Source organism: Kordiimonas sediminis, from assembly GCF_014656395.1.
Taxonomy (GTDB): domain Bacteria; phylum Pseudomonadota; class Alphaproteobacteria; order Sphingomonadales; family Kordiimonadaceae; genus Kordiimonas_A; species Kordiimonas_A sediminis.
Genome location: NZ_BNCI01000002.1, coordinates 518,531 through 576,201, shown reverse-complemented (window position 1 = coordinate 576,201; position 57,671 = coordinate 518,531). Strand labels below are relative to the sequence as shown.

The 57,671-nt window shown below is 44.7% G+C and carries 49 protein-coding genes, 2 tRNA genes and 2 pseudogenes (2 of these 53 running past the window's edge); 24 read left to right on the top strand and 29 right to left on the bottom strand.

Features of this window, described 5'->3' with window-relative positions; translation table 11 throughout:
- The 4 genes in view from IE181_RS10245 to IE181_RS10230 are tightly spaced (at most 40 nt apart) and all read right to left on the bottom strand, a layout consistent with a single transcriptional unit that may run on beyond the window.
- A protein-coding gene (locus tag IE181_RS10245) for a DUF599 domain-containing protein (RefSeq protein ID WP_191252617.1) crosses the window boundary here: on the bottom strand, window positions 1–143 show its beginning. The gene continues 574 nt to the left of window position 1, outside the view; the window shows 143 of its 717 coding nt (coding positions 1–143); the start codon lies at window positions 141–143; the stop codon falls past the left edge of the window.
- Window positions 143–2,110 carry a M10 family metallopeptidase gene (locus IE181_RS14705; RefSeq protein ID WP_191252615.1) on the bottom strand — a complete coding sequence of 656 codons (1,968 nt, stop codon included), beginning with the start codon at window positions 2,108–2,110 and terminating at the stop codon, window positions 143–145. The genes IE181_RS10245 and IE181_RS14705 overlap by 1 nt, the downstream gene beginning before the upstream one ends.
- A 40-nt stretch (window positions 2,111–2,150) precedes the next feature.
- Window positions 2,151–3,497, bottom strand: a complete 1,347-nt coding sequence (locus IE181_RS10235; RefSeq protein ID WP_191252614.1) for an HlyD family type I secretion periplasmic adaptor subunit — start codon at window positions 3,495–3,497, stop codon at window positions 2,151–2,153.
- A gap of 2 nt (window positions 3,498–3,499) precedes the next feature.
- Entirely contained in the window at window positions 3,500–5,473 is a 1,974-nt protein-coding gene (locus IE181_RS10230) for a type I secretion system permease/ATPase (RefSeq protein WP_191252613.1), read from the bottom strand.
- A 303-nt stretch (window positions 5,474–5,776) separates the two neighbouring features.
- Between IE181_RS10230 and IE181_RS10225 the strand changes: the two genes are divergently transcribed.
- From IE181_RS10225 to IE181_RS10180, 10 genes are all read left to right on the top strand, one after another.
- Complete coding sequence (locus IE181_RS10225; RefSeq protein WP_191252612.1) at window positions 5,777–7,000, top strand: outer membrane beta-barrel protein; 1,224 nt, start codon at window positions 5,777–5,779, stop codon at window positions 6,998–7,000.
- Between the two features lie 72 nt (window positions 7,001–7,072).
- A complete protein-coding gene (locus tag IE181_RS10220; protein ID WP_191252611.1) occupies window positions 7,073–7,924 on the top strand; it encodes an SLBB domain-containing protein in 852 nt (283 codons plus the stop codon).
- 33 nt (window positions 7,925–7,957) lie between these two features.
- Window positions 7,958–9,412, top strand: coding sequence for a Wzz/FepE/Etk N-terminal domain-containing protein (locus IE181_RS10215; RefSeq protein ID WP_191252610.1), 1,455 nt, complete (start codon window positions 7,958–7,960; stop codon window positions 9,410–9,412).
- 3 nt (window positions 9,413–9,415) lie between these two features.
- A complete protein-coding gene (locus IE181_RS10210) occupies window positions 9,416–10,288 on the top strand; it encodes a polysaccharide biosynthesis tyrosine autokinase (RefSeq protein WP_191252609.1) in 873 nt (290 codons plus the stop codon).
- Window positions 10,289–10,297: 9 nt separating this feature from the next.
- Window positions 10,298–11,209: an exosortase gene (gene xrt, locus IE181_RS10205; protein ID WP_191252608.1), complete on the top strand. Its 912-nt coding sequence runs from the start codon at window positions 10,298–10,300 to the stop codon at window positions 11,207–11,209.
- Window positions 11,199–11,876 carry an exosortase-associated protein EpsI, V-type gene (gene epsI / locus IE181_RS10200; protein ID WP_191252600.1) on the top strand — a complete coding sequence of 226 codons (678 nt, stop codon included), beginning with the start codon at window positions 11,199–11,201 and terminating at the stop codon, window positions 11,874–11,876. The genes xrt and epsI overlap by 11 nt, the downstream gene beginning before the upstream one ends.
- A gap of 45 nt (window positions 11,877–11,921) precedes the next feature.
- Window positions 11,922–12,860: a SurA N-terminal domain-containing protein gene (locus IE181_RS10195; protein WP_191252598.1), complete on the top strand. Its 939-nt coding sequence runs from the start codon at window positions 11,922–11,924 to the stop codon at window positions 12,858–12,860.
- Window positions 12,861–12,901: 41 nt separating this feature from the next.
- Entirely contained in the window at window positions 12,902–14,230 is a 1,329-nt protein-coding gene (locus tag IE181_RS10190) for an oligosaccharide flippase family protein (RefSeq protein ID WP_191252597.1), read from the top strand.
- 17 nt (window positions 14,231–14,247) lie between these two features.
- On the top strand, window positions 14,248–14,928 hold the full coding sequence (locus IE181_RS10185) for a class I SAM-dependent methyltransferase (RefSeq protein WP_191252596.1): 681 nt from the start codon (window positions 14,248–14,250) through the stop codon (window positions 14,926–14,928).
- A gap of 63 nt (window positions 14,929–14,991) precedes the next feature.
- Window positions 14,992–16,473 carry an AAA family ATPase gene (locus IE181_RS10180; protein WP_191252595.1) on the top strand — a complete coding sequence of 494 codons (1,482 nt, stop codon included), beginning with the start codon at window positions 14,992–14,994 and terminating at the stop codon, window positions 16,471–16,473.
- Window positions 16,474–16,534: 61 nt separating this feature from the next.
- On the opposite strand, the gene IE181_RS10175 is transcribed toward IE181_RS10180, so the two are convergent.
- From IE181_RS10175 to IE181_RS10150, 6 genes are all read right to left on the bottom strand, one after another.
- A complete protein-coding gene (locus IE181_RS10175; RefSeq protein ID WP_191252594.1) occupies window positions 16,535–17,038 on the bottom strand; it encodes a glycosyltransferase in 504 nt (167 codons plus the stop codon).
- Complete coding sequence (locus tag IE181_RS10170; protein ID WP_191252593.1) at window positions 17,035–17,565, bottom strand: glycosyltransferase family protein; 531 nt, start codon at window positions 17,563–17,565, stop codon at window positions 17,035–17,037. The genes IE181_RS10175 and IE181_RS10170 overlap by 4 nt, the downstream gene beginning before the upstream one ends.
- A gap of 21 nt (window positions 17,566–17,586) precedes the next feature.
- On the bottom strand, window positions 17,587–18,948 hold the full coding sequence (locus IE181_RS10165) for a nucleotide sugar dehydrogenase (protein WP_229819318.1): 1,362 nt from the start codon (window positions 18,946–18,948) through the stop codon (window positions 17,587–17,589).
- Window positions 18,949–18,967: 19 nt separating this feature from the next.
- A complete protein-coding gene (locus IE181_RS10160) occupies window positions 18,968–19,705 on the bottom strand; it encodes a polysaccharide deacetylase family protein (protein ID WP_191252592.1) in 738 nt (245 codons plus the stop codon).
- Between the two features lie 35 nt (window positions 19,706–19,740).
- The gene (locus tag IE181_RS10155) at window positions 19,741–19,995 is read right to left on the bottom strand and encodes an XrtV sorting system accessory protein (RefSeq protein WP_191252590.1); all 255 of its coding nucleotides are present in this window, start codon (window positions 19,993–19,995) and stop codon (window positions 19,741–19,743) included.
- Window positions 19,996–20,081: 86 nt separating this feature from the next.
- On the bottom strand, window positions 20,082–20,999 hold the full coding sequence (locus IE181_RS10150) for a glycosyltransferase family 2 protein (RefSeq protein ID WP_191252587.1): 918 nt from the start codon (window positions 20,997–20,999) through the stop codon (window positions 20,082–20,084).
- 149 nt (window positions 21,000–21,148) lie between these two features.
- Between IE181_RS10150 and IE181_RS10145 the strand changes: the two genes are divergently transcribed.
- Window positions 21,149–22,648: an undecaprenyl-phosphate glucose phosphotransferase gene (locus IE181_RS10145; protein ID WP_191252585.1), complete on the top strand. Its 1,500-nt coding sequence runs from the start codon at window positions 21,149–21,151 to the stop codon at window positions 22,646–22,648.
- 706 nt (window positions 22,649–23,354) lie between these two features.
- Here IE181_RS10145 and IE181_RS14780 read toward each other — a convergent pair.
- From IE181_RS14780 to IE181_RS10130, 3 genes and pseudogenes are all read right to left on the bottom strand, one after another.
- A pseudogene (locus IE181_RS14780) lies at window positions 23,355–24,379 on the bottom strand (IS3 family transposase).
- 107 nt (window positions 24,380–24,486) lie between these two features.
- Window positions 24,487–25,716, bottom strand: a complete 1,230-nt coding sequence (locus IE181_RS10135) for a glycosyltransferase (RefSeq protein WP_191252579.1) — start codon at window positions 25,714–25,716, stop codon at window positions 24,487–24,489.
- Complete coding sequence (locus IE181_RS10130; RefSeq protein ID WP_191252577.1) at window positions 25,713–26,660, bottom strand: glycosyltransferase family 2 protein; 948 nt, start codon at window positions 26,658–26,660, stop codon at window positions 25,713–25,715. Before IE181_RS10130 ends, IE181_RS10135 begins: the two co-directional genes overlap by 4 nt.
- Before the next feature lie 155 nt (window positions 26,661–26,815).
- Between IE181_RS10130 and IE181_RS10125 the strand changes: the two genes are divergently transcribed.
- Window positions 26,816–28,327, top strand: a complete 1,512-nt coding sequence (locus IE181_RS10125) for an O-antigen ligase family protein (protein ID WP_191252575.1) — start codon at window positions 26,816–26,818, stop codon at window positions 28,325–28,327.
- A 253-nt stretch (window positions 28,328–28,580) separates the two neighbouring features.
- Here the strand turns inward: IE181_RS10125 and IE181_RS14775 are convergent.
- Window positions 28,581–28,833 (bottom strand): annotated as a pseudogene (locus IE181_RS14775) (integrase core domain-containing protein); the annotation flags it as partial.
- 388 nt (window positions 28,834–29,221) lie between these two features.
- Window positions 29,222–32,188 (bottom strand): LamG-like jellyroll fold domain-containing protein, encoded by a 2,967-nt coding sequence (locus IE181_RS10115; protein WP_191252571.1) that lies wholly within the window; start codon window positions 32,186–32,188, stop codon window positions 29,222–29,224.
- A gap of 250 nt (window positions 32,189–32,438) precedes the next feature.
- Between IE181_RS10115 and IE181_RS10110 the strand changes: the two genes are divergently transcribed.
- Window positions 32,439–33,251, top strand: a complete 813-nt coding sequence (locus tag IE181_RS10110; protein ID WP_191252569.1) for a kinase — start codon at window positions 32,439–32,441, stop codon at window positions 33,249–33,251.
- A gap of 139 nt (window positions 33,252–33,390) precedes the next feature.
- Complete coding sequence (locus IE181_RS10105; protein ID WP_229819316.1) at window positions 33,391–34,602, top strand: multidrug effflux MFS transporter; 1,212 nt, start codon at window positions 33,391–33,393, stop codon at window positions 34,600–34,602.
- A 143-nt stretch (window positions 34,603–34,745) separates the two neighbouring features.
- Here IE181_RS10105 and IE181_RS10100 read toward each other — a convergent pair.
- A tRNA-Arg gene (locus tag IE181_RS10100) sits at window positions 34,746–34,822 on the bottom strand.
- Between the two features lie 107 nt (window positions 34,823–34,929).
- Entirely contained in the window at window positions 34,930–35,208 is a 279-nt protein-coding gene (locus IE181_RS10095; protein ID WP_191252567.1) for an ETC complex I subunit, read from the bottom strand.
- Window positions 35,209–35,419: 211 nt separating this feature from the next.
- On the opposite strand from IE181_RS10095, the gene IE181_RS10090 reads away from it, so the two are divergent.
- The 3 genes from IE181_RS10090 (at window position 35,420) to IE181_RS10080 (ending at window position 38,539) form a co-directional block, all read left to right on the top strand.
- Window positions 35,420–36,217 carry an SDR family oxidoreductase gene (locus tag IE181_RS10090; protein WP_191252565.1) on the top strand — a complete coding sequence of 266 codons (798 nt, stop codon included), beginning with the start codon at window positions 35,420–35,422 and terminating at the stop codon, window positions 36,215–36,217.
- Window positions 36,218–36,317: 100 nt separating this feature from the next.
- The gene (locus IE181_RS14770; protein WP_373308368.1) at window positions 36,318–37,394 is read left to right on the top strand and encodes an acyltransferase family protein; all 1,077 of its coding nucleotides are present in this window, start codon (window positions 36,318–36,320) and stop codon (window positions 37,392–37,394) included.
- A 143-nt stretch (window positions 37,395–37,537) separates the two neighbouring features.
- Complete coding sequence (locus IE181_RS10080; RefSeq protein ID WP_191252561.1) at window positions 37,538–38,539, top strand: YeiH family protein; 1,002 nt, start codon at window positions 37,538–37,540, stop codon at window positions 38,537–38,539.
- 110 nt (window positions 38,540–38,649) lie between these two features.
- Here IE181_RS10080 and IE181_RS10075 read toward each other — a convergent pair.
- The 6 genes from IE181_RS10075 to nhaB all read right to left on the bottom strand — a co-directional run bounded on the left by IE181_RS10075 (window position 38,650) and on the right by nhaB (window position 43,629).
- A tRNA-Pro gene (locus IE181_RS10075) sits at window positions 38,650–38,726 on the bottom strand.
- 59 nt (window positions 38,727–38,785) lie between these two features.
- Window positions 38,786–40,114 (bottom strand): TetR/AcrR family transcriptional regulator, encoded by a 1,329-nt coding sequence (locus IE181_RS10070; RefSeq protein ID WP_191252559.1) that lies wholly within the window; start codon window positions 40,112–40,114, stop codon window positions 38,786–38,788.
- Window positions 40,115–40,119: 5 nt separating this feature from the next.
- Window positions 40,120–40,593, bottom strand: coding sequence for a PaaI family thioesterase (locus IE181_RS10065; protein WP_191252557.1), 474 nt, complete (start codon window positions 40,591–40,593; stop codon window positions 40,120–40,122).
- Window positions 40,593–41,063, bottom strand: coding sequence for a DUF192 domain-containing protein (locus tag IE181_RS10060; RefSeq protein ID WP_191252555.1), 471 nt, complete (start codon window positions 41,061–41,063; stop codon window positions 40,593–40,595). Before IE181_RS10060 ends, IE181_RS10065 begins: the two co-directional genes overlap by 1 nt.
- 239 nt (window positions 41,064–41,302) lie before the next feature.
- Window positions 41,303–41,842, bottom strand: a complete 540-nt coding sequence (locus tag IE181_RS14765; protein ID WP_191252553.1) for a cold-shock protein — start codon at window positions 41,840–41,842, stop codon at window positions 41,303–41,305.
- A 191-nt stretch (window positions 41,843–42,033) separates the two neighbouring features.
- A complete protein-coding gene (nhaB, locus tag IE181_RS10050) occupies window positions 42,034–43,629 on the bottom strand; it encodes a sodium/proton antiporter NhaB (RefSeq protein ID WP_191252550.1) in 1,596 nt (531 codons plus the stop codon).
- 207 nt (window positions 43,630–43,836) lie between these two features.
- On the opposite strand from nhaB, the gene IE181_RS10045 reads away from it, so the two are divergent.
- Both IE181_RS10045 and IE181_RS10040 read left to right on the top strand, forming a co-directional pair.
- Window positions 43,837–44,784 carry an XdhC family protein gene (locus tag IE181_RS10045; RefSeq protein WP_191252542.1) on the top strand — a complete coding sequence of 316 codons (948 nt, stop codon included), beginning with the start codon at window positions 43,837–43,839 and terminating at the stop codon, window positions 44,782–44,784.
- Window positions 44,784–46,400, top strand: coding sequence for an NTP transferase domain-containing protein (locus tag IE181_RS10040; RefSeq protein ID WP_191252540.1), 1,617 nt, complete (start codon window positions 44,784–44,786; stop codon window positions 46,398–46,400). Before IE181_RS10045 ends, IE181_RS10040 begins: the two co-directional genes overlap by 1 nt.
- A gap of 53 nt (window positions 46,401–46,453) precedes the next feature.
- Here the strand turns inward: IE181_RS10040 and IE181_RS10035 are convergent, their stop codons facing one another.
- Both IE181_RS10035 and IE181_RS10030 read right to left on the bottom strand, forming a co-directional pair.
- Window positions 46,454–47,023: a regulatory protein RecX gene (locus IE181_RS10035; protein ID WP_191252538.1), complete on the bottom strand. Its 570-nt coding sequence runs from the start codon at window positions 47,021–47,023 to the stop codon at window positions 46,454–46,456.
- Window positions 47,024–48,217, bottom strand: a complete 1,194-nt coding sequence (locus IE181_RS10030; protein WP_191252536.1) for an aminotransferase class V-fold PLP-dependent enzyme — start codon at window positions 48,215–48,217, stop codon at window positions 47,024–47,026.
- A gap of 269 nt (window positions 48,218–48,486) precedes the next feature.
- Between IE181_RS10030 and IE181_RS10025 the strand changes: the two genes are divergently transcribed.
- From IE181_RS10025 to spt, 4 genes are all read left to right on the top strand, one after another.
- Complete coding sequence (locus tag IE181_RS10025) at window positions 48,487–50,235, top strand: fatty acyl-AMP ligase (protein ID WP_229819315.1); 1,749 nt, start codon at window positions 48,487–48,489, stop codon at window positions 50,233–50,235.
- Window positions 50,236–51,189, top strand: a complete 954-nt coding sequence (locus IE181_RS10020; protein WP_191252534.1) for an NAD-dependent epimerase/dehydratase family protein — start codon at window positions 50,236–50,238, stop codon at window positions 51,187–51,189.
- Between the two features lie 78 nt (window positions 51,190–51,267).
- Window positions 51,268–51,516: an acyl carrier protein gene (locus IE181_RS10015; protein ID WP_191252532.1), complete on the top strand. Its 249-nt coding sequence runs from the start codon at window positions 51,268–51,270 to the stop codon at window positions 51,514–51,516.
- A 3-nt stretch (window positions 51,517–51,519) separates the two neighbouring features.
- The gene (gene spt / locus IE181_RS10010; RefSeq protein WP_373308375.1) at window positions 51,520–52,728 is read left to right on the top strand and encodes a serine palmitoyltransferase; all 1,209 of its coding nucleotides are present in this window, start codon (window positions 51,520–51,522) and stop codon (window positions 52,726–52,728) included.
- A 47-nt stretch (window positions 52,729–52,775) separates the two neighbouring features.
- Here spt and IE181_RS10005 read toward each other — a convergent pair whose 3' ends face one another.
- The 4 genes from IE181_RS10005 to IE181_RS09990 form a co-directional block, all read right to left on the bottom strand.
- Window positions 52,776–54,083 (bottom strand): NAD(P)/FAD-dependent oxidoreductase, encoded by a 1,308-nt coding sequence (locus IE181_RS10005; RefSeq protein WP_191252530.1) that lies wholly within the window; start codon window positions 54,081–54,083, stop codon window positions 52,776–52,778.
- Between the two features lie 50 nt (window positions 54,084–54,133).
- On the bottom strand, window positions 54,134–55,078 hold the full coding sequence (locus tag IE181_RS10000) for a hypothetical protein (RefSeq protein ID WP_191252528.1): 945 nt from the start codon (window positions 55,076–55,078) through the stop codon (window positions 54,134–54,136).
- A gap of 3 nt (window positions 55,079–55,081) precedes the next feature.
- Entirely contained in the window at window positions 55,082–56,080 is a 999-nt protein-coding gene (locus IE181_RS09995) for a diacylglycerol/lipid kinase family protein (protein WP_191252526.1), read from the bottom strand.
- 174 nt (window positions 56,081–56,254) lie between these two features.
- Window positions 56,255–56,818 carry a DUF2141 domain-containing protein gene (locus IE181_RS09990; RefSeq protein ID WP_191252524.1) on the bottom strand — a complete coding sequence of 188 codons (564 nt, stop codon included), beginning with the start codon at window positions 56,816–56,818 and terminating at the stop codon, window positions 56,255–56,257.
- A 174-nt stretch (window positions 56,819–56,992) separates the two neighbouring features.
- Between IE181_RS09990 and lptF the strand changes: the two genes are divergently transcribed.
- Window positions 56,993–57,671: the 5' portion of an LPS export ABC transporter permease LptF gene (gene lptF / locus IE181_RS09985; protein WP_191252522.1), read on the top strand. 512 nt of this gene lie beyond the right edge of the window; 679 of the gene's 1,191 nt are visible here — the first part of the coding sequence; its start codon is at window positions 56,993–56,995; its stop codon lies off the right edge, out of view.

Here is a 57,671-nt window from a genome sequence, read left to right as displayed (position 1 = left end):
ATCGCGGAAGAAATGGATTTATGACGCAGAGGGCTATTGTCCGCGAGAAAAGTGTAAACGCTCCAAATCACCAGAAAGAAACCAAACGCCACTAAATCAAGCGTAGTCAATACTGTCGTAATCGCATCAATCAATTGGGTCATCAGGAAAATACTATTGTCATTGTATCAATGTCTGTGGAGGTAAGGCCTAGCAGCAAAATACTGTTCCCGCCCCCAAGGTCGACAAACAAACCGGTATCTGTCTGAACGGCTATGCTAGAAAAATCAGGAACCGAAGCCAGTGCGGTTTCAGACAGATCCAGAATATCTTCCGATACGGTAAAGTCTTCGACAACATCAACACCAGTCGATGCAGAGAAAGCAAAAACATCCTGCCCCCCACTGCCCGCCAATGTATCATTGCCGCCGCCGCCCCAAAGCGTGTCATTACCATAGCCGCCAATCACATGATCATTGCCAGCACCGTTATAGATAAGGTCTTCCCCATTACCACCCCACAAACGGTCATCGCCGGCCCCGCCGAACAGCGTGTCATTACCCCCTTCACCGAATAAGGTATCCGCACCTGTGCTGGTACCGGCATAAAGAACATCTGCGCCGCCCCCGCCGTGCATTTCATCATGCCCCAAGCCACCACCCAGAATGTCATTACTCGCGTCACCTATAACCAAATCATCGCCACTGCCGGCCCAAATGGTATTTCCGCCACGTGTCAGGGGATTTTCTTCGCCAAAGTCAAACACGCCATTATTTGACACTGCGTCATCATTCCAACTTCCACCAAGGAGAGTATCATCCCCGTTCCCACCGAATAGCAGGTCACGACCGTCATCTATTGCGCCAACATCTTCTGCAACACCCCCAACGAGGAAATCATTGCCGTCACCGCCACCAATTTTGTCATTGCCCCTGCCCCCAACATATAAGTCGGCAGAAACATCATCCGCCCCAGCGAAGAAGGTATCGTCCCCTTCACCACCGTCGGCATAGTCGGACCCTGCACCCCCGACAAGGGTATCATCGCCACTATCACCGTTCAGGTCATCATCACCAGCACCACCTAGCAACCGATCATCGCCTGCCAAGCCGTGAAGACGGTCTGCGCCGTCATTTCCTTCCAGCTTGTTGGCTAGAGCATTCCCTGAGATACGGTCATTTCCAGCCCCTCCGAAAGCGTTTTCCAGTATAACCTCTGGCGGCACATACACACTGAAACTATCTTCCCATTCACGGGTACCGTCCCAATACTCAATTACAGTCCCTACGTCCTGCCAATTACCCGGCATCAGATTAAGAGTGACATTTTTACTGCCTGTTACTCCAAGCGTATCAATACCGCTGGTATCCCACAGAGTCTGATAATGGGTTTCGCCTGTATCAAAAGTATGAACCGTATTGCCTGCGTTCACTCCATTTGGGTTTACGCCGTACAAGGATTGCAACGCCAGTATATCCATATACATGAAGCCGTTTGGCTCGATACTTGTCCAGGTAGCCTCAGGATACCGTGCTGATACCTCGTACGACATGATCGTATAGTCATTACCGTCAAAATCACTATCAAGCTTGCCGAAACCATCCTCAGCCTCATGCGGGTGTTTCAGGCCAACAGCATGTCCCAACTCATGGATGATCGTTGATCTGATATAATCATCTGTTGGATCAAGATTCTGAGAAAGAAGCCAGATGTCGCCCGACGCATGGGCACTGGCAGGCAAATATGCCCACGCGACATTTTCTTCTGCGTCTATGCCTGTCCATGCAATTCTAATTGTACCGGCATAAGTACCTCTGTCATCGACTTCAACGAACTGCAAATTCGTCAGCATTTCGATTTCAGCCAGTGCATCCCGAAAAATGCGTTCTTCCTCATCACCTATAGGCCTGAAATCAACATTAGGCTCCTCATCGGGTCCATATCCCAAAGAAGGATGACTACTATATGTGCTAGTCAGTGTCGGAATAGAAAAAGTCACAATTGTCTGCGCTGAACCCGGTTCGGCACTGAACTTTGTACCGTAGATAACACCATCAAATATCTCACCGCTGGGACGAACAAACTCAGCATCCGGACGGGAGTAGACATTACTTGTTTCTGAAACTGACATTTAAAGATGCGCTCTTTTCATAAGGACATGCCTGGCAGTATTACTGTTCAGTAAAGGCATTTCGGATTGTTGATGTAATCGGCGCCAACAAATAGCTGATGATGGGCTGCTTGGCAGTTTCAACAACGACTTGCGCGGGCAGTCCCGGCTGCAATTCATTTTCTGCTGTTAGTGTTGAGACACTCTCTTCTTCCAGCACTATCTGAATAGGATAGTAAGACATGCCTGTTTGTTCGTCGGTCACAACATCCGGGGAGACAAACTTAACACGTCCCTTCAAGGTGGGAGCTGCACGCCCCTTAAATGCCAAAATGGTAATTGATGCCGGAAGTCCAGCTTCAATACGGTTTGCATCTTCTGCACGCAGCTCGCCCGAGATAATTAGATTTGCCCCCTCGGGAACAATTTCCATAATCGTCTCGCCGCGCTCAATTACCTCCCCGCGTGTTTTTGGTTTAATATTCATAACAAAACCATCGCGCGGGGCCACGATACTTGTGCGTTCAAATTCATCAATAGCCAGATCCCGCGCAGCAATCAGGCTTTCCAGCTCAACGCTGGCTTCCTGTATCATTGCGGCAATTTCCTGTTTGTATTGAGAGACAAACGTAGCGCGTTCCACCCGTGTATCTGCCAATCTACTGCTGGTTTCTGCCATTTGGCTTTTCAGACTTAATTCCTGGGCTAAAACTGTCTCTTTCGTCCGTTTTAGCGCCAGTGATCTTGATTTTGGTGCCAGCCCTTTGGCAAGCAGACTGTCCACATCAACAATCTCTTCATCCAGTAGGCGCAGTTGCTCTGTAACATTGGATAGTTGCTTAACCAGGTTTTTCTGCACATCTTCGATCGCCGCAATCGCCTGATATAAAGCGTCATCCCGCTCTAGGTAAAGCGCATTTCTCATCTCAAACTGCTTTTGTTCCAACATCAAAATATTGGCAACCACTTCTGGCGACAACTGTTTGCTTTCATAGAGATTAGAGAAAGATAATGCATCACTGCCGTCATACTCGTTCAGCAATCGCTGGTGTTTGGCAGCCGTGGCCACATAGCGTGCCATAACATCCCGCAGGCGTGCCCTGGCCATTTTGGTGTCCAGCTCCAGAAGAACCGTGCCGGCAGCAACTTTCTGACCATTTGACACATTTATCGCTGTGACACGTCCTCCTTCCAAATGCTGAAGAATATCCCTGTCCCCTTCCACAGTAACTCTGCCCGTAACTACTGAACCTGTTGCAAGCGGAGCAAAGACGGACCAAAGGATCAGGAACACAAAGAACGCACCGGCGAAAATTCCGCCCAGGCGAACTTTGTCCGTGATATACGGTTCCTTTGAAGAACGGACAGTGTCAAATACCTCACCTTGTGGAATAGACCGCCTCGACATGATCAGTGCTCCTTCTTATCAGAAGAAGCCGGGGGTGGAGCTGACGATTTCTCTTTCTGCTCCATATGGTCTGCGGCCACGGATATGTCTGACGGCACTGCCTCGCCTTTTTCACGGGTAACACTTGCTGCAGAAGTACGTTCCATCGTTCGTGCGAAATTCTTGCCTTCCGAGATAGCACGCGCGGTCAGTTTTGCTGCACCACCAGTGGAACGCTGCGACACACCTGCACTACCCGTCGTTCTTGCGCCTGGTTGCCGACGGGACGTGCCGTACAGTTTACGCATTACCTGAATTTTAGTGCCAAACTGGCTCAAGCGGCCTCGTACTAATAGAACAAGCTTATCCGTTTTCTCGATCATACTACGCTGATGGGATACAACAATCACAGTTGCTCCGCGTGCTTTCTCATCCTCAAGCAATTGGAACAATAGAGTCTCAGTTTCATTATCCAGATTAAGGTTTGGCTCATCCATAATAAGCAGGCCGGGCTTGCCGCAAATGGCACGTGCGATTGCCAGTTTTTGCAATTGCCCACCAGACAAAGGATGCCCACTATCACCACCAATCTGTGTGTCATAGCCTTCTGGTAGCTCCATGATAAATTCATGCGCCCCGATACGGGTAGCAGCATCAATCACTTCTTCGATTTCCATATCTGAAAACCGCGACAGATTTTCATAAATCGATCCCGGCAGAAATCTTGAGCTCTGTGGTAGATACCCTATGAAGCTCCCCACCTCTTCCCGGGTAAAGTGGGACATTTCAAAGTCCCCGAGTGTCACAAACCCCGATGACGGCGCGTGCGCACCCACCAGAAGTTTTGCCAGTGTTGACTTGCCCGATGCAGACGGGCCGATCAGACCAAGAATTTCACCGGCAGATGCCTCGAACGAAATACCCTTAAGAAAATCCGCCTGCGTTCCGGGGAAAGCATAGCTGACCTCGTCTACTTTCAGTGCAGCGGGAATAACAGGACAGCGGGCTGTTATTTCTTTCTCCCTATGCTCAGGCAGCATTGATTGAAGTCTTTTATAGGAGCTGACTGCAGACATCGCCTGCTTCCAGGCAGTGATTGCCTGCTCAGCTGGCGCCAACGCACGCGACATAATAATAGACGCACCAATGATAGTCCCGGCAGACATATCGCCCGCTAATACGAGCATAGCGCCTGTGAACAGGACGCAAATCTGTAGGAACATACGGAAAAATTTAAAGCCTGCCAGATTTGTCGCTGCCTTGGCAGAACTGATATACTGATTACGCAGTGCTTTGATATTAGTACCAAACCAACGCCCCATCACATTGTTCATCATCCCCATTGCAACTATCTCGTCACTGGAACGCTGAACTGACCGCACAAAATCACGGGATGTTTCAGCTACAGACTGAGCGCTGCCTAAAACGTTCCGCACGGACGATTCATTATAAAAAGCAAGGAAGATAAGAACGGCAACACCGATCAAGGCCAAAACACCAATCGGGACAGCCAGCATAAAAAGAATGATCAGATAAAACACCATCCAGGGCACATCAAACATTGCAATAATGCCCGGACTGGACATGAACGACCGTAAGCGCCAAAGGTCTTCCAACCCTTGCGCTTTAACAGGCTCCCCATCATGAAGCGCAAGTGCGACATGCGGAAATAATTCCACACCTAGTCGCGACTCCATCCAACTGGCCGCACGGTTAAGAATATGGGCACGCATCACATCCAGAACGCCAGATGTCAACAGTGCGACAACAGCAATGATGGTCAGCAGATATAGTGTATCTTTATTTCCTGATCGGATGACACGGTCCAGCAACGTCATCATATAAAGCGGGATAGTCAATTGCAGAATATTAAGAATCATTGAGAAAAAGCCAGCGAGCATAACCGACTTTTTACAAGCCGCCGTGACTGTCTCAAAAGGAGATGTCTGCTCCTCGATCGCCTGCGTGACCGCCTTTGTTTCTAATAAATCTTTCACCTGATAGCCTTTAAACATGCTGGCCGGGAAAAGAATGGGATGTTTGCCTGTCCTCATCCTTCAATGCAACGAATCTTCTACCCATCGCTCGCGTGTAAACTTTACGCTCTTCCGGGAATTTTGCAAAGTGTTCCTTTAAGCTTTTTTCCTAACCCGCAGAATAATATTAAGAATTGCATTCAATTCAACAATGAGTAATAGTAGCGATATGGTAAAAGAATGTTAACAAATACATTAAATTGCCACAAAATTACTCGATTCTGCATTTTTAAGCAGACCGCGACTAACTGGGGAGCAATCACGGTGTTTAATAGAGCTACGCGTAATCTTCTTTTTTTGGGGACTATCTTGTCTTCGAGCGCCCTTCTGCACCCTGTTCTCGCACAGCAAAACTCAGGAAATGAACAAGGTTTATTTTATTCTCTGAGCGCCGAAGTTTCTCATGTGAACAATATCTTACGCTTGTCCGAGGAAGAGAAAGACGAAAATCCAAACTTGCAAGCTAGTGACAGTTACCTGGATGCAGACCTTACTCTTGGATACGGGAAGAGAATTGGTCGGCAAATACTAAGCCTCAACGTGAATGCAGGCCAGCGTTTTCATAAAAACAACACGCAGTTAGACAATGAAAATTTGGGTGTTTCTTCGACCTTAAACTGGAAGCTAGGTGCATCATGCTCTGGTCAATTATCTGGCAACTATCAGAGAAGGCAAGCTCAGATTGAAACCATTGACGACATCATTGCTAATGACGTCAAGGATAGAACTGGTTCGATTTTTACTGCGTGCAGAGTTGGTGGACGTTTATCTGTTACTGGCGGCTTCAGCTTGTCAGAGTTAGACAATGAGCAAGAAAGGTCTCAATTAAACGATCGGAATGATACGCAGTACAGTGCAGGTTTACGATATTCTATTGGCCAAGATAAGTATATCGGACTTTTTGGCTCTCGGACTGACACCAAGTATGAAAACCGCACATTTACAAATGATTTGAAAGCTGAACTTACTAGTGAGTCCATTTCTGGTGAAGTTTCAAGCAATTTTGGACCAAATTTGATAGTTACTGGTAATATTGGCTATCAACAAGTTAAGGACAATTCACCCGAAGCTAATGAAACTAAAGGGTTATCATATTCAATCGGTGTTGAATATACCTTGGCTGCTCGACACAAAGTCAACCTAAACCTATCTAAAAATACAGTGCCACAAGAAAATCTAAGATCCATTTTCTCAACTGAACAAACGACAGAGATCGGAATTAATTCAAGCTGGTCCCCTAAGCTAAGCTCTCAAGTATCGTTCCGATACAGGGACCGTAAAAATGAATATGGCAATGAAGTAAATCCAATATTTGGCCCGAGAAATCTATCTGATGAAACATATGGGCTACAGGGCCGCATCAATTACTCATTAGGTCGTTTGATAGAATTAAGTGTTGGCGCACGATACGATAGAAGAAATGCAGACAACGACCTCTTTAGCTACGATGATAAAGGCTTATTTCTTCGAGTATCTATCAGGAACTAAAAAGATTAATTCGCCAATCATTCGCGTCCAAGTCAAAATATGATACCATTCATATGGAATTACGAGGCAATCATGCAGAATATAAGATCCTATTTTTTACTGGCTCAGACAATCGCTCTTGTAGTTATATCTCTGAGTGTCACAATAGGTGTTAGTAAAAGCTCCACAGCTTCTCCCTTGCAAGATACTATGCCTACTAGCAATCAAGTTTACCTTCTTGGCCCGCGTGACTTGATAGAAATTCGTGTCTTTGAGCATCCTGAACTTAGTATCCAAGCACGTGTGGAAGCTGATAATAGTGTTCTACTTCCTGTTGTTGGAAAAGCTTTCGTTGGTGGCATGAGCGAACAAGACGCCGCACAGATAATCCAAACAGCTTATGAAGTTGGGGGAGTTGTTCTGAATGCTGCTGTGACAATACGTGTTACTGAATTCGCCAGCAAAAAAATAGCCGTCCTAGGCTTCGTAAACTCGCCAGGACAATATACACTTGATCGCCCATCTAAAGTATCAGACGTGCTGGCTATGGCAGGCGGCCCTACATCCACAGGCTCCTCTAAGCTAGTATTTACTGACTACAATGATGATACAGGCGAGAATGAGAGATATATTTTAAATATAGATCAAATCCTTGGCCTTGCGGGAGAGACCCAAAATCCATTCGTCGGTGCCGGGGATATCATTTATGTCCCGAAGGCAGAAGTATTTTATATCTATGGTGAAGTCAGGTCACCTGGTGTTTTTCAAATTGATACAGACATCACAATTGAACAGGCACTAGCTATTGCCGGAGGTGTTACCGAGTTAGGGAAGTCTTCAAGTATTAGGCGAAGAAATAACGAAACTGGCGACCTTGAGAAGATTGAGTTAACCGAACTAGTGAAAGCTGGAGACGTGTTCCAAGTACCACAGCGCATATTCTAACAGCTTTAAAATTGAATTGAAACGAAACAGACCATGAGCATTAATCAAGTTTTCCAAATCTTATTGGCGAGAATATGGGTAACAATCATCACCGTTCTTATCGGCGTGAGTGTTTGCGCATTAGTCGTTTCCATTCTTCCTGAAAAATACACCGCCACTTCTTCTGTTATACTCGAAGTTGGCGACCAAGACCCAGTCACTGGCATGGCACAAAATACTGCAAGAACGTATATTCAGACTCAAGTAAACTTGGTCAAATCAGCCAGAGTTGCGAATAAAGTGGTTGATAGGCTGGAACTTACTAGATCACCGTACTTCCTATCTGAATATAATAGTCTTAATGATCCTGGAATTGACCTTAAAGGCTGGATAGGAAAGCAACTTCAGGAAAATCTAGGGGTGTGGGTTGTTGGCGGAAGCGAAATTATCGAAATAAGCTACACAGCTACCTCGCCCACCCTAGCCGCAACAGTTTCAAATGCATTTTCTGAGGCTTATTTATTAGTTGATCTTGAGTTAAGGGTAGACCCAGCGAAAAGAAATGCTCAGTGGTTTGCAGCACAATTAAATAAACTCAGACAGAACCTTACAGAAGCGCAAAACTCTCTGAACGACTATCAGAAACAAGTAGGCATTGTGTCAATGACCACGGAGAGCCAAAGCGAAAGTCAATCCATCATTAACATAGAATCCAGAGCAGCAGCAGCAAGAGCGGAGGCTTCAGAAGCACGGTCGATGGTGCAGCAATTTGCAGCCTTTCTGGACTCAGGTGGTTCTTCTGATTCTTTACCATCATTTATGACCAATCCTGAAATAAGCAGTTTGCAACAAGAACTTGGCAAAGTGGATGCGGCAATTGCAACACTTTCTGGAAGGGTCGGAGAAAACCACCCCCAATACAAAGCTGTTGTAGCGCGTAGAGACCAAGTTACCAAACAACTCGCTGAAGAAATTGAAAAATTTGGGCTATCTCTCAAAGCTCGTGTACAAATTGCTGAAGCAAAATCGGCCTCACTTGAAGATGAGCTCGATATTGAAAAAGATAGAATGTTACAAGAAAAGGCGCAGTTAGACAGACTGGAAGCTATGGAACGAGAGGTAGAGATCAGAAAAGCAGAATACGACAACGCTTTTCGTAGAGCCGGTACACTACGCCTCGAAGGTGACAGAGCCCAGACAGGTGTCTCTATAATTGAAGAAGCAACTCCTCCTACAGAAGCAAGCTTTCCTCAAAAGAGGCTGTCGATAGCAATCGCTTTTGCTGCCTGTCTGGTGCTAGGTGTATCCATTTCTTTCTTGCTAGAGATGATTGACAGAAGGGTTAGGTCAGAAGCAGATTTGATACTCTATGCTGACTTAAAAGTACTTGCTTCAATAGCTAAAGGACCGAAAAAAAGAAACTTTTTCTCTTTCCGTCGAACAGCAAAGAGCAAAAACACAACAGCTTCTACAAATGAGCATCAACTAAGTAAAAGTGCAGCAGAATAATTTATGAAAAGCACCACAAAAACGCCGAAAAAACCTCTGGCTGCCGACCAAAAGATTGGTGAAATACTTTTAAAGGCTGGAAAAATTAAAGCGACTGATGTTGATAACATTATTGATTATCAACAAATTAATAATCTCACTTTCGGGCAAGCCGCAATTGAGATGGGCCTGTTAGACAGTGAAGATATTGACTCAGCGATAGCGAGACAATTTGACTATGCTATCATTGAGAAAAAATCCAATTCTTCCTACTCTGAGGAGTTGTGTGTTGCTCTGCAACCCCAAGGTGTTCAAGCAGAATCTTTCCGTGCACTTAGAAGCCAGTTAATGCTTAATAGCCTTGAAAAAGGAAGGCGCGCTCTAACTATAGTTGCTCCAACCACAGAATGTGGATGTACTTACATCGCTGCTAATCTTGCACTATCCCTGGCACAATTAAACCTTAAAACCTGCTTGATAGACGCAAACCTGAGAACTCCCAGAATTGCCAACATGTTTGGAATTTCACCACAACACTCTGGACTGTCAGGCATTTTACGGGGAACAAAAGATTACGATGACGTCATTATTAGAGATGTCTTTCCAAACTTAGCCTTGTTGGTCGCAGGGAATACTCCCCCTAATCCGCAAGAATTGCTCGCAAAGAATGAGTTGATATGGACACTCTCACATTTATTAAGAGAGTTTGATGTCGTTCTATTTGACACCCCTCCTATGAATCGATTTGCGGACGCACGTACAGTTTCAGCTAGAGTTGGGTCGGCTGTTCTTGTAGTCAGACAACACCATACATTAGCTAGCGACACTGAGACTGCTGTTAGTGAGCTCACTCAGAGCGGCAGTGAGGTTGTTGGCTCCGTATTGAACAAATTTTAGGGCCCTGAAATGAACAAGACAGAAGCCATCTCTGATCAATCTATTAACTTGCGCGCATTCGTTCAAAAGTACCATTACGCGATCCTTTTATTCTTGGCTTATTGTTTCATGTACTTTGAGACTTACCAAGAGTTATTTGAGGGGCCCTGGTCAACAGATCAAGATGGTCATGGCCCATTCATCGTAATGCTCGCAATTGCAGTAGGATACTATAAATGGACTGATGTCTTGGCTTCTAACCTAAGTACTTCTAACTCCTCCAATTACTTAGGTGGGCTATTTTTATTGGTAGGCTTGCTTTTTTTTACGGTTGGACATTCTCAAGAATTAATTTTATTCGATGCTGGCTCACAAATCCCTGTACTTATTGGATTAACATTAATATTGGGAGGCTATAAAGCTGTCCTGATTTTTAGTTTTCCCATTTTATTTTTACTATTTTCAGTCCCCTTACCTGGTTGGGTTCTAGACGGCTTCACTCAGCCAATGAAGTTATTTTTGTCCGAGACCGTAACAAATCTGCTTTACTCTTATGGCTATCCGATTGCTCAAAATGGAGTTACTCTTTATATTGACCAATACCAACTACTAGTAAAAGATGCGTGCGTCGGCCTGAACTCTCTCTTCAGCCTTTCCGCTGTAGGTGTTTTTTACATTTACTTAGTGAAACCTGAACGCTTAATCCACACATTACTTCTGGTGTCCTTAATAATACCAGCTGCGATTGCAGCTAACTTTTTAAGGGTATTATTTCTAGTTTTAATAACTTATTATTTTGGAGATGAAGCCGGGCAAGGATTTCTTCACGACTTTTCCGGGCTGGTTATGTTCCTATCAGCGCTTATGGTTTTTCTAATGATAGATCAAATACTGGTCAGAGGTGGCGTATGGCTAAAGAAGAAGAAAAGTCATGAAAAGTAAAGTTCTAATTTTAGCTGCATCTTTGCTGATCGGGAAAGTAACAGCAGAATTTCTTACCCCGCATAAATACGCAGCCTATTTCAACGAAGAGTTTTCTTTAGAAGAAATTGTACCTGAAACATTTGGTGATTGGAGTGTGGATAATAACACAGGCTTTGTTCAACCATTAGAGCAAAGTACACTATCCGATTTAATCTATGACCAAACTATTTATCGTGGATATAGAAACCATAAGGGCGACCTGATAATGCTCGTTTTAGCCTACGGTCAGAGACAAAGTGATCGCTTACAATTGCACCAACCTGACGTTTGCTACTCCGCTAATGGCTTTAGTATTCAATTTTTAAGAGAAAGCGCGTTAAGTTTACCTAGCGTCACTGACCGTATTATTCCAACTAATCAAATGTATGCCAACTTCCGATCTAGATATGAGCCTGTTACCTATTGGTCAAGAATTGGTGACACAATAACAGCAGGCAAGCTGGATAGACAGTGGACCAAAATTACATACGGATTAACCGGTTACATACCGGATGGAATACTGGTTAGAGTTTCAAGTATTTCCAATAATCCAGAGGAGGCTTTTGCCTTGCACCAGTCTTTTTTAAATGAGATGATTGGTGCCGTCCCTGATCCCTATATAAAATTGTTTATTGGCACCAAATAATAAGCCTCAAAGCGATATACACATAATTTGAAGGACCTACGATCAATGAAACCACTACGCAATGCAATCAAGTTTCCCATAGTATTTATGGTCGCAGCATTACTTTCATCATGCGGTAACACTACTCCAGATGGCGGCTCTGATGAAACAAATGATCAAAGCGCTTCTTCTGGACAGGTGATTGCCGTTGTTAACGGAGAAGAAGTTACAATTCATGAGCTCAATGCTGAGCTTTCTCGTATTCGCCTACCAGAAAATGCCGATATTGACCAAGTAAAAGCAAATGCACTACAAGCGCTTGTATTGCGGAAGGTATATGAGCAAAAGGCTATTGAGGCCGGGATTGACCGTCAGCCAAACACCATAATTGAGTTACGAAGAGCCAAATCCGCTCTCCTAGCTAGTTCCTTTATTTCATCAAAAAGAAATGAAGTACAGCCTGTCACCAGAGCTGAGGCAGAACAATTCGTATTTGATAACGCAGATATTTTTGCTGAGCGTATGTATTATATTTTTGAATCTATAGTGATAGATGCAGGACAGTTGACTGAACAACAAAAGGATGACTTTGAGAGTTTAGCTAACATGGATGAAATAGAAAAAGAGTTGCAAGACTTAAACATCCAGGCATTGAGAAAGCCTTTTACAGCATATTCAGAAAGACTACCGAAAGCAATGAGAGATCAACTGCCTACACTTGTCAGAGACAGAACTGTGTTTTTTGTCGTCCAAGGCAATACGGAGACCATTGTCCGCTATAGAGAGGGAAGACCTGCCCCCCTAACAGGAACCGAAGCAATCGATATAGCGTCTAAAATACTTGCTCAGGGTAACAACAAAGAATTTCTTGCGAACCTGAGAGCGCAGACAATCACTGAAGCGAAGATAGAGTACCTCGGTGAATTCTCAGACCTCACTGATCAGCAAAATATATTACCTGACGAGACTTTTACACTGACAGAAGAGCCAGAAACTAACAATTAATTACTAGACTAAACCGTAAAGACTAGAGAGTGGTAAGTATTATGCTTGATTGGCTGAAGAGGTCATTTATTTCTCACTCTCTTGTCTTTGAAATTTTACAGAAAGCCTTCCTTACATTAATAATCCGTGCTTCAGGTGCGGTTACAGGCTTCTTTTTTACCTCAATGATATCCCAAAACTATGGTGCAAACGGACTTGGTGCCTACGCACTCAGTTTTTCCACAGCAACCCTGTTAACAACCATTATATTGCTGGGCTTTGACTTATCGCTCATGAAATATACTGCTATATATTCCCACAAGTCCTCCGAAAAGCTCGTCTCCAATATTATTTTATCTGCTTTAGTCTATATCATACCAGGCTCTATAATCGGCGCATTCGCCTTATATTTTTCTGCCAGTACCCTTTCGCATTTGATGAACGCAGATCAGTTAACAACGAATTTACTTCAACAATTCTCTTACATTGTACCAGTAATAGTACTTGTCAAAATATTCTGCGCCATATTGAGGGGAACATCTAAAGTGCTTTGGGCACAATTTATCGATGGCTTATGCATCACCGTGTTTGCAGGCTTAGTAATCTTTAAGTTTGCAGAAGGTACCGAAGAACAAATAAGCGTCATTGCCTATAGCGTTGGTGCTACCATAGCGGCTATATCCGCGCTTAGCCTTATTGCACCTCACATAAAACAAGCCCCCTCCCCCAGAGCTGTAACCATGTTCATTAGAAAATTAATGCGAACAGGCTTACCTTCTATGGTTGCAATTTTCACTTTGCTTATTACCGAATGGATGTATTTATTCTTTCTATCAAATTATTCAGACTTAAGCGAGGTAGGTATATTCAGGGTTTCATGGCAAGTTTCAATGCTTATTGCCTTTGTCACAGTTGCTGCAGATTCTATCTTATCACCGAAGGTAGCGTCACTATACGCACAAGCTGAAATAAAACTTCTTACAATAGTTCTTAACCGAATAGTTCTGATATATGCAGCAGCATCTATTAGCCTTCTCATCCTTATCAGTCTGTTTTCGGAGCCAATTCTGAGTTTTTTTGGAGATAGTTTCACCCAAGCAAAGCCAATATTAATCACTTTGTGCATTTACCAAGCAATAGCTGGTACTATTGGCATTGGAGGAAAAATAATGGTTATGACTGGACATGAAAAAATCGAACTATTAATTTCAGTGATTACATTAATATTAGTGGTTGTTTTATCTATATTTATAGTCCCAAAGTACGGTGCCATTGGCGCAGCAATAATAGCTGTGTCAACTATGCTGTTCCGGTGCTTGCTTACCAGCTATATCGTAGCAAAAAAGCTACATATATACTTTATTTGGCCAGAGGTTTTGTTTCAAAAGTAACAACAAATTGAGATACCTTGCCCAAAGACCGTGATAATGATCAATTTAAGATAGGTATAAAAATGCTACACGACACCTACTATGAACATGTTAGAGATGATATTTTCGGACTTCTGCCAAACAAAATAGAAAAAATTCTTGAGATAGGATGTGGCGCAGGCGGAACTCTTAATGTGATACGCGCAAAGTATTCACCTCAGCATATTGTTGGCATTGATATCTCTGAAACTGCGTTAAAGAAAGCAGGTAGTACTCTTAATGAAGCTTACGCACTTGACCTAAACACACAGACGTTACCAGATACTCTTGGATCGTTCGATACAATATTGTGCCTTGATGTATTGGAACACCTAATGGATCCATGGGAAACTCTAAACATTCTTCATCAAAAACTGGATGACAATGGTACCATCGTACTCAGTCTACCGAACATTAGATACATTGGTATAATATTTGATTTATTGCTTAAAGGAAAGTGGGAGTATACAGATGCAGGAATACTTGACCGGACTCACCTACGGTTTTTCACTCAAGACTCATTGCGAGAAATGATAGAAAACGCAAATTTTCATATTGAAATACTCGAACCCAAGATATCCGGACGAAAAAGGTCATTACTAAACAAATTAAGTTTTAATGTTTTTTCTAACCTATTAGCAAAACAATATTTAGTTAAAGCGAAAAAGGTTAAATCATAATTTAATAATCATAAGCTATGTATTATTTATATACAGTATGTTTAACGATAGGGGTTAAGTCACGTGGGATTCTTTAATCGTCGAAAACGACGCACTACCAGCACAGTCAATCAGTCTACGACCATTCCACAAGGTGCTTCAACGTCGGTAACAGAGCAAACGTCATTAGCTCGTCCTGTTTTATCACATGACGGAACTGATCTGTCACATCAGAAAACCATTAGCGACAATACCTCAGCGCCTCAAAAAGCAGAGACAGTTCCACAAAATTCAGAAAAAGAACAAGAAACTAGCAAAACGACAACCCGGACTATTGACTCAATACGGTTTAGAACTCTAGCCTCTGATAGACCAAACAAAGAAGCCGTTACTGATGACGCTCTAGAACGTGCGCGCATTGCTCTCAGAGAAGTCATGGCTCCCAGTGCACCAGTTCAAAACAAAGCCTATTTTGCCGGCAGAACAAAAGAGCTAGAACGCGCAATCAGTGCGATTGAAGATGAAAGAATGCATTTGGTTGTGTACGGCAAAAGAGGCTGGGGGAAAACTAGCTTCACAAACACTTTAACATCTATAGCAAAGGAAGCCGGCTATATTGTGTGCCGATCAGCATGTACACAAGCAACAACATTCAGTGGCCTTTTTCGAACGTTCTTAAAATCTATTCCCCTTCTACATGACAGAAGCTACCTGGCAGCGCACGGAGCTGACAATGCAAACCTAGGCTTTGACACCCTTTTACCTGATGATGACTTCACGTCTAAAGAATTGACGGACGTTTTAGTCAATCTCTCGTCTACCAGAATTCTATTTGTGTTAGACGAATTTGACAGGGCAAATCTTGAACGTTTAAAATATCAAATTGCAGAGACTATCAAAAGTTTCTCAGATAATTCTATTCGTGCAACACTGATCATTGTAGGTGTGGCTGATACTCTTAACGATCTCTTGGGAATTCATGAATCTATTCAGCGAAATATCGCTGGTATTCCGATGCGTCTTCTTTCTACCGGTGAATTTGATGAACTCATTAATATCGGTGAGGCGGGGACTGGCTTGCGTTACTCCCCTATTGTTAGAGAGTGCATATCTGATCTCTCCAGAAAAGTGCCACACTTTGCCAGACTCTTATGCTTACATGCAGGTCAACATGCACTTGTTGAGCAGCGTTGGGATGTATCGATGCATGACTTACACATTGCAGTTGAGCAGGCATGTATGGATATTGGCCCCTTACTGGACCCAAGACATAGAAAAGTCTTAATGGAATTTCATACCCCACAAGCTAAAGGTTTTTTATATGGCATGTCCTCTGTACCAATTAATCAGGAAGGTGATTTCACCCTTGATGATGCCGTTGAAGAATATGAAAAGATCATAAAGGCAAAGGTTACCAAGCTAGCTCTAGGCAGTAAGCTGTCAGCTTTCACCAAACCAGAAGTCGGCCTACTTACCAAACTTGAGAAAGATGGCAAGTCTACATATAGACTCTCAGACCCTCTCACTGGATTTTACTTAAGGCTTAAACAATATCTTGGTGATTGATTATAAGAGACCGCCGAGCTAGGCACTCACAAGATAACAAGATGAGTACTATCAGGCTCTTTTATGTACCTTTAATAAATGACCTTAATTTTTTTAGGAATTCTTCATCTGCAAACTCTGAAACTGGCTCAGTTATTTGAGATTTCTCTTTAGAAAAAATCAGTGCGGCATCCATAGCGGACGAGATTTCGGTTTCGTCGTTTGCGACAAATACAGAAGGACGACTGGCAAATTTCTGAGCAGTTCCTACCTGATGGTCATTTCTTGTTTCATGGAACATTTCCCGTCTGGGCATTATCACAATCGGCTTGCCGATGGTGAGAGCCGAAATAATGGACCCCATACCTGCATGTGCGACCATAACGGAACAATCTTCTAAGTTCTTTGAATATACTTCAGGGGCTAATAGTTGAGAATACTCAATGGTTGTCGGTAACTTATCACCATTGTCGCATTTGCCGATCTGACCAAAAACCCTTTGATCTTTATGTAATGCAGCCCATCCATCAACCGCAGTTGTGAGCCTGCTAAACGGCAATTCACTTCCAACTGTGAGAAATATCATATAACGCTTCCCCAATAATCCGGCTTGCGTAGTAATTTTGATGAGGGCTGATCCTGGTCGACAGAAAGCTGATTTTTGCGGTTAGAGAGCTCTGGCCATTGAGTAAGCCAAACGTCAGCACTAGACGCCGCCTTCTGGCCAGAAAGAGACATCACATCAACATTAGCAATGCTGTCTACCCAAACTGTTTTGGAACCGAACAATTTCCCAATTTTTATAGCAAAAAAACCTGGCGCTGCCCCTGTAGAAACAATAACATCCGGACGCTCTTTCAGTACTACCATAGCTGTCTCGAGCAATTGGCGAAGTAGTCGAAACTTTTGCCACCTTGTGGCTACGACAGTAATATAAAACCTTGGTAATGGTAGAGACTTATCCTTTGCATATTTTTCTACCTGACTTCGGTAATCGGGCTCAGTAGTTAGATACGCAACCTCACAATCATCCCATGCGGGTCTAAGGCGCATAAGCTGCACCCAGTGCCCACCACTTGATGAAACTGCTAGAACTTTTTTAGTTGATCCCATAACTACTAGTCCTATCCACACTTAAGCTTTTATGATTTTATCTCTCTGCTGCGTAAGGTCTTTGGTCGCATTCCTTGTGTCGACGATTAAAGCACTATTGTCTGCCAAGTATGCATAATCAATAGTACTGTGGTCAGTACAAATGAGCGCAGCATCATAAGTCTTAGACGGAATATCCTCCCAAGTTACAGACTTAATTCCTGCCAAACCAGCATGTTCACGCGTCATAGGAATCTCAGGAACGAAAGGATCATAATAATCAACATTTGCCCCTGCTGCTTCCAAACGTTCATATATTGGGAATGATGGGCTTTCCCTGATATCGTCTACGTCTTTCTTATACGCAATCCCCACAAGAAGGATCTTAGAGCCATTCAAGCTACGCTTTAACCTAGCATCAATACCATCTTTCAAGCGAGAAATGACATAATCCGGCATTGCATTATTGATTTGACCGGCCAGCTCAATGAACCGCGTCGTTATACCAAATTCACGGGCTTTCCATGTCAAATAGAATGGATCAATTGGAATACAGTGCCCGCCAAGTCCCGGCCCAGGATAAAATGGCATATAGCCAAATGGCTTAGTCTTAGCTGCATCAACCACTTCCCAAATATCAATGCCCATTTTTTCAAAAAGAACTTTCAGTTCGTTCACAAGTGCAATATTTACGGCCCTAAAGATGTTCTCTGTTAACTTCACTGCTTCGGCTGTAGCAGGAGAACTGACGGGTACTACTTGCCGCACAACTTTTGAATATAGAGCTATACCGACAGCTAGTGCGGAATCATTTTCACCCCCAACAACCTTTGGCGTTGTTGATGTAGAAAAATGTAAATTACCCGGGTCTTCTCTTTCTGGTGAATAAATCAGGAAAATGTCTTCCCCTGTTTTTAAGCCTGACTTCTCAACAATTTGCCGAACTATCTCATCAGTAGTTCCAGGATAAGTCGTCGATTCAAGGGACACCACCTGCCCTTTTCTTAGATAAGGAGTTATAATTTCGGCAGTTTTTTCCACATAGGATAAGTCAGGTTCCCGATACTTATTCAAAGGTGTGGGAACGCACATTATTATTGCATCTACTCGTTCAACAAAGTCAGCCGATGAGGTAGCCGTCAGCAAACCTGCTTTCACCGCACTATTAATAGGTTCGGAGGGAATCGTCTTAATGTAGGACTTACCAGCTTCGATGCTTGCAATTTTGCTGTCATCAATGTCAAATCCAATAACGTTCATCCCCGACTTGCAAAAAGCAATAGCAAGGGGCAACCCTACATAACCTAGCCCCATAATACCAATCACAGCATTTTTTGACTCAATTTTTTTCAAAAGTTCCTGTGCCAACGGATTGTTAACTTCTCTGCTATTTTCTAAAGTCACGGTTATATACCCTATTGAATTAATTCGTTAATTTCTGAAGTCTTAATTTGTAATGTGATAAAAGCTCAGAGTACGTTAGGATTTGCAAGTTCTCTTGCTCCGCAAGATCAATCACTGATTTTACAAGTTCCAATACATATTGAGTATGATCCGTATTAGGATACTCATCATTGTCATGGAGCAAAAGGATACCTCCTCTATCTATTTGTATCTGCGTCAGTACGTCGGAATGGCCCTTTGGATTAACTAAAGAGTCCTTTGGATCATTAGTCCACCAACAAGTCTCTAATCCATTTTTTTTTGCCAGTAGATAAGTTAACAGCGTCATTTTCCCATAAGGTGGCCGAAATAAGCTTTCATTTCCACCTATTGACTTAACTGACATTATACCTGTCCTGATGTCTTTCAAGACAGGCCCAGGAAACGCTTTCCATGCATTTAAATGGTTTTGAGAATGGCTCCCTAAGTCATGCCCCTCGGTTATAAGGCGTCTTACCAGACCTTTACTTCTTGTGATTTTATTACCGAGAGCAAAAAAACTAGCTTTCACGTTTCTACGACTCAACAAATCTAAAAGCGGTGATGTGACAAGCTCACAAGGTCCATCGTCAAAAGTCAAAACGAGATAGCAGTGTTCCTTGCAATAATCAGCAAGCGATTTTTCTTCTCGTTTTCTTTCCAAAAATGGAAACAAAAACCAGAAAAAGACAACGATTGCTAAGACAGTAACACCAACTAAAATATAAGAAAACAACATGTTAATGATAGACCCTAAAGGTATCGCCCCCAAGACTAATCGCCATCAATATTATCAGGCACACCCTCTTTTCGCAGGATATGAAAAAAAACATAATAGACAGTAGCAAAGATAATCACCCAAGCAGGTATGACAAATCCTTCGTTCCCAAAATAATTACCCAATGCACACCCTATCGCCGGAACGATATATGCAGTAATATTTTGATCTTCTTTTTTACTGAACTGAAAGAACATACCAACAATCGCAATAAAGATTGCTACCGTTATAAAATCAAAAACCGTGTTCACTTTAATACCCCCTAAACCTTCGCTAATCCTTACAATCAAAACACCTTATAAGATAATAATTCCATAATTTAAAATCGTTGCGACTATCAATTCCTATTCCAGCGCACCCCAGAAATTCGATATTCAACATCATACATCAGACGCAACATAACCTGAACGCGAAATAGCCGAATTTTAGTCAAAACCTTAAATGCATTGACCTTAACGAAGAAACCTCTGATTCGATTTGATCGAATGATTTTTAATCCATGTATAAAGATTGATAGAAACACTAATAAGGAACGTAATATCCATTTAAACGAAGCCATAAAAGTCCCTGATATTTCTTCATAGTCATGTCTAACATGACGTTCCCATTTATCGCATAACTCCATACTAGATTTTCTAGCAGGGTGATAAATGATAAAGTCCGCTAAATACCTTGTTATATAACCCTTTTGGAGTGATCTACGTCCCCAAGCCCGATCTTCTGCTACTTCAATTCCAGGAAAGAACCCCACATCATCAAATACAGACGGAATTGTCGCAAGATTTCCACTTCCAGAAAACCCTAAATCCTTAATATACTTCTCTTGTTGATAAGCGAATACACTTTCATATGCCTCCAGAGGGGTAAATTCAGATGTATTCTCTCTTGCGATCTGAACATCCCCTCCAAATATTTTGGTATCAGGGTACTTATCAAAAGCCGCTAATCCATTTCTCACCCAATCTTCGTGAGCAAGGCAGTCTGCATCTATGAAAAAAAGATATTCACCTTTGGCAGCCTTAATTCCTGTGTTTCTGGCAGGACCAGGGCCTGGTACTTTTTCTTGAAGTAAACTGGTGAAGTCATACTCCTGCACAGCGAACATTGGTATATTATCGCTGCCGTTGTCGACTACAATAACCTCTAAATTGCCACAACCAACAGACTGATGCTTTATAGATTCAAGGCACAATCGCAGCGCATCCTGCTGATTTAAGTGTGGAATGATAATACTGACAAGTGGAGGTATTGACATATCTAACGTAAGTTTTCGTTTAGTTTGTTACTGTTCTATGCTTAATAATATTAACTATTGATTTTTCAGACTCATATTGCAATCTGGAATTAATAAAAATGAAATTTTGCAATCCAGTATCAAAACTAATTAAAAGTATAAATTGATTAATGAAAACGCAATCGGAACATGGTGAAAAAGTACGCTCTCGAAAAGAGGCGTCTAACCTTGCATTCAAAACACTGAATGAGCAAGAGCCTCAGAAGGCGATATCACCAGCAACAATTGAATATATGCTTCGGGCAGGCGATCTTTTATCAATATTTATTTGTGGTATTGTTACCATTATTTTTTATGGTGAACGCATAGCGCAGGATACGGTAGTCCAATATACAAATATCGTTGTGATCGGTGCAATTCTTGCCAGTTTATCAATTTTCACAAGCGGCGGTTATGACACCACTATATTTTTTAATGTTTGGCGTTCCATTCGAAGTGCTGTCACAGGATGGGTTTTAGCAATTATTTTACTATTATTAGTGGGGTATGCCTTTAAAACAACTGGTGAATTCTCTCGCGCATGGGGCATGAGCTGGTTTGTAATAACTACTTTATTATTGATTACTTGTCGCATTGCAGTTTCATTTATAGCTTTATCATTAAGACATAAGGGCAAATTTAATTCTAAGGCAGTGATAATTGGTGCTGATTCACAAGGCCAAAGACTTCAGCAATTCATCAAACAAACTAAATGGCTTACCATTGATATACTAGCCTTCTTTGATGACAGAGCGGACCGAGCCCCTGAGGAAATCAATGGAGTACCAGTAATTGTGGGTACTGAAAAATTGATTGAGCTCATCCGTAAAGAAAAAATAGACCAAGTACTTATAGCACTTCCATGGCATGCAAATGAAAGATTACGTTCAATCATTGAACTGATTTCGGAAACGCCGGTCAAGATCCGCCTTGCTCCTGACTTAGCAATGTATGATTACGTAAATCATTCTTTTACATCTTTAGGTGGCCTTCCCGTTTTAGATATATTTGACCGCCCGATAAGTGGATGGAATTCACTAACAAAGCGCTTGGAAGACATCGTATTGGGATCATTCTTCCTAATTCTAGCCATGCCCATTCTGCTGATAACTGCAATTGCAATTAAGGTAGATAGCAAAGGACCCATTCTCTTTAAGCAGGCACGTGAAGGATATAATAATAAAACATTTTATATCTGGAAGTTCCGATCAATGAAGGTCCACAATTGTGAAACAGATAATGTCAAACAAGCTGAAAAAAATGACTCCCGCATCACCAAGGTCGGAGCCTTTATTCGAAAAACAAGCATTGATGAACTACCTCAGTTATTCAATGTAATATTCGGTGATATGTCTATTGTTGGCCCTCGACCTCATGCGCCATCAACAAAGGCTGCGGGTATTCCCTTTGAAAAAGCAGTTAGACGGTATGCATCACGCCATAATGTTAAACCTGGCATTACAGGGTGGGCTCAGGTCCGTGGATGGCGTGGTGAAACGGATACAATTGAAAAGCTTGAACAGCGCTTGCAGCATGACCTCTACTACATTGATCACTGGTCACTGGGCATGGATATAAGCATTATTGCACGTACTATCTTAGTCGTTCTTTGGCAAAAAGAAGCTTACTAATTAGGTCTCAATCACTTTGCTCATGTTTTTAGTAAGATGTCCCAAAAACATGAAAAAATAAATTCACATAAATTACTGGTAGATTACTAAACACTTGGTAATGCAACCATATTCAGGGGGCTTCAAAAGTAGAAGCTTCAAGCAGCCATGGGCAGTTTCTGTTTTGGCGTGATGCCGCCGAGAGCCATATTGGGCCGCTCATTGTTTAAGATCAGAGCTAGTCTTCGAATTTAGGACAGTGTGAAAAGGTGGAGCCTGTTTTGAGAAGACAGGAACCAATTTATGTCGAAGATACGCAATTTCTCCGCCGAGTTAAAAGCCAAGGTTGCGACCAAAGCGCTGCATGAAGAGCTGACACTCTCCTAACTCGCGGGCAAATATAACATTCACCCCAGTCAGGTCATAACGTGGAAGCGCCAGACGCTTGACGGGATGGCTAATGATCTGAAGACTGCTGGCGTGTGTATCTCAATGGATGGCTTGGGCTACTCGGTGGACAACATCTTTATCAAACGCCTGTGGCGTAATCTCAAATATGAATGTCTTTACGAGCGACAGTGAGTCCCCAAGCAAATCAGGAACTGGTTCGACTAATACAATCACCGGCACCCCATTCGGGCCCTGACGAACGCCACATCAGGTCTGCTCCTCATATCCGGGGTTAATCCTGAATAAGAGGCTGGCAGTTTAATAAAAACCCGCAGGTTCAATGCAACCAACCTGTCCAACCATTGAGACCCACCTCTATCCACATCCAATTAATCCCGGCTTCTTGAGCCTCCTCAATCCTTTCAAAAATATACTGGTTCAGCCAATAGTATCTGACCGGCCTGCTGAACAACTCCACATAGGCATTTCGCTGTGGCTTCCCTGGCTGGATGAACTGCAGACCAATGCCGTACTTGTCTAGCCATGTTTCCAGTTGATGGCCGACATATTCAGGACCAACATCACAGCGAATAACCATAGGCTAGTCGCGCCATTCAATAATTTTAGTCAAGCGCCCTGATGACACGGTCAGCTGGCAACGAGAAATCGACCTCAGTGCACAGAGCCTCGCGGCTATAGTCATCAATCACGTTAAAAAACCGAAATCTGCAACCATCATTGAGCTGTTAAAGCATGAAATCCAATGACCAGATCTCGTTGACCTGTTCAAGTTCCGCCAGAGGCGTCGGCTTATCCCTGTAAAGGAACTTTCTCGGTTTGATCCACGGATTGAGGTCACGCTCCCTTTATATCCGATAGACACCCTTGTGGTTCGACCTGAACCCTTGCCGTCGCGCAGATAAAGGAAGCACATCTGGAAGCCCCATTTGCGCTGCTTGAGAGTGATGACGATCAGACAGTCGGCTATCTCGGTATTCTGCTCAGAAAGATTCGGTTCATTGCGGAAATAGGTCTCGCTAATTATAAAAACACTATAGGCTACCCTAATACTCAGCCGCCCCTTGCAGATAGCAGTCTTTGCCATCTCACATCGACAGGACGGCTTCACCACTTTTTGCCATGGCTTTCTTGATGACATCATTCTGGAGCTGGACGTCAACGTTCATCTTTTTCAGACGCTCATTCTCAGTCTCCAGTCCCTTCAGCTGAGACATCATGTAGGCATCCATGCCGCCATACTTTTCGCCACTTTTAAAGTCTGGCGCTGCTCATGCCATGTTCCTTGCAAAGCTCTGGCACCGGTGTGCTGGCTTCCGCAGGCTTAAAGGTGCTGATGATCAGGCTGTTTAATTACTAAGGACTTCTTCTTTCATAAAATTTCATCAGCGTTTATTATGAAAAAAATAATAATCTTGACTGCCGTCAAATATCTAAAAGATACCTGAATATCAACTATAAATTGTTCGACTAGCTTTGTCGTGGCGATCTTCATATAGGTTTTTCAACCAAGCCATTTTTTTAGACCAAAGGCCGATGTCATTCATTCTTTGTATTGCACCTGTAGATAATCCCATGAGCCTATCCCTGTCTTCATCCAACGAAATTATCGCAACTGCAAGATCTTCAGCAAGTTGGTCAGGGTTTTCTGCATTTAGACGTATCCCACAATCATCATTGACTATTTCCCCTGGGCCACCAAGATTACAAGTGATCACAGGCAAGCCTTTAGACAAAGCTTCAAAAAGTACACCCCCACTTGGTTCCCTAAAACTAGGAAAGGTAAATACATCAGCATAAGAATATGTATCTAATACAACTTTATGAGCCACACGACCAAGGAAAGCAATATTCTGTTCTACACTTAATGACTTAGCCAAACTTTGACATATGTCGACTTCTGGGCCAAAACCTATTGAGATCAACTTGATCCAGGGCCTATCCTTTAATAATGACATGGCCCTGACTAAATCTCTTAAGCCTTTGGTTCTAACCCCACGACCAACATGTATAAGAGTTAACTCTTTAGAGTGTTCAACTTTTCTGGCAACTATATCTGCTTCCTCAACCCCATGCTCTAACATAACTTCAAAATTTCGTAATTTTATCGTTCCCAACCGGTCTTTAACACCACTATCTATACCCAGCAAAACATCTAAGTTTTGAAAGGTCATTCTGTGAATAGGACTAATATTAAATAATAAATTATCTAAAACTCTGAATTTTGAAGCAAATGAATCCGAGCCACATTCAGCAGCAAAACCTTTTGGTGTAGGTAAACTTCCTCCCTTAGGTCCGCAAATATATGGTATGTTTGTCTTTATTGAGGCTGGAGGATAGCGCAATCCGAATGGAGTAAGTTGATGTATTATATCAATTTCTTCACCTAGTTTAACAGCTTCCTTCAACCAGCGGCGTACTTTTAACCAAAACTTCACGTATCCTGGTTTCAACCCCGCATCGAGACGCTCATATTTTGCTGGTAATTGCCATGCAGGCCATGAAATCACTTTAGTATTTGGCAAAAACTTCTGAAGATCACTTTGACCACGACGATGCTGAGTTAAAAGGGTTACGTCAGCCCATTTCTCAATCTGAGAGGCCCAATGAAAAGCGAGAAGAGCTTCTCCAACATCTTCAGGGTCAAGATTTGCTGCGATTAAAATAACTTTTAATGTCATGAATGGTTTTTCTTTCGAGTGTCAGGCCAAGCGTCTTTAAAATTGAAAACAATACCCTCAAAATACTTTGCACGGTCCCTGCTTTTCGCCTTTCTCGTCAAGAGAGCAAGTATTTTCCACAACAGTAATCGACTAACGTTAAACAGAAACAACAAGGCGTAAGCCACGTAACCCGTGACTAGAGATTTATGTTTTATATTAAGACGAACAGTGGCTTCAGATAATAATAGGTCTCTTTTAAAGTTTAGTGGTTTGCTACTCCCCCCACCATAATGCGTTATAGTCCCTACAGGAGAGTAAACAAGCTGCCATCCTCTTCCTCGAAAACGCATACACCAATCAGTTTCTTCTCCAAAAAAGAAAAAATCTTCATCTAAGGGACCAACAGATCGCAGAGCGGTTGCTCTGACCATCATGAAACAGCCAGATATTACTTGAACGAAACGTTGTGAGTGTTTCAGGCTTTCACCTAAACTGAATTTAGATAATAGTCTAGCTAGTCTATTTCTATTAATACCAAGCAAAAGTAGCAGCAAACTTCCTAAGCCAGGAAATGTAGATGTACTCGCTTGAATTGAACCATCAGAATTTAACACCCTACACCCCAAAACGCCCATTTCAGGATCACTTTTCATCACGCTAACACATTCTTCAAGAACATTTCCGTGGACAACGGTGTCTGAATTCAAGAGAAGAACATATTCCCCCTTAGCAATATCGAAACCTTGGTTATTGGCTGCTGCGAACCCTTTATTCTCTGTGTTTTCAATCAAAATTGTAGACGGAAATTTTTTTCTTACCATTTCACAACTACCATCTGTAGATGCGTTATCTATCACCATGACTTCAAAGGATACTTTAGGTTGATTTTGAAATATTGACTCCAAGCATTCTTGCAATAAATCAATAGTATTCCAATTAACGATGATGATAGAAAGTATCATAAACTTCCATTGTCTTATTCTACTGAAAAATGTATTAAATACATATTAACTTTAAACAGGCTCCGATCAATATGTTATTTACGAAAAAGTACCTCCCAAATTATTCGGAGCTGCCACTCTTGAGGAGCCGATTTCTTCTAAATATGGCGACGCTGTTGTTTGTAGCAGCACTTTCTCTATTTTGTGGATTTGTGATTGCTGCTTTTGCGACCTCTTCTCTTAGACTTTTAATCCCTATAGCTGTAATTATTATCTTGTTTTGTATATGGGCTTTGCCAGCAAAAGAAAAAAGTTTAGAGGGGTTTATAATCTTCGGCACATCAACTTTTGTAGTAGTTTTTTTGTTTTTCCCTCCATACCTCTCAGTTTTACCCATACCTGGCAACGCGTGGATTGGAGCCCCAAGAATTGTACTTTATTTGACGATTGGGGTATTCCTGATAGGCCTGTCTACCTCTAGAAAAATTAAAGCTAATATCTTCAATGTTTATCAGAACAATCGTAGATTATGTCAATGTATTCTGGCTCTATTAGCTGTTCAATTCACCGGGATTTTTTTCAGCCCTAAAATACTATCAATAGTATGGGACTTAATAAAGTACACAACGTATACCATTTTTCCTTTTCTTTTCATCATAGCGACTTTCACTAAATTCAAACAACTAAAACTATTATTAATTTTGATGGTTTTATCGCTTCCTGTTTGGGGCATATTGGCTCCTGTTGAGTTAAAAACAGGAAATATTATATACTTGGAATTTATGCCAGGCTGGGCTTTTGGAACTGATGAAGTGACACAAAAGATTTTAACTCCAACATATAAGGGAGGAAACTATAGGATAAAAGGCCCCTCGATTACTCCCCTGGAATTTGGGGAATTAATTGGCGTAATATTGCCTATCACCGTTGCCTTGATGATGGAAAAATTTAATGTCGCGATTAGAATACTTGGAGCGATTTTCTACATTCTCGGCGGCTTGGCGGTATTTTACACAGGCAGCCGCCTTGGATTGATCATCAGCATTGTCGGAACAGTCAGTTACCTGTTTTTTTGGGCAGTCAGACTGTGGATACATGACAAAAAAAACCTTATTGGACCAGCTATCGCTAGTATATACCCCGCTTTTGTCATTGCACTTGTTTCGGTCATATTAGCTAGTAATAAATTACATAATATAATCCTTGGTGGTGGCGACACTGCTGCAAGTACTAATGCTAGATTTAAAATGTGGGAAAAAGGATTTCCTATAATCTTTGAACGGCCACTTTTTGGGCACGGCTTTTCCACAGCAGCCACAGTATTGAACTATAGAGACTTTCAGGGTAACGTTCAAATTGACTCCTACTGGCTTTCCGTTTTCCTTGATAGTGGATTATTAGGAGGAGGCATATTTGCTGTGCTATTTTTCTTAGCTATCAGAAACTCAATGCAATTATATCTGTTCACTAAAGTAGCTCATGAAGGTTTCCCATATACAAATGCGTTGGCGAGTAGCTTTATCGCCTTTATTGTAGGAAAATTAGTTCTCTCTCAAGATGCAAACCACTCATTAATATACATTTTTTTAGCAATTTTGTGCAGTGTAACGACAATTTTCAATTCGCAAGCGACCAGATACAGACCTATTGAAAAAAATACATCATCATCAACTTCAAAGAGAAACTAGCAACGCAGCTCTTACCTGCAGTTATCTAAACTGACATAAAGACACGACAAAATTATCTTTAACTGTCTAGAATTAACCCGAGTCCCAAAGCTCTAGCAGCTATCCATTAAGTCCTTTATTGCAGTTTTGATTGGTTGTTTGACCATTTGCAACCCTTGTCAGGACATGCCCCCATAAGGGTTTTTTCGTATTTGTTCATAATTGCCTGTATTGGACTTTAATCTTTCAGAGCAGAGTGTGGCCGGACGTGTTAATAATCATTTCGCGATGCAGACAGCACGCGCCTACTATGTGATAGGTCGCTGAGCAGGGCCTCATTGAGGCATTCGTCCCGCAACCTACCAATGAAACTTTCCACAAAACCACTCTGCATCCGCTTGTCAAGAGCGATATAATGCCAGTCTATCTCCTATACCTTAGGATTGCACTCGATGTCATGTCTGTGCCGATGTCTCTGACATGCGTATAAGGTGCTTGCTGCGCTTGGCAATCAGCATGTCTAACTCCCCTTCCCCCTTGTAAGCAGGTGTAGCATTCCCCCGTGGCCTTCAGCTCTGGAATCTAAATCTCCAGTACCCTGCACGCCCACCGTGCGCTTATCTCATGGACATCTCTGAGATGGGCGATAAAAGCCCTCTTCCCGATGGGCGTTACCATTTTTTGACGTAACATCCTTCAACATTGAAATAGCAAGGAAATTAGTAGCTAATAATGACTTCATGATGCGGATTATTTGTTCTTCCGTGAAACAGCTCTTTCTCATCACTCTGTCGACTTGTGACAGACTCAACTTTCAGCTGGTGGAATTCAAAGGGCGTATGTTAACATTTCAGAAGCACTGCATCAAAAAAGGGAGCGATAAGCTCCCTTTTCAGTGTTAAATTCTGTGATGCCTTACAAATGAACAATCATATTGTCGCTAGGCACTGCTGTATCCCAATAGTCATCTGGGTCATAGTTGCTATCCAAGCCGATACCCTCTTCGCCAACACTGCCCATCTGGCTACCATCTGCATCTGTGCGCATGATGCCATCATTAACGGTGTTAAGGATATTAACGTTTTCAACAGTACCTTCGATTTCTCGACCCCACTGTGTACCGCCAATAGTTACAGGCCAGTCTCTCTTCGCATCCAGAGCACCAGTAACACCACTCATAGACTGAACGAGTTCACCATCAAGATAGGCACTGAGAGTACCGCTTTCCTGATCATACGTCATACCCAAGCGGTGCCAGTTTCCGTCAGTTAACTGATCTTCCAGTCCCTTGACCCTTAAGTTGAATCGTCCATCCGTTGTAAACAGGCGGAAGACCACATCATCACCACGCACCTGCATACCAAACCTACCGTGTGCCCAAATTGGACGGGAGCCATCTTCAAGGAAGGTAGTTTGCAAGTCCATTGACACACTTAGTGATTCAAATGTCTGGAGGTTTTGCCCCGACAGCTCAACATACCCATCACCATTAAATACAAGCGCATCTCCATCACGGCTTGCACCACCGACGAATGACTGATCTGAGAGAGTTTCAAGAGTGAATTCAACATTAGAGAAGTCCAGAAGATCCTCGCTAGAGCCTTCACCGATCACCAGGTCATCACCACCATCTGTTGCAGCCATAGAGTCTACACCATCAACAATATCTGTACCGGTATCACCAGTCACCGTGTCACCAGTGATTGTGTCACCTGTGTCACCACCCGCAACCGTATCTGTGCCAGTGTCGCCAGTGATTGTGTCACCTGTGTCACCGCCTGCAATCGTATCCGTACCGGTGTCGCCAGTAATTGTGTCACCTGTGTCACCACCCGCAACTGTATCTGTGCCAGTGTCAGCTTGGACGATTGGAGCATCCGCTGACCACATATCAAAGGCTTTAATTGATCCTGTAAAGTTACTTCCCCATGGAGTTCCTCCGACGACAACATCCCAAGATCCAACAGGCCCCATACCACCAAATACATCATTCACAACTTTTGTCTCTTGCCCATCTACAGATACAGACAAGACACCAGTAGTATTGTTGTAAGAGACAGAAAGATTGTGGTAATTACCGTCATATAAATTCGCATCTCCGAGTGTCAAATACACGGTATCACCATCATCTGGGTAGAAATTTACTTTAATTTTCCCGTCCTCTATTACCGCAGAGAGACGGACATGACTGTAGAACAAAGCCCCACCACTACCGTCAGCGTCTTCAGGCTTGAAGTCTACTGATAAGGTAAACTCATCAAGATTAAATAACTTGTCAGGCCGTCCAAGGTTTACATGCGAAGTCCCATCAAATTGTACAGCTTCTTGAGTTACAGAAGAATCTGTTCTAGCAATCATCAAGCTATCGTTAGAAACTGTCTGAATATCACCAATACTAAGTAAATGAGGATCAGACACCAAAACTGGGATTATTTTTGATATGGTCTCTCCCGCCAATTCTATATTCAGTTTAACTTCATAGGAGCCGCCATTTTCATAAACATGGCTAACCTGAAGACCCTCGCCAAAAGTACCATCACCAAAATCCCATCTATACCTTGCATCAGCACCAAGTAATCCTGACGAATTTGCTGACATGGAGGCATCCAATGTCACCAAAAGTGAGTCAGCTGTCCCTAGAAATGTATCCATGTCCACACGAGCTGTTGTCTCGTCTGGAGTTGGGTCAAAAGTCAATGCTCCTATTCCGCCATCAAGGATACTACCAGGTTTCGGCGCAAGATCATCCAAAACCAGATTCCCACCAGCATAGGGATTCAAAAACAGATTAGAATAATGCGTATCAAGATTTTCGTTTACGCTCTGTGCAACCACATTGTTTGAAACAACGACAAGGTCTGAATCTTTCGTGGATATAGCATTTGAAACATTATTACTGACAGTAATAACACCTTTAGGGTTATCGATTAAAATAGATGGTGGCAACTCTGCATTAGGAGAAGCTATTACTGTGTTATTTTCGATATTAATGTCTCTTGCATTAGTTACAGTAATGCCATGTATGGAGTCATTATAGATTACATTACCGAAAATATCGAAATTTACGAATTGCAAATCTTCGATAGTTGAATGAATGAAAATTGATTGGAAACCTCCACCATTACCCTGAAGAAAGGTATTGTTGGAAATTACAACATTTTCACTATCGCTCTCTGTACCTGCTGTCCAGAACTGTATTCCATCTGCATGGTCCCCCTTTTCAAGATTAGGGTGAAAGTCATGCATGTAATTATCAGCGATCAAAACCTCTTTCACTTCAGCAAAATCAAATCCGTCAGATCGGATGTCATAGACTTCATTACCAACAAGTTTAATGTAATCGCTATTATCTGCAAGAAATGCTCTTACTCCATCATGCAGATCAGAATTCGTTAGGGTGAAATGTGCACTATCACGAATAGAGATCAGAAAGACATCATTATCATAGTTACCGTCCATGCTTCCATGAATGTCCGCATTTGATATCTCAATATGTGTTGACCGAGCTATATTGACGGCTTTCTCCCAGTCTACCCCATCTTGAGCGCGAATATATTCGACCTCGATTCCATCAAAAGAGATGTTACTGGAATCTGTTATTTTAATAGCATCAAATTTCGCTCCATGGAGTTCATTAGACACAATATTAACAGGAGAGGTAAAATTATATTGCCAAATATCTATCTTACCATAATCACCTGCTTCCAGGATGATTGTCTCTCCGCCAGTAGCTTTACCAAGGGCCGCCATTAACTCCGCAGAGTTTGAAACTGTAATCTCGAGTGCCATTTGCCTGTTCTCCAAAGATTGCCTATCTTTCGGCGTGGTTTCTGCCCACGCTTGTTGGCAAAATAATAAAAACAAAATGGTTAAAAGACGCATAAGGATTGCCGTTCAATTTTCCACATCTATTAACCCGCTATTAAGATGTAATGTTAACAGACTGAATAAACTAAATTTTCTGAAACCAAAAAAATGTCATCAAGTGGTATTTCTGGATAATAAATCTTTCGGCTTCCCCTCCAAGGATAGCTATAATACCGAAAGCGATTCGTTTTGGGTAGTATATTCATACTCAGTAACTTCAGAGGTTCCCATAAGTATTGATACACAACATATCTACGAGCCTGCATTGTTCGAGGCACTTTCTTCGCGGCTAAATGTTCCTTTGAAAAACCGTGTATTGTCCATCATAGCAATCTCGGGCCCACAAGGTAGCGGCAAGTCCACATTGGCTGGCGGTCTGGCCAGACACTTGGGCGGAGAGGGTTTATCAGCCGTAGTACTTTCAATTGATGATTTATATTTTACGAAATCAGAACGCCTTAAACTTGCAAAGACAGTGCATCCACTTTTCAAAACACGCGGTGTCCCTGGCACACACGATATAGAACTTGGCAACAGTATTTTGGATGCGTTACCTGAAGCCTCAGAAGAAACCCCTGTTCTTCTGCCGCGTTTTGACAAAGCCGCAGACGACCGCGCGCCAATAGATCACTGGCAAAAGATGACAGCACCACCCCACCTTATCATACTAGAAGGCTGGTGCGTGGGACTGCCAGCAGAGGAAAACAGGACTCTGCTTAGCCCTATTAATACATTGGAAGCTCAAGAAGACCCGGACTGTGTCTGGCGCCAGTATGTAAATGCGCAACTTGCGGGTCCATATGCTGACTTTTTTGCCAGAATTGACCATCTGATATACCTACAAATACCATCCTTCGACCATGTTTTTCGCTGGCGCTCCTGGCAGGAGCAAAAATTAACAACGTCCGACGCACATCAGAAACGTATGTCACCAGAAGACTTAATCCGTTTCATCGACCATTATGAACGGCTGACCAAACACGGCATGCGCACTTTACCCAAAATTGCGGATACACTCATCAAGGTTCAGGACGACCATTCCATGCAGATATCAGACGTTCAATTGCCCCACCCATAGAGATATACAGGCCAAATCTCAACCGCACTGGTGCTCACCCCAGAAACTGCCTTGTGTATTGCGCTGCAGCACAGTACAAAAATAACAAAACTCACCATCTGCAGGCGAAGAGCCTGCCTGCATCAGAAAGCGACCCTATATGTCCACAACTGACAAACACATTGGCCCCAGGGAATTTATCGCCCTTATGGCCATGCTGATGTCGATGCTGGCGCTGTCTATAGATGCGATGCTGCCCGCACTTAGTGCAATTGGTGAAAGTCTCCAGATTGAAGAGGCAAATGACACCCAGCTTGTTATCTCTATTGTTTTCCTTGGAGTTTCCATGGGATTGATGATCTACGGACCACTTGCCGACAGTCACGGACGTAAATTCTCCATTAGTGTTGGGCTGGTAATCTTTCTGATTGGGAATCTGGTATCAATATTTTCCTCTGACCTTACCTACATGCTTGCTGGTCGCTTCCTGCAGGGGTTTGGGGCTGCATCCTGCCGTGTTGTGTTGATCGCCATGATACGGGATAAATTTGAAGGCAGGGAAATGGGGCGGATCATGTCCCTGATCATGATGATATTCATAATGGTACCCATCATTGCTCCGTCTTTGGGGCAGGCAATTCTCCTGTTCACAGACTGGCATATGATCTTTGTTGGCATGGCTCTTTACGGCCTTGCAACACTCATCTGGCTTCAAGTACGCCTGCCGGAGACCCTGTCACAGGAAAACCGGCTTAAGTTTTCTCTGACGATGATAAAAAACGGGGTCGTTGAAACGCTGACTAACAGGACCGCCCGCGGCTATATGATTGCGTCTGGTACCGTATACGGGGCGTTTATAGGATACCTTAGCAGTTCACAGCAGATTTTAATGGTTCAGTATGAACTTGGTGAATTGTTTGCCGTTGTCTTTGGTGTGCTTGCGGTCGCTATTGGGCTTTCGTCTTATCTCAACTCTCGCCTGGTCATACGGTTCGGCATGGAGCGTCTGTGTATGATCTCCTTGACGGTCATTATGTTAACCTCCCTGTCTTTCGGCGCCTATTTCAGCCTTGTGGCCATGGCTGCCCCTACCCTTACAGAGTTCCTGATATATCTGAGCATCATTCTGTTCAACTTCGGCCTGCTGTTTGGCAATACCAATTCGTTAGCCATTCAACCGCTTGGCCATATCGCCGGCGTTGCCTCGTCAGTTATCAGTTCTATTCAAATGATGATTTCTGTGATCATTGGCAGCGTGATCGGCCATAACTATAATGGCACTGTCATGCCTCTGGTCGCGGCCTTCACTGTATGCTCCCTACTGTCCCTCTCAATTTTTGTGCATCTGAACAAAAATAAGGTGGATGGCTAGCCTCTAAAATCAAAGCACTGTTTATTCTCTAGTTACATAGTGACAATACTGTAGCTGATAAAGCCCGGATGTGACTAACCACGCACTTAGGTCACGTACGTTCAAGGACAATCAATTGTTTTAAATGGCATTTTTGGAAAAAGTGGCGTCCCCTGAAGGATTCGAACCCTCGACCTACGGATTAGAAGTCCGTTGCTCTATCCAGCTGAGCTAAGGGGACGCAAGCCATACACACATCAAGAAATTTCTCTGTGTCGGCATCTATGTGGGGGGATACATATATCCCCGCCTGATAAATCTCAAGTCTTTATAGCAACCAGACTGATATTATTTGAAATTATCTGAATATGCCTGAATGCGACGTTTTTTAACATGCGGCATCTGAACATCGTACGGGATACCATTACGCTCTGCATAAGCTTTAGCATCCTCCATGCAGTCAAACTTCAGTTTAACCTGACCACGCATGTCAGACGTCCCTGTCCAGCCCATCAGGCTATCAACTTTTTTAGCGGCCTCTGGCTCAAACTCCAAAACCCAGCTGTGGGTGTTGCGTGTGCCTGACTGGGTCGCGATTTTAGCCGGACGATATATTCTTGCCTTCATGAGTATTCCTTTCGGTACCTTTTAAGCTACCTTTTTCAAGGTCTGAATCTGGCGCAACATATCCCATCATACTGTCGTTGCAAATAGAGAAATTAGCCGAAAAGACAACTAGCAGGACAGAGGACATTCTTGCACACAATCCATAATCGTCGTACCAGTTGAGCTGAGGGAATTTTTCTGGGCATCCATACCCAGCTACAGGAGGGAAATCATGCAAGCATCTTTCGATTATACTGGCGCAAATGTACTGATCTTTGGCGGAACTAGCGGCATCAATTTAGGTATCGCCGAAGCTTTTGCCAAAGCTGGCGCCACGGTAGGCGTCTGCAGCCGTAGTGAAGACAAAGTCAACGCGGCCGTTGAAACATTAAAAGCATATGGCGGTAAAGCAGCCGGTTATTCACTGGACGTCCGGAATGTGGATGATGTCAAATCTGCAGCACAGTCCTTCCATGACGAATTTGGGAAAATTGACGTGCTGGTATCCGGCGCGGCTGGTAACTTCCCAGCCCCTGCCCTTGGCATGTCACCCAATGCTTTTAATTCTGTTGTCAGCATCGACCTGCTTGGCACCTTTCATGTTTTGCAAAGCTGTCACCCATATTTAAAGCAGCCCGGTGCAAGTGTGATTAATATCTCGGCACCCCAAGCATATGTCCCCATGATGTTTCAGTCACACGTTTGTGCTGCCAAGGCAGGGGTGGACATGCTAACCCGCACTCTGGCGCTTGAATGGGGGCCGATGGGCATCAGGGTAAATTCAATTGTTCCCGGCCCAATAGCCAATACAGAAGGCATGGACCGACTTGCTCCGTCTGAAGAGTCTAAGAACCTTGTACGGAAAAGTGTGCCCCTGGGTCGTTTTGGTGAAAAATCCGAAATCGCAGACACAGCCATGTTTTTATCATCTAATGCAGCGCAGTATGTCAGCGGCGTCATATTGGCTGTTGATGGCGGCTGGGGCCTCTCTGGCGCCGGATCGCTGGCTAACTCCATGATGCACGGATAATTCTATATTAACTTGTATTTGTTCAGTTAAAATGATGGTACCAGTAACACTATAAGCAAGTGTAGCTATTCTGCTAATCATACTCATACGGAGGCAAAAGTTGTTGACAGCCAAATTATCTGATGTCTGTGAAGGACGGGACAATAACTTAAATCTAATTAGAATGATTCTTGCGACCTCCGTTATTGTATCGCACAGCTATCCAATCGCTTTAGGGAGTGGTGTTGATGAACCGTTAGAAGCATACCTAGGTTTTTCACTTGGTAAGCTGGCTGTTTACGGCTTCTTTATTCTTAGTGGGTTTCTGGTAGCCCAGAGTTACGTTAAAAGAAACGATCCAATAGACTTTTCCGCAGCACGAATCTTCAGAATCTTCCCTGGATTAATTGTCGTCATATTGCTTACGGCTTTTCTTCTGGCTCCCATGTTAACAAGCTTATCCATGTCCGAACATTTTTCATCAATGGAAACATATAGTTATGTCATTCGAAATATCTCTCTCATAAAGTTGCAATTTAGCATTCCTGGTTTATTCGAAGAAAACATTTACGGTAGTGCAATAAACGGGTCTTTGTGGACACTACCCCATGAGTTAGCTTGTTACGTTTTACTCTTAATAGCGGGCATAATTGGCTTTTTTCGTTCTAATCTGATCTTTTGGTTAATTATATTAACCTATGTAAGTCTATATCTATTATTTTCTCCTCACTTTCTTGCACTTTCAAATATTTCTCAAATCACCAATTTGGCAGACCTTTCGTTCGCATTTCTTGTGGGCGTGATGTTTTGCAAATTTCAACGACACATCTTTTTATCCCCTGCCCACATTGTAGTATTGTTACTAGTTACAATTTTACTACATGACACTTACTTTTTCGTACCCGTATTTTTACTGTTTTATGCAGTTTTACTATTCTGGTTAGGTTACATCCCCTCAGGCTTCATACGAAAATACAATAACGTAGGAGATTACTCTTACGGTACATACATTTACGCATTCCCCGTCCAACAAATATTGTCTTATTACGGCATGAACAATCCTGACAGTATGACATTACTTACATTTCTAATCGTCCTGCCTCTGGCGATTTTATCATGGCACATAGTTGAAAAGCCGTCTCTAAGGTTAAGGTCCGTCGCCAGCTCAAAATTTAAGGAAAAGTATCTTTCCACATAGAGCTGACAGAGTTTTTACTAAGATTGTACAACTTAGCAGTCATTTATCACTATCGTGTATGACTTTATTAGGATTTTAATTTAACCTAAGAGCTGTTTCTGTTATGGGAACTTTTATGAAGCCTCCCAAACAGGAAAAGTTAGATGAAAACGATAGTCAGTAATTACGCACCCGGTATAATTATCGCCCTCACTATTTCCTTGGCAGCCATGTTCCTTGGGGAACATTACGAGGCCCCAACCATGCTGTTCGCGGTCTTACTCGGCATGTCCTTCAGTTTCCTGCGTACAGATGAGAAGTGCGCCGCTGGTCTTGAGTTTGCTGCCAAAACACTGCTGAAAGTTGGTGTTGCCCTTCTTGGCGTACGCCTGACACTGGGGGACTTCGTTGCTCTTGGCCCTATGACACTAGGCTGGATTGCCCTTGCCATCATTACAACAATCATACTTGGGTATATATTGTCTGCCAGGTCATCCTGCGGTGGGTGGTTTGGTGTTCTGACTGGTGGTGCTGTCGGCATATGCGGCGCCTCTGCAGCACTCGCCATTTCAACTGTGATCCCTAAAAGTGAGAAGAATGATCAATTTGTAACACTAACGGTTTTGGGTGTTACAACCATGTCGACGCTGGCAATGATTATTTACCCTGTTCTTAGTGAATACCTTGGCTGGAATGATACACAGGCGGGTATTTTCTTTGGTGCAACAATTCATGATGTTGCCCAAGTAGCGGGCGCGGGCTTTTCTGTTTCTGATGAAGCCGGCAACGCTGCCGTGATGGTCAAATTGATTCGTGTTGCAATGCTGTTTCCTGTTGTAGTCGTGCTAGGCATCATTGCAAGTCGCATAGCGGCAACCAATGGCGGCGTAAAAGAAAAAGTCGCCGTGGTTCCTGCCTTTCTGGTCGTCTTTGCCGTCTTGGTTGGCATCAATTCCGTGGGGGCCATACCAACCAGTGCAACACCGGTTATCGTCAGCATCTCAAAACTGTTTCTAACGGCTGGCGTCGCTGCTCTGGGCGTTCGTAGTGAGCTCAGTAAAACACTGCAGCTAGGTCTGTTCCCAATCTTTGTACTGGTGGCAGAAACGGTCTGGATCGCTGTGTTTATTGCGGCCATCATGTATTTTGGTGGCATGACAGCCTAACAACTCTTAAACACCTTTATTCACAAACAAAAAAGCCTGACCTTGAATAAGGTCAGGCTTTTTCTTTAAAGGTTTCGGCTGGGATTTATGCCGTTCTCCTTTAAGGGAAATGGTCGGGGAGACTAGATTCGAACTAGCGACCCCCTGTACCCAAAACAGGTGCGCTACCAGGCTGCGCCACTCCCCGACGCGAGGCAGTATCTAGTCCCTTCTTCGGGCGAATGCAAGCCCTAAATGACAAAAAAATTATAAGTTAGGCAATAGCACCATTTCTTCACTGTCATCATAGCTGCCAGAGGCTGCAATTCCCCCTAGAATCAAATCAAAATAGACAGCAGACGCACGTTTTAATTCCATTAAACCAAGCCAGTCTGTCATCTCGCTTGCACTGTTCACCGCGCCAGTGATGAGTTGCTGTGCATATTCCGGGTTAATCGTTTTGATCGACCCGTCTTTTTGGCCTTCCTTGATAAAATCACCGAATCTTTCTGTAACCACCCGAATATCATCGATAACTTTACGGCGCACTTCTATCGGCAAGGAGCCCAGAAGACGGAAGTTCACAAGCGGTCCCCGTTCAGAGTTCTGTGTGAAAAACAGATACCGGGCAGCACGTTCCAGCTTATCCCGACCTGTTTTACCTGTTTCGTTAGCCCGGTCCTGCATTTCTTCAAAAAGACGAATTGTCCTATCGAAACACTGCAACAGTAATTCGTCTTTATTTCTGATGTGATAATAGAATGCCCCCTTGGTCGCATTCAGAGCCTCAGCAATTTCATCAAGGGACGTTGCTTTGAAGCCCTTATCATTAAAAAATGTTGAGCCAATTTTCAAAAAGGCGTCCCGCTTGCGCTGGCTAACTTCTTCCCGGTCAAAGCTGGCTGTTTCAGCATCAGCAACCTGCCCTAGCTCGAGCCCTTTCACCACTGCACCCCGTGGTCCGCCAAAGGCAAGTCCCTGACGCACTACATCAACGACCTGCGTAACGGCCAATCCAATTTCCTGCGGCTTCAGCAAGCCAAACCAGACGGCAGACCACCCCAGCATACCCATAAGGGCTCGTGCGGTGGCACGGCCACTTAATTCGCGAATACAGCCATCATTACGCCCTTCCCTGATTATACCTGCAATCCGGTCAACAATATTTATATACCGGCGCCCTAATTCAGACCTATGTCCTTCTGATAAGGTTTGGATTTCTGTCAAAATTGCCAGCGGTGCACGCTTACCCTCGAAAACCAACTGCCAGTTATGCAGATACAGTTCGACGAATCTGATGACTTGTGAATGAGCATCAGGCAGACTTTCAGCCTCATCAAGCATTTCAGTCATAACATCCAGCGTCATTCCGTAACACTGATAGATCAGATCTTCCTTGGTCTTCACATAATAATAAAGGCTGGTTTTTGTCAGGTTCAAAGACTGGGCAATCTCTGTAAAGGTTGTTGCCCTTGCTCCTTTTTCATTGAAAATGCGAGCAGCCTGTTCAAGAATCAAATGACGTTTTTGCCCCCACTGAACCTTGCGGTCAAAAGGGGAAACAGCTTTTTGGTCTTTGTCCTTATTCTTTTCCACTTCTGTCAACTCTGTACCCTCGTATTAGACCCCATAATTTTAAACACTGCATTTAACCCTGCTATAGGCGTATTATCAACGCAGATTTCCCCATTCAGACTAACCAAGCTGCCTTCCAGGCCACAGATGCGCGCATGTCCCGTCACCCAATCGCCCAGCGCTGCTGGGCCCGTAAAGTCTGTCACCATTCGCACTGTCACAAATGGACGGTCTGCTTTTTCAAGGACAGCGCGTGACATTACAATATCGGCAAATGTCATAATCATCCCACCATGACAAAATCCACCAACATTGCAGTGGTTCTCAAGCACTCTAAACCCCCGGAGCCACCCGTCAGTAGTTTTCTTTTCAAACAATGGGCCACTGCGCCAACCAAAGGGAGAATTGGAGACGATCGGCTCATACCCTTCTGGCGGGTTTATGCCTTTTATGACGTCATCAGACGGTATTTTGGCAAAGGGCTTAATATTTTTTGGCACTAGTAAGACAACCTGGGCAGTTTACCAATTAAAGGGTGATCCACATGATCCCCCTTACTTAAGCCAAGGGCAGCAGCACGCCCTCCGGCCAGTTCAAGAACCGCGATAGCACGGCCTACAGATTCTCTGGGTGTTTCTGTCTCTGGCTCCGCATTCGCGACAATATTTGCAATTCGCCCATTTTCGCGAATAAAAATTATATCAAGCGGGATAAGAGTGTTTTTCATCCAGAAACGCTGTCTACGGGATTCTGCAAACAAAAAGAGCATACCCTGATTATCGCCCAGCTCCGTACGGAACATCATACCGCGGGCGGTTTCCTCTGGTGTTTTCGCCAGCTCAACTAAAAGCTCAACTTGTGATCCGTCCTGCTTATTAATAACCAGAGGCTCTGAATAATCAGCCCCGTTAGCAGTCGTTGACAACAACATAAACAAAGAGAAGATCAAGACCTTTAAGTAATCTGACATGGTACTCTCGCCATTTGATTTTATGATATATTTAGGAATGTAAAAGTATATTGCCTTGCTTGTCTATAGAGCAGTTGCTCTGACAGACAAGACGAAGCTGGCAGAAAACTGTTACCCGCTAGATTTGATGCCTGAACAGGAGATGCCCAGACAAGTCATCTATCAAGGTAAAAAGTTGCCCGTCGCTGAGCTAAATAAAAATTGGCCAGACCCTATTGAAAGAGTCTGGCCTCAAATCTTTAGGCATCTCCCGGCAAGGCAATCTGCGCAACCAGCGGTCCACGCTCCCCCTTGCCAATTCGGACACGCACATCCTGTCCAGGCTCAAGGTCTGTCAAGCCAGCACGGCGCAGCGTTTCGATATGCACAAAAATATCTGCACCGTCTTCAGTTTCTGAAACGAAGCCATATCCTTTAGTACGATTAAACCATTTCACGGTTACATCGACAAAATCGTCCGCAACGTCAACATCCATACCAGGATGCGAAAAGCTTGACCGCCCAAGGTCCTCTGGTTTTACCGCAGTGGAAAGGTCTAATGACTTTACCTCAACGGCCTGCCGTCCACGTTCCCGTGTAACAGCCGTACAGGTTACAGTCGTTCCTTCCGGAACCGACCGCCTACCTACTTCCCGAAGCACAGAGAAGTGCAATAACACATCCCCGTCTTCATCGTTGGGCACCATGAACCCATATCCTTTTACAGCATCAAACCATTTCACCTTGCCGGTGATTAGTGTCTCTGCCTCAGCGGGTTGTCCGTCACCAAGCGTACTCATACAGTCCCCCCTGTTTACTAACGCCAAGAGGAAATATTAAGAATTTATTAATCTTCATGCAACCCCCGAAATCGAATGATTTTAAATATCTCTATCTTGTTGTTAATTTACAACAAATCATAAAAGGCCTCTCAAGAATGCAAAAAGCCCGATCCTGGGACCGGGCTTTTCGGTGTTATGCTTAGTTGGTTTTAGTGATGCCCAGCATCTTTAGAAGCAGCCACAGGCGGCATATCAGTATGATGATTGATCAAGTGTGCATCATACAGTTTGTCAGTTGCAGGAACCAGCAGGTATGCAACAGCGATATAACCAGTGATCGCCATAGTAATGGTGTAAGGCAGAGCCATCTTCACCATTGTCATGTACGACAGACGGATAAGCGGTGCAATTGCACTGGTCAGCAGGAACAGGAAGGCTGCCTGACCATTTGGTGTTGCAACAGACGGAATGTTTGTACCTGTGTTAATCGCAACAGCCATCAGGTCATATACATCACGAGTGATGATACCATCAGCAAGAGCCTTACCGATTTCACTGATATAAACGGTTGCCACAAATACGTTATCCGAGATTGCGGACAAGAACCCGTTCGCAACATAAAACGCTGTGATCTGATTGTGGCCTTCAAGAGAGAACACAAATTCAATGACCGGCGCGAAAAGCTGGTTGTCCGTGATAACTGCTACAATCGAGAAGAAAACAACAAGAAGGGCCGTAAAGGGCAGTGCCTCTTCAAAAGCGTGACCAATCTGGTGCTCTTCCGTAACACCTGTCAGGGCACTTGCAAGTACGATGACAGACAGACCAATAAGGCCAACTGGCGCCAGGTGGTACATAAGGGCAATAACCAGCCAAATTGCAACAACACCCTGTGCAACAAGGCTTGCTTTCTGTTGTGTTGTACGACGCTCAGATTCGTATGCATCATAATCTATAAGAACCTGCATCACTTTCGGCGGGATTTGAGCACCGTACCCAAATGTGCGCGTGATCTCAAGCGTTGCACATGTAGCAAGACCAACGAAGAATACAGGAATAGTCACAGGCGACATACGCAGGAAGAATTCACCAAAGCCCCAGTTTGCCTGTGTACCGATGATGATATTCTGCGGCTCCCCAACGATGGTCATCACGCCACCAAGTGCCGTACCGACCGCTGCATGCATCATAAGACTACGCAGGAATGCACGGAAACCTTCCAGATCGTCGCGGGAATATTGGTCCATCTGATCATCAGCCAGGTGGTTGTGATCTTTGTTATGGAAATCCTTACCAGACGCAACCTTGTGGTAGATGGTGTAGAAGCCTACTGCAATCGCAATCACAACCGCTGTCACTGTCAGTGCATCCAGGAACGCAGACAAAACAGCTGCGGACATAGAGAACATCAAAGACAGGGCAATCTTGTTACGAACACGCACAATCAACTTGGTGAACACAAACAGCAACATATCCTTCATGAAGTGGATACCTGCTACCATGAAGACCAAAAGCAAGATCACTTCAAGGTTCGCCACGATCTCATGCTCAATCGTTCCGGTGCTTGTCATTCCAATAATGACAGCCTCAAACGCAAGCAAACCACCCGGCTGCAAAGGATAGCATTTCAATGCCATTGCAAGGGTGAAAATAAATTCCAGAACCAATGCCCACCCTGCGACATACGGGCTGACAAAGAAGAACAGAATTGGATTCAGTATCAAAAAGGCAACGATAGTATATTTATACCAATCTACCGAACTGCCCAGAAAATTACGTCCAGCAGGACTCTTAAACAGCGACATGTTTATTCCCTTAAATTATCCATATGCCAACCCTCCGGTGGCTTATTGCATTTGGATGTATAACGCCCACACTCGGCAAATCAAGAGAAACCCGATTGTACCGCTATCTTGCGGACTTGTTTTTTCATGTTTACTCTTATTTATCTACATGCAACAAATTTTATTCAATATCACATTTTTATCCAAAGTAGAAAGGTACAAGATTGTATGATCCACGAGATTGAAACCCTGCTGAAGTGGCACGGCGAAGGTCATAAAACAATTTTAGCTATCGTACTTTCCACTTGGGGATCCGCACCGCGACAGGCAGGCAGCATGATGGTTATCCGTAGGGATCAGGCGTTTGAAGGCTCTGTGTCTGGTGGCTGTGTCGAGGGTGAAGTCATCGCAGAAGCCATGACAATGCTGCATTTCGGCGGTGCCAAGAAACTCAGTTATGGCATTTCTAACGAAAATGCATGGGCTGTTGGCCTATCCTGCGGCGGACAGATAGAAATACTGTTGATCACGGTTGAAGACAGTCAAGCTGAACATCTTGAAACCGCCCTGAAGAAAATCAAAAATCGGAAAACCGAAATTTTGGAAATCAACACCAGAACTGGTGAAATGTCTGCGCCCAAGATTTTATCAACAGAGTTACGTGAATCGCCCGTTCCTGTGATGATGGACAGGCTATTTTTCCTACCCTTTCGACCGGCTGATGAACTTGTGATTGTCGGCGCAGTTCACATTGCCCAGGCGCTTGCGCCGATGGCAAAGGACCTTGGGTTTGATGTGACTGTGGTTGACCCACGCGAAGCGTTCGCACAAGAGGAGCGGTTTCCCGGCATTAATCTCGTCACAGAATGGCCCGATGTTTATTTGCGCGCTAACACACCATCAGCAACCACTGCTGTGGTCCTTCTGACACACAGCCCTAAACTGGATGACGCGGGCCTGATGGTCGCGCTCAAATCACCTGCATTCTACATTGGGGCACTGGGCAGCAAAAACTCGCACGCCGAGCGCTTGGAACGACTACGGGAGACGGGGGCTGAAGAAGAAAGTCTTCAGAAGATCAAAGGGCCAATCGGTCTGGACATCAAGGCTAAAACCCCTAAGGAAATTGCCGTCTCCATACTTGCTGAAATCATCGCAGAAAAACGAGCGACATAATGCAGTTTGAGACGCGCGACATCCAATCTGCGATCGGTTGGTATCTGGCGCACTCGATCGCCGGGGCCAGCACACGATACGGAAAAGGCACGGAAATCACACTGGAAATCGTCAATGATGTAACGAGTAATAGCGATAATATTTCAAATACTATCAATATATTAGTAAGCGTATTTAAACCTGAAAAAGATGATATTGATGAAAACACCGCTGCGGCAAATTTAGCCCGCGCCATAGCGTCGGACACAGGCACGGTTCACATACCAGACGCGGCCCGTGGTCGTGTGGATTTGTATGCATCCACGAACGGCCTTCTTGATCTGGGCAATTCTTTTGATGCTTTCAATCAGGTACATGAGGCCTGCACAGTCGCAGCTTTGCCGACCATGACGCCTGTCCGAAAGGGGCAGAAAATTGCCACCATCAAAATAATCCCTTTCACAGTACATAAAGATATCATTGAACAATTGCAGTCACTGCCGCCGGCTATCACAGTACACCCTTTCACCCCCTTCAAAGCGGCAATGATTGATACACACATTTCTGCTTCCCCAAAAACCAGACGGGTGACAGAGAACAGGTTACAGTCCTTTGAAGGCACACTGCATAAACATGTAACTTGCACGCACACCCAAGAGGAGATCGCCTCCAACATTGAAGCATACAGCCGTGATCCAGATATAGACTGTATTCTTATCGCTGGTCGCGCGGCCATTGCGGACCGACGGGATGATATACCAGCGGCCCTTATAAGCGCTGGTGGTACGGTCGAATATTTAGGGATGCCCGTAGATCCGGGCAACCTGCTGATGCTTGGACATCTGGGCAAAAAACTGGTTATCGGGCTCCCGGGCTGTGCGCGTTCCCCTGCCCCGAATGGTGCCGATATCCTTCTTGCGCGTTTTGCAGCCAAATTGAAAACAACTGGCGCAGACATCCAGAAGATGGGACGTGGTGGCTTGTTGAATGGTGCTCTGACCTATTATGCTGACTTTTCTGCCAAGTCGCAGGACACTAACGCAGACAATAACACTGCAGCGATCATTCTTGCAGCAGGGCAATCAAGCAGAGCACAGGGACGGAACAAACTACTTGGAAAAATTGGTAGTGAGACTGTGATTAGAAAAACCACAGACCTCTATAAAGCGATTGTTACATCGACCCCAATAATAGTCCTGGGCCATGACGCAGATCACATTATCCAGACGGTAGGTAACAATGGTATACGAACCATCCATAACCCTGATCACACCAGCGGGATGGCATCCAGCATTCGTGCAGGCATTCAGGCAATACCGGATACGGCAGAGCTGGTTTTCATTGCGCTGGGTGACATGCCTTTCGTCCACAAGGAAACAATCCAGCAACTAATAACCGCAGCGCAAGACAATCCTGATGATGGCATCTTTATCCCGACACTGGGGAAAAAGCGCGGCAACCCGGTTTTATGGCGGCGACCAATCCTGTCGTTATTTGAAAATCTGGCTGGCGACACCGGTGGCCGCCAAATCATACATGCCAATGAACATCTGGTAAGGGAAGTCCCGGTCCATGACCCTGCCATCCTGATTGACCTTGACACACCTGAACGTCTGGACGAATACGGCATAGAATAATCACCCCAGACGAATAACTTTTAAACAGTGAACTGCTCTATGAGAAAAGTAGCTTATCTCGCATGAGACAGAAGGATCTCCAACTCGTCTCTTGTCAAATTCAGAATGCGCTTGCACACATCGTAGGAAAAGCCTGCACGCGCCATTGATGCTATTTCCTTCTCATGTTTTTCAGGCCCATAGGTGCGGTCTGTACGTCTGTAGGCACCAAAGCCGCGTCTTTTCAAATATGCTGCGGCTGCAATCTCGTCGGCACTGATACTGTCTTCCTCTGCCCCTGGTAGTGCTGTGATCGCCTGATCAATTAAATCAGGGTCAATCCCTTTATGACGCAAGTCTTGCTGTATCATCCTGCCGGGCTTGCCACGCCTTAAAAGCGCTTCTGCACGTGTGGCAGCATAAGTGGCATCATTAATATACCCAAGCCGCTCACACTTATCTGCAACAGATACAATCCAGTCACGGTGTTCACTGTCTATGTCAAAAGAGTCTGTCCTGCGCTGCACTTTACGCGACAAAACCTGCACAAGGTTGGCTTTTGAAGACATAAACCGCCCCAGATAATGCAAGGCGGCACGCTCCAAATACGCTTCCGTGACAGGTTTCTGTTTCTTTTTCTCCACCTAAATGTCCTCAATAGCCGTCAGCAGATCATCCATATCGTCTTTGGAGTGATAATAATGCGGTGAAACACGTACTGCTGACTGTATCCCCCTTGCATCAAGATCTAATCTTGTATGAACCACCGACGCTGTTTGCACCCCGATATTACGTGCGTGCAACACAGCTTTCACCTCTGTCGGGTCCTTATCTTTTTTATTAAATGTGATAATCGCGCCAGAAGCATCTGCAGGGCATGTAGACGTCACATTGGGTATGCTGGCAATATTCTTCCGAAGATAAGAGGCATTACTGGCAATCGCTGTGAAAGCGGCGTCAGGACCAATATCAAGAAGATAATCAATGGCAGCCCCCAAACATAACTGCCCTGCGACACTTCTTTCCCAGGCTTCAAAAACCCGGGCATCAGTCCGCAATTCATAATCGAAGTCAGCCGTCCAGACAGCTGACTGGTTGGTTAGTACAACCGGGTTTATTTGTCTAAGCATCGTATCACTGATGTATAAAAAGCCGGTACCTCTTGGCCCTCGCAGGAACTTTCGTCCCGTACCAATCAACATGTCGCATCCAATATCTTTAATATTTACCGGCAATTGACCAATCGACTGACAGGAATCAAGAAGGAAGGGTACATCATGCCTGCGGGCGATTACCCCCACAGCGTGTACATCATTTACCTGACCGCTCGACGACGGTACATGCGAGACGCTTATCACCTTTGTGTTGCTGTCGATCAATCCTTCTAATGCTTCTAGGTCAAGTGTGCCGTCCTCCCCCGCCGGGGCAACACGAATTTCAATGCCACGTGTCTTCTTCATATGAATGAAAGCAACAAAATTGCTGCAATATTCATTGTAGGCTGTGACAATATTATCGCCGCTTTGCAGATTTAGGGAGTAAAAAGCCTTGGTCCAGGCATCAACAGCACTTCCAGCGAACGCAAAGTTTCTTGCATCACCCCCCAAAAGCGTTGCCAGACTATCGTAGAACCCCTCAAGCTGATCCGCATGTTGCTCTTGCGCAACATACCCACCAACAATTGCTTCCTCCTCCAGGTGCCTGATTTGCACATCCAGTACCGAACGAGCCATTATGGAACAACCCGCGCTATCAAAATGCATTCTTTGCTCAACACCAGGTGTATCAAGCCTTAACGCAGTCAGCGTTTCCTCGGAAAATGTGTTACAAGAGGTCATAAACCAATGCCTTTCAGTGTATTTTTTCTACGGCTTGCATCATGGTGCAGGGTCACTTTTTGCTTGCCTAAAATCCGATCTATCTGTAATTCCCCCAGATTACTTGGGCCAAAGAATTTTGCACCCAAACTATTTTTTTGCATCGGAGCGCTGCAGATTTTTGCGTCAGACGCTCTTGGAAGGCAACAGATTTTCGGTTAAGGTACCGAAAGTCTTTGCTTGGTTATTGGGTTTTTGATGGAGTCCAGGCGAAATGGCTTGGGGCTAATATGGTAGAAACAACCACGATGACATCTGTAACGCCGACACTAGATTCGACCTTACCTCGGCGTTATTCCGACTTTGACACACTTGTCGACGCTCTTGAATATGCGGCGCGCGGTATACGCGGCGCCAATTTTTATAATGCGCGCGGTGATCTTGTTGAGAGCTTGACCTGGAAAGAAGTGCGGGAACGCGCAGTGGTTATTGGCCGCAAGCTCGTCGCTACAGGTTTCAAGCGTGGGGACCGCATAGCCCTGATCGCTGAAACATCTGCAAACTTTATCTGTTTCTTCCTTGGTTGTCAGTATGCGAGCGTTTTGCCTGTGCCGCTGCCTCTGCCTACTTCATTTGGTGGTAAAGACGGTTATGTATCCCAGTTGCGCGGCCAAATGGAAAGCTGCGATGCCTCTGCTTTGCTAGCACCTGCTTTTATGCAGGAGATGTCCGAACAGGCTGCGGATGGACTGAAACTGAAATTTATTGGGGATACTGCTGCATTCCTCGCGCAGGACGGCGACGCAGAACCTAACCTGCCTGCAGCTGACGATCTTGCGTATCTGCAATATTCAAGCGGCAGTACACGCTTCCCGCACGGTGTGGCTGTGACACACCGGTCACTGATGTCAAACACCCACGGCATGGGCTATCACGGCGTACGACTGCTGGATGATGACCGCTGTATCAGTTGGTTGCCTTTCTACCATGACATGGGACTTGTTGGCACATTCCTGACGACACTAACGTGTCAGGTTTCCGTTGACTTCATCCCTACGGAAGAATTCGCACGTCGCCCCCTTAGCTGGTTGCGTGTTATGAGCGCGAACAAGGGTACAATCTCATATAGCCCTACATTTGGTTATGACATCTGTACACGCCGCGCTGCAATGCGTGCCAGCGCGATGGAAGGACTTGATCTGTCCTCATGGCGCGTTGCTGGTATTGGCGGCGATATGATCCGCCCTGATGTACTGCGTGAATTTTACGAAAGCTTTGGTCAGATTGGTTTTTCTGAGCAAGCATTCCTTCCAAGCTATGGCCTGGCAGAATGTACACTTGGTGTTAGCTTCGGTAAAGTGGGCCAGGGCATTGAAATTGATCTCGTAGAAGAATCCTTGCTGGTTGGTGACCGCCACGTTCTTGTCAGCAATGCTGACAATGACGACCGGAAACGCGAAGTTGTTAACTGTGGTCGCCCTCTTCCAGAATATGACATTGAAGTGCGCGATGAAGACGAAAATGTGCTGACAGAAGGGTCTGTCGGTAAGGTGTTCGTTCGCGGCACCTCTGTTATGCGTGAATATTACGGCGATCCGGAAACCACCCGCAGTGTATTAAGTGATGATGGCTGGCTTGACACAGGTGATATGGGATACATGAAAAATGGTGACCTGTATATTGTTGGCCGCGCCAAGGATATGATTATCGTCAATGGCCGTAACCACTGGCCGCAGGATATCGAATGGGCCGCCGAACAGATGGACGGCATTAAAAACGGTGACATCGCGGCTATTTCCGTGCCGGGTGAAAATGCTGAAGAAGTGCCAATGATATTGGCTCAGTGCCGTATCGGCGAAGCCGCAGACAGAGCAAAATTTGTTGACGAACTAAAAAAGCACGTTCAGGGCGCAACCGGTGTTAACTGCCTGATTGAATTGGTGCCGCCTCGGTCCTTGCCACGGACCTCCTCTGGTAAACTCAGCCGGACGAAAGCACGCAATCAATATCTGTCTGGCATGTTACGGGCTATTGCCTAAATGACAGGCAGACAATCCTCAGAAAACACAGGGCAGACGGTTGCTTTGACCGGTGCGACTGGATTTCTTGGATCCCAGCTTATCACCTCCCTTGTCAAGGCGGGCTTATCTGTTCGTGCCTTGACCCGTCGGCCGCAAGCTGACAGGGAAAATGTTTACTGGGTCAAAGGCGATCTGGATGATAAAGATGCGCTTCTTGAACTGTGTGAGGGCGCGGACTGTATCATTCACTGCGCAGGTGTGACGAAAGCGTTAAGCCGTGATGCTTTCTTTGACTGTAACGTCAAGGGTACGAAAAACCTGCTGCAAGCTGCTAAAAGTAAAAAACCGACCCGTTTTATCCTGGTTTCAAGTCTTGCTGCGCGGGAACCGCAGTTATCGCATTATGCTGCCAGCAAAGCCGCTGCAGAAATGGCAGTTTCCTCTGGTCATTGGCCCTTCCGGTGGGCAATTGTACGCCCCCCTGCCATATATGGCCCTGGCGACATGGAAATACTGAAGATTTTCAAGGCACTAAAGGTAGGAATTTTGCCAGTGCCGGGCAGGAAGTCTAACCAATTTTCGATGATTCACGTCGAAGATATGGCAGAAATTATCTGCAAAATGACTGCAGGTGGATTCGGCGGCCAGATTATAGAGCCGGATGACGGCAAATCTGGTGGCTACACGATGAAAGAAGTCGCACTTGCCCTGTCAGGTGACAAGAAACCACCGCGCCTGATCACGATCCCTTCGCCGCTATTAAAAATATTCGGTATTTTAAATGGTATCGTTGCCCGCCTGTTACGCCGTCCTGCAATATTTACTGGCCAAAAAGCACGGGAACTAGCGCACTCTGACTGGGTTAGCCGTAGTGCGCGCAAGCCACACTTTGACAATTGGTCGCCACATTATAGCCTTAAAGAAGGGCTTAATACTACGCTGCAATGGTACCGCCAAAACGGCTTTTTATAGTAGTGACCTAAACAAGAAACTTGCAAAACAACTTTCTGTGCTTCATTAAGACAGGAAAATAACTGTTGGATTTAAACCATGGCTACTGCGGAAACGCTTGAAAAAATCTACGCACTTATCGAACCGGTTAACCGGAAATCCTGTCAACTAGCGCCCGAAACCAGCTTTGCTGTTGATTTGGAGCTGGATTCACTGACAGTGATGGATCTTGTTGCAGACATTGAAGACGAATTTGATATCGTCATTCCTCTCAACATCCTTCCTGACCTGGAAACCATTGTCCAGGTCGCCGATGCCGTAGAAAAAATAGTAGCAGAAAACGAGTAATCTATAGTGGATCTCCTGGATAAATTTGATTCTATCGTAGCACAGCGAACTGCTCTGCCTTTTGAAGAAGCCGACCCATTCACAGTTGTGATGGACAAAATCATTTCGGAAACCGAAGCAATCATCAACGGTCGTCCTACCATTTTGGCAGGTACGAACAATTATATGGGCATGACCTTCAATCAGGAAGCTCTTGAAGCTGCGCACAAAGCTTTGGATGATTTCGGCACTGGCACCACTGGTTCCCGTGTTCTGAACGGTACCTACGGCAGCCATAAGACGCTGGAAGCACGTATTGCGGAATTTTACGGCGTTGAACACTGCATGGTTTTTTCCACGGGCTATCAAGCCAATCTTGGCATGATCTCCACCCTTGCTGGCAAGAATGATTACGTCATTATCGACGCTGATAGCCATGCCTCTATCTATGACGGCTGCGCTATGGGTAATGCAACGATCGTACGTTTCAAACATAACGATGTTGCACAGTTAGAGCGACGCCTGAAACGTCTCCCTGAAGACGCTGGCAAACTGCTGGTTGTTGAGGGCATTTATTCCATGCTTGGCGACAGTGCACCGCTTAAAGAAATTCTTGAACTTGGTAAAGAATACGGCTGCGAAACATTGGTCGATGAAGCACATTCCATGGGCTTTTGTGGTGAGAAAGGTCGCGGTATAGCCGAAGACCTCGGTGTTGAACATATGGTTGACTATATCGTTGGCACCTTCTCCAAGTCTGTCGGGACAATCGGTGGTTTTGCCGTATCCAATCACCCAAAATTTGATGTTTTGCGTCTGGTTTGCCGGCCATATGTTTTCACTGCAAGCCTACCGCCAAGTGTTGTCGCCTCAGCGATCGCATCTATTGAAGCAATCTCCCGCGCTGGTAACAGACGTGCGCATTTGTGGGAAAATGCTAAGATGCTGCATGGCGGCCTGAAGGAAGCGGGGTTTGATCTGGCAACGGAGAAGGCTGAAAGCCCGATCATTGCTGTTTGCTTGCCTGACATTGAGACTGCAACCCATTTCTGGGAAAACCTTCTGAAAGAAGGCGTCTATGTGAATATGGCTGTACCGCCTGCCACGCCTGTTGGCTATAATCTGATGCGTGTCAGCATCTGCGCACAGCACACCACAGAGCAGGTTCAGGAAATTATCACCCGGTTTATAAACACTGCCAAGAAAATTAACCTGAAACTTGGCAACGCGTAATAGACATTACAGAAAGCTGGATACACCGTTTGTCCAGCTTTCTTATTTTAGCCCATCACATTGCTGATAGAGGCATTGATTGTCCGCAGGCGGGAAAACGATCCCGTGTTGATCTTGTTGCCAGTTCGCATGCAATCATGCTGGTAGGGCGCTGCATCATGATCTCCCCCCTGCTCACAATAAGCAATTAAACCAGCCATCAACTCCCCTGCAACGGGTCCATTCTTAAACTGGTTGCCACTGGTGCCAATTGCCAGATAAAAACCATCCAGCGGAGACCTGTCATAAACTGGTGTCCAGTCCGGTGTGACGTCATACAGTGCTGTCACGCCCTTTGCCTGCCCCGGAATTTGCAGATCAGGCACCCTGAGCGCCGCCCTGTAAGCCTGAGCCGTCCATTGAGGCCCAGGGCTTGCATTAAAATCCTCAGGGTTATCTATCCACTCAAGTGGATCACACTCAGGCTCTGTCCCGCCAATAAAAAGTGTGTCCGCAGCATCAGACCGTACATAAGTACCGCCATCCATATCCAGAAGAACAAAAGGTTCAGCAGTTTTATTTGTCAGCGGCTCTGGCCTTGGTAAATGGCATACCTCTGCCCTTAGGGGGCGTGTTGCAAACGGCAACTGCATACTGATGCCAGCCATCGCATTCAACTGTGCTGAAAAAGGGCCCGCAGCATTGACCACAACAGGCGCTTCTATTCGCTCGCCATCAGACAGAAGAACACCCTGTACCCTGCCATTATCATTCAAAATGTCAGTAACTTCTGCGCCAAAACAGAAAACTGCACCTTCTGCCTTTGCAGCCATATATATGTTTTGCGCTGCCAGTAACGGATCATTTACATAGCCCGCATCCGGTGCATAAATCGCACTTTCCAGATACGCACCACTTAGGTCGCCAAACATAGGATCTTCAAACCACCGTGCCGGCGAAAGCGTATGCGTATCAATACCGGGAAACCTGTCAGCAAGCGTTGATCTGTCAAGTCGCTCCCACGGAATATCAAGTTTGGACAAATGCTTACAGCTGGCATCCATCATAGTTGAACCCGGACTTTCAAGCACAATCATGCCGCACTCTGTGTAAGCTGCTAAAGCAGTATCAGAAGGAATGTGGGCGCCAAGAAATTCAGACCATTCACGCCAAACATGCACCCCTTCCCAGGCCAGAGCACAACTATCATAATTTGAATAAGTGGTGCGGATAATTGCCGAAGAACTGCTGGTAGACCCGTAGCCCGCCGCAGGATTACGGTCTACACAAAGAACGGAAGCCCCTGCCCGCGTTAATGCCAATGAAATGCTTGCACCGATAATGCCTGCACCAACAACAATCATATCATATGCCATTTGGCGTCTCCCCCTACCATAGCGATATAATTTCTATTAATCTCTGGTTACTATTTGAAAGCACCTTTTTTGCGACTGCTCCAAAAAAGGGTTAGTCCAGCAATGATTTGGTGCCGCCGCATCCAGTCCTTAATTTCAATTTCAACGCCGGAATGACGTTTAATTTTCCAAGCCAGATAGTCAATTCCGCCGTCAAACGTCATAGACGCCTTAATCAAGCGAAGGAAACTGACAAGTTTTCCGTTTATTCTGCGAGCGAACCAACCAAGTCTGTTTTTTACAACAGGCCATCGTGCAGGTTGATGCTTTAATTCTACCGGATCAATTGAATGTCCGAGAATATCAAATGCAATCGGACTAAGCCGGTCATAGCGGTCCTGATCCAGAAGATAGATTTCAAGTCCTTTGCCACTTCGCTCTGACCGGAGTTCAGATGCATAGGTGTTCTCGAAGGCAGCAACCCATACCTCCCTAGAGCCTGCACCAGGTTGAACCTGTGGCAGCGTTTTACTCAGCATTGTTAAAACAGTCTGGCCTACATCACCTGCAATCTGCCGGGTAGTCTCTTCATTTTTCGAGAGCAATAGCTTACAGGGCTGACAAAACCTGGCCCAGACAGAAACATTTAGACAGGTTGGTAGAGACCGTTTATGTAGGTCTTCACGCGACAAAACAGCATATTTTGACCGTATGGTAATACCTGCTACATCCATTTCATGGTAGAAGACATTCGGTGGTAAAATCTTGTTTGCGGCTGCCAGGAATAGACCGGAATACGCATCACGGTATGACTTTACGATCACGTAAAAGTCCAAAATTTTCTCTTCGATTTCACCCGTACGCAAACAAGAGCCGTAAAACAAAACGCCCTCTACACTGTCGCCGTAACGGCGTGCAATATCTTCTGCGGCATCAACCACAGCCTTGGGGACGTCTTTCGTCCATTCGTCCAGAATAAACGCACACAGTGTATCGTTCGGGCCGAAAATGGTCATTTGCTATAGCTTCATGAAAGTCAGGGACTTTGTCCCGCTCAGAGTGACCGGCGTATCTTTTTTCGGTGTGTAAATTTCACCGTCTAGTGTAACAGGATCCGTGGTTTCTATTGTGACCTCATCCGAACGGCGAACATGGACACCGCCTATTCCCTTTTTACCAAATGTACGGGTAAAAATCAGGCCAATTGCAGCCCTGAGAACAGTGCGCCCACCTACTTCAATGGCCGAGAAACCAAGCCCGCCAGCCCCTTCACGTGGGAACGGTTTCACACCAAGCAAGAGCTTATCGAGCGAAGTCACAGAGACAAAAGAATATTCACCAGATAGCCTGCCGCCGCCTTTGACGGTAATGTCCATCGGAGCAGATGCCATCAGGCTTTTATCCACACCAAGACCAAGAGCAGACAGCAACAGCTTGCCCAATGCCATAACATGAGCCAAACCATTAGGAAGACCAGTTGAATAGGCATTTTCCCGTGTCCATAAAATGCCCTTCACGATACCTGCAGCTCCAAAAAATGTTCCAACCTTTTTATCGGAACCATCACCCAGATCCAACTCGATCACGCGGCGACGGACAGTTCTATTCACGATTTCGCCTGAGTGAACAGCCTGCAGAATTTTTTTCAATACCTTATGGGGTTTTCCCTTATACCCAAGGTCTGCTGCAGTCATATTGGTTTTGCCGCCTGGCAGGAATGCAATTGGCGGCGTTACCTTGAAAGGGTTTCTATATAGCAGGGACGCCATTGCCATCCCAATAGTTCCGTCCCCTCCATTTATGATAATAACCGAGGGTGTTGCCCGCGCGAACAGAGCCATTGCTTCATCAATTGCTTTAATATCTCGAAGCTCAAAATGAACAACATTGGGCGTGTTTTTAATAACCTGCCGGACCTCGTCCATATTAGCGCTGTTTGTTGTGCTTTTTGGGTTGGAGATAATCGCAACCATAGGCACAACAGAACCGGCGCTCATTGTTTCGTGGCTTATTTGCATCGACTCTGGGCCTACCCTGCAACTTTGTTATCAATAGGTTGATTTGGGGCCTTATACTCTCTTTGCCATACTACTGCAATATGGCCGCCTTAAAACAAACGAGCATGTGACAATTTGGCATCAACACAAGGCGCATCAGGGTACATTCCACCCCTACCTCATAGACTTACCCCATCAACGGCGTTTCATGCGTCTACGGGTTTCTTTCTGTTTGTCATCTGATCCAAACATATATTTCAGCTCAATGGCCAGGTCTGTTACCCCTTCCGGGACATCAACAACTACATCTTCATAATCAGGTGCGGAAAGTCCAAGGGACGGGTTTCGGGAAAACCCAAATCCTTCGGTAAAGAAGTCTGCTTTCCCGTTGGCATTTTTGTCATGCATGATCACCACAGCATATTTACCCGGTGCCGGCAATGGCACACAAACGGTCTGACTTTCATCCGTTGCGGCAACATCAATACGAACCAGCTTTTTCCCCTTACCGAGAAAATCATCAGGATTGTCACCGTAAATCTGTGCCCTGACATTACCTTCGATAGTGCGAATACCGTCCACTTCAACCTTAATAAGAGCTTGCCCTGGTTCTGCAATGCACTGTGCCGGCGACAGAGAGTCTTCAGCATTTACGCCTGTGGCATACCCAATCATTAGCATCAGTAGGCCTGTCATCCACAAGACAAACTTACTATCCCGTGAATGTTTAACCGGAATACTGGCTATTCGGCATCGCATACTATTCTCCAGACAAGTTGCCAATACCCTATGATTAGGGCATAGATGGTGGCAGAATTATGTCTGATATGATGCCATTCCAAGGCCAATACAACACGATTCTGTCAAATTTTTTGTGATAGTAGCCTTTCACTGTCTTGCAAATAACCCGGAACCAGTGTAGCGCGGTGGTATATGTTTACACTTTTAGACCGATACATCCTGAAACAGGTCATGTCACCAATGCTAATTACTTTTGGCATTGCGGCCCTTCTCCTTATTCTGGAGAAGATGCTGAAACTCTTTGACTTTGTTGTCAATCAGGGTGGCCCTGTTGAAATTGTCTTCCAGATGTTGGCAAACCTTGCCCCAAGATATCTCGGGCTTGCATTACCGCTTGGCTTCTTTCTCGGCATCTTGCTGGCATACCGGAAATTGTCCCTGCAAAGTGAGTATGACGCGCTGACGTCGGCCGGTGTCAGCCTGAATCGTCAGTTGCGCCCCATTATGATTCTGGGTGTTTTCCTTGCCGTCATCAACACGGTGCTCGTTGGCTGGATCCAGCCAGAAAGCCGCTATGCGTATCGTGGTTTGGAGTTTGAATTACGTAGCGGAGCCCTTGGCGCAAGTATTCGGGTCGGTGAATTTGTCGAACTTGGTGATGATATCGTGCTGCGCATTGAAGAATCCCGAAATCAGGGCGCCGAGTTATTTGGTATTTTCCTGGAGCGCAGGGACGATCGCAGCAGCATTGCCGTTACAGCAAAAAGCGGCGGTTTCTTCGCTACAGAAAGCGATCAGCATATCCTTTTGCGGCTCTATGATGGTGTACTGGTTGACCTGAACGAAAACCAAAATAAACCACGCGTTTTGA

What these genes read in the sequence shown, in the direction of transcription:
- IE181_RS14705 (WP_191252615.1), bottom strand. Translation starts at nt 2,110, where the DNA reads ATGTCAGTTTCAGAAACAAGTAATGTCTACTCCCGTCCGGATGCTGAG.
- IE181_RS10235 (WP_191252614.1), bottom strand. Translation starts at nt 3,497, where the DNA reads ATGTCGAGGCGGTCTATTCCACAAGGTGAGGTATTTGACACTGTCCGT.
- IE181_RS10220 (WP_191252611.1), top strand. Translation starts at nt 7,073, where the DNA reads ATGCAGAATATAAGATCCTATTTTTTACTGGCTCAGACAATCGCTCTT.
- IE181_RS10215 (WP_191252610.1), top strand. Translation starts at nt 7,958, where the DNA reads ATGAGCATTAATCAAGTTTTCCAAATCTTATTGGCGAGAATATGGGTA.
- IE181_RS10210 (WP_191252609.1), top strand. Translation starts at nt 9,416, where the DNA reads ATGAAAAGCACCACAAAAACGCCGAAAAAACCTCTGGCTGCCGACCAA.
- xrt (WP_191252608.1), top strand. Translation starts at nt 10,298, where the DNA reads ATGAACAAGACAGAAGCCATCTCTGATCAATCTATTAACTTGCGCGCA.
- epsI (WP_191252600.1), top strand. Translation starts at nt 11,199, where the DNA reads ATGAAAAGTAAAGTTCTAATTTTAGCTGCATCTTTGCTGATCGGGAAA.
- IE181_RS10195 (WP_191252598.1), top strand. Translation starts at nt 11,922, where the DNA reads ATGAAACCACTACGCAATGCAATCAAGTTTCCCATAGTATTTATGGTC.
- IE181_RS10190 (WP_191252597.1), top strand. Translation starts at nt 12,902, where the DNA reads ATGCTTGATTGGCTGAAGAGGTCATTTATTTCTCACTCTCTTGTCTTT.
- IE181_RS10175 (WP_191252594.1), bottom strand. Translation starts at nt 17,038, where the DNA reads ATGATATTTCTCACAGTTGGAAGTGAATTGCCGTTTAGCAGGCTCACA.
- IE181_RS10170 (WP_191252593.1), bottom strand. Translation starts at nt 17,565, where the DNA reads ATGGGATCAACTAAAAAAGTTCTAGCAGTTTCATCAAGTGGTGGGCAC.
- IE181_RS10160 (WP_191252592.1), bottom strand. Translation starts at nt 19,705, where the DNA reads ATGTTGTTTTCTTATATTTTAGTTGGTGTTACTGTCTTAGCAATCGTT.
- IE181_RS10150 (WP_191252587.1), bottom strand. Translation starts at nt 20,999, where the DNA reads ATGTCAATACCTCCACTTGTCAGTATTATCATTCCACACTTAAATCAG.
- IE181_RS10145 (WP_191252585.1), top strand. Translation starts at nt 21,149, where the DNA reads ATGAAAACGCAATCGGAACATGGTGAAAAAGTACGCTCTCGAAAAGAG.
- IE181_RS10135 (WP_191252579.1), bottom strand. Translation starts at nt 25,716, where the DNA reads ATGACATTAAAAGTTATTTTAATCGCAGCAAATCTTGACCCTGAAGAT.
- IE181_RS10130 (WP_191252577.1), bottom strand. Translation starts at nt 26,660, where the DNA reads ATGATACTTTCTATCATCATCGTTAATTGGAATACTATTGATTTATTG.
- IE181_RS10115 (WP_191252571.1), bottom strand. Translation starts at nt 32,188, where the DNA reads ATGCGTCTTTTAACCATTTTGTTTTTATTATTTTGCCAACAAGCGTGG.
- IE181_RS10105 (WP_229819316.1), top strand. Translation starts at nt 33,391, where the DNA reads ATGTCCACAACTGACAAACACATTGGCCCCAGGGAATTTATCGCCCTT.
- IE181_RS10095 (WP_191252567.1), bottom strand. Translation starts at nt 35,208, where the DNA reads ATGAAGGCAAGAATATATCGTCCGGCTAAAATCGCGACCCAGTCAGGC.
- IE181_RS10090 (WP_191252565.1), top strand. Translation starts at nt 35,420, where the DNA reads ATGCAAGCATCTTTCGATTATACTGGCGCAAATGTACTGATCTTTGGC.
- IE181_RS10080 (WP_191252561.1), top strand. Translation starts at nt 37,538, where the DNA reads ATGAAAACGATAGTCAGTAATTACGCACCCGGTATAATTATCGCCCTC.
- IE181_RS10060 (WP_191252555.1), bottom strand. Translation starts at nt 41,063, where the DNA reads ATGTCAGATTACTTAAAGGTCTTGATCTTCTCTTTGTTTATGTTGTTG.
- IE181_RS14765 (WP_191252553.1), bottom strand. Translation starts at nt 41,842, where the DNA reads ATGAGTACGCTTGGTGACGGACAACCCGCTGAGGCAGAGACACTAATC.
- nhaB (WP_191252550.1), bottom strand. Translation starts at nt 43,629, where the DNA reads ATGTCGCTGTTTAAGAGTCCTGCTGGACGTAATTTTCTGGGCAGTTCG.
- IE181_RS10045 (WP_191252542.1), top strand. Translation starts at nt 43,837, where the DNA reads ATGATCCACGAGATTGAAACCCTGCTGAAGTGGCACGGCGAAGGTCAT.
- IE181_RS10040 (WP_191252540.1), top strand. Translation starts at nt 44,784, where the DNA reads ATGCAGTTTGAGACGCGCGACATCCAATCTGCGATCGGTTGGTATCTG.
- IE181_RS10030 (WP_191252536.1), bottom strand. Translation starts at nt 48,217, where the DNA reads ATGACCTCTTGTAACACATTTTCCGAGGAAACGCTGACTGCGTTAAGG.
- IE181_RS10025 (WP_229819315.1), top strand. Translation starts at nt 48,487, where the DNA reads ATGGTAGAAACAACCACGATGACATCTGTAACGCCGACACTAGATTCG.
- IE181_RS10020 (WP_191252534.1), top strand. Translation starts at nt 50,236, where the DNA reads ATGACAGGCAGACAATCCTCAGAAAACACAGGGCAGACGGTTGCTTTG.
- IE181_RS10015 (WP_191252532.1), top strand. Translation starts at nt 51,268, where the DNA reads ATGGCTACTGCGGAAACGCTTGAAAAAATCTACGCACTTATCGAACCG.
- IE181_RS10005 (WP_191252530.1), bottom strand. Translation starts at nt 54,083, where the DNA reads ATGGCATATGATATGATTGTTGTTGGTGCAGGCATTATCGGTGCAAGC.
- IE181_RS10000 (WP_191252528.1), bottom strand. Translation starts at nt 55,078, where the DNA reads ATGACCATTTTCGGCCCGAACGATACACTGTGTGCGTTTATTCTGGAC.
- IE181_RS09995 (WP_191252526.1), bottom strand. Translation starts at nt 56,080, where the DNA reads ATGCAAATAAGCCACGAAACAATGAGCGCCGGTTCTGTTGTGCCTATG.
- IE181_RS09990 (WP_191252524.1), bottom strand. Translation starts at nt 56,818, where the DNA reads ATGCGATGCCGAATAGCCAGTATTCCGGTTAAACATTCACGGGATAGT.